Annotated in this window: 44 protein-coding genes and 2 tRNA genes (1 of these 46 running past the window's edge); 14 read left to right on the top strand and 32 right to left on the bottom strand. The window is 37.1% G+C overall.

Going from position 1 to position 56046, the window contains the following annotated elements:
* From QM481_RS04405 to QM481_RS04380, 6 genes are all read right to left on the bottom strand, one after another.
* Positions 1-312, bottom strand: a 312-nt coding sequence (locus tag QM481_RS04405; RefSeq protein ID WP_283380785.1) for a transposase, incomplete at its 3' end; no start/stop codon positions are given.
* 421 nt (positions 313-733) lie between these two features.
* Positions 734-1114, bottom strand: coding sequence for a hypothetical protein (locus QM481_RS04400; RefSeq protein ID WP_283380784.1), 381 nt, complete (start codon positions 1112-1114; stop codon positions 734-736).
* A 2-nt stretch (positions 1115-1116) separates the two neighbouring features.
* The gene (locus QM481_RS04395; RefSeq protein WP_166550307.1) at positions 1117-1527 is read right to left on the bottom strand and encodes a hypothetical protein; all 411 of its coding nucleotides are present in this window, start codon (positions 1525-1527) and stop codon (positions 1117-1119) included.
* 254 nt (positions 1528-1781) lie between these two features.
* A complete protein-coding gene (locus QM481_RS04390; RefSeq protein WP_166550306.1) occupies positions 1782-2189 on the bottom strand; it encodes a hypothetical protein in 408 nt (135 codons plus the stop codon).
* A 361-nt stretch (positions 2190-2550) separates the two neighbouring features.
* On the bottom strand, positions 2551-4107 hold the full coding sequence (locus QM481_RS04385) for a L,D-transpeptidase scaffold domain-containing protein (RefSeq protein WP_283380783.1): 1557 nt from the start codon (positions 4105-4107) through the stop codon (positions 2551-2553).
* Between the two features lie 228 nt (positions 4108-4335).
* On the bottom strand, positions 4336-4629 hold the full coding sequence (locus QM481_RS04380) for a thioredoxin family protein (RefSeq protein WP_166550304.1): 294 nt from the start codon (positions 4627-4629) through the stop codon (positions 4336-4338).
* Between the two features lie 199 nt (positions 4630-4828).
* Here QM481_RS04380 and QM481_RS04375 point away from each other — a divergent pair, with 199 nt between their 5' ends.
* Positions 4829-5674 carry a universal stress protein gene (locus QM481_RS04375; protein ID WP_166550303.1) on the top strand — a complete coding sequence of 282 codons (846 nt, stop codon included), beginning with the start codon at positions 4829-4831 and terminating at the stop codon, positions 5672-5674.
* Positions 5675-5749: 75 nt separating this feature from the next.
* Here the strand turns inward: QM481_RS04375 and QM481_RS04370 are convergent, their stop codons facing one another.
* The 3 genes from QM481_RS04370 to QM481_RS04360 form a co-directional block, all read right to left on the bottom strand.
* Positions 5750-8929, bottom strand: coding sequence for a response regulator (locus tag QM481_RS04370; RefSeq protein WP_283380782.1), 3180 nt, complete (start codon positions 8927-8929; stop codon positions 5750-5752).
* A gap of 249 nt (positions 8930-9178) precedes the next feature.
* The gene (locus tag QM481_RS04365; RefSeq protein WP_283380781.1) at positions 9179-10234 is read right to left on the bottom strand and encodes an arginyl-tRNA--protein arginylyltransferase; all 1056 of its coding nucleotides are present in this window, start codon (positions 10232-10234) and stop codon (positions 9179-9181) included.
* 130 nt (positions 10235-10364) lie between these two features.
* Positions 10365-10703 carry a HopJ type III effector protein gene (locus tag QM481_RS04360; RefSeq protein ID WP_166550300.1) on the bottom strand — a complete coding sequence of 113 codons (339 nt, stop codon included), beginning with the start codon at positions 10701-10703 and terminating at the stop codon, positions 10365-10367.
* Positions 10704-11316: 613 nt separating this feature from the next.
* On the opposite strand from QM481_RS04360, the gene QM481_RS04355 reads away from it, so the two are divergent.
* Positions 11317-13896 carry a hypothetical protein gene (locus tag QM481_RS04355; protein WP_283380780.1) on the top strand — a complete coding sequence of 860 codons (2580 nt, stop codon included), beginning with the start codon at positions 11317-11319 and terminating at the stop codon, positions 13894-13896.
* 111 nt (positions 13897-14007) lie between these two features.
* Here QM481_RS04355 and QM481_RS04350 read toward each other — a convergent pair whose 3' ends face one another.
* The 12 genes from QM481_RS04350 to QM481_RS04295 all read right to left on the bottom strand — a co-directional run bounded on the left by QM481_RS04350 (position 14008) and on the right by QM481_RS04295 (position 26622).
* Positions 14008-14709, bottom strand: a complete 702-nt coding sequence (locus tag QM481_RS04350) for a LytR/AlgR family response regulator transcription factor (protein WP_283380779.1) — start codon at positions 14707-14709, stop codon at positions 14008-14010.
* Between the two features lie 366 nt (positions 14710-15075).
* Positions 15076-15149, bottom strand: a tRNA-Asp gene (locus tag QM481_RS04345).
* Between the two features lie 204 nt (positions 15150-15353).
* On the bottom strand, positions 15354-17060 hold the full coding sequence (locus tag QM481_RS04340) for a bpX3 domain-containing protein (RefSeq protein WP_283380778.1): 1707 nt from the start codon (positions 17058-17060) through the stop codon (positions 15354-15356).
* A complete protein-coding gene (locus tag QM481_RS04335; protein WP_283380777.1) occupies positions 17044-19380 on the bottom strand; it encodes a hypothetical protein in 2337 nt (778 codons plus the stop codon). Before QM481_RS04335 ends, QM481_RS04340 begins: the two co-directional genes overlap by 17 nt.
* Positions 19381-19409: 29 nt before the next feature.
* A complete protein-coding gene (locus QM481_RS04330; RefSeq protein ID WP_283380776.1) occupies positions 19410-20156 on the bottom strand; it encodes a hypothetical protein in 747 nt (248 codons plus the stop codon).
* The gene (locus tag QM481_RS04325; RefSeq protein ID WP_283380775.1) at positions 20129-21307 is read right to left on the bottom strand and encodes an AAA family ATPase; all 1179 of its coding nucleotides are present in this window, start codon (positions 21305-21307) and stop codon (positions 20129-20131) included. The genes QM481_RS04330 and QM481_RS04325 overlap by 28 nt, the downstream gene beginning before the upstream one ends.
* Positions 21276-21890, bottom strand: coding sequence for a conflict system bpX4 domain-containing protein (locus tag QM481_RS04320; RefSeq protein ID WP_283380774.1), 615 nt, complete (start codon positions 21888-21890; stop codon positions 21276-21278). The genes QM481_RS04325 and QM481_RS04320 overlap by 32 nt, the downstream gene beginning before the upstream one ends.
* 382 nt (positions 21891-22272) lie before the next feature.
* Entirely contained in the window at positions 22273-22875 is a 603-nt protein-coding gene (locus tag QM481_RS04315) for a 3'-5' exonuclease (protein WP_166550293.1), read from the bottom strand.
* 117 nt (positions 22876-22992) lie between these two features.
* Positions 22993-23586 (bottom strand): hypothetical protein, encoded by a 594-nt coding sequence (locus tag QM481_RS04310; protein ID WP_283380773.1) that lies wholly within the window; start codon positions 23584-23586, stop codon positions 22993-22995.
* Between the two features lie 206 nt (positions 23587-23792).
* Entirely contained in the window at positions 23793-25997 is a 2205-nt protein-coding gene (locus QM481_RS04305) for a DNA/RNA helicase domain-containing protein (RefSeq protein WP_283380772.1), read from the bottom strand.
* Entirely contained in the window at positions 25994-26323 is a 330-nt protein-coding gene (locus QM481_RS04300) for a nucleotide pyrophosphohydrolase (protein ID WP_283380771.1), read from the bottom strand. The genes QM481_RS04305 and QM481_RS04300 overlap by 4 nt, the downstream gene beginning before the upstream one ends.
* Positions 26324-26548: 225 nt before the next feature.
* A tRNA-Asp gene (locus QM481_RS04295) sits at positions 26549-26622 on the bottom strand.
* A gap of 106 nt (positions 26623-26728) precedes the next feature.
* Here QM481_RS04295 and QM481_RS04290 point away from each other — a divergent pair.
* The gene (locus QM481_RS04290) at positions 26729-27247 is read left to right on the top strand and encodes a DinB family protein (RefSeq protein ID WP_283380770.1); all 519 of its coding nucleotides are present in this window, start codon (positions 26729-26731) and stop codon (positions 27245-27247) included.
* 245 nt (positions 27248-27492) lie between these two features.
* On the opposite strand, the gene QM481_RS04285 is transcribed toward QM481_RS04290, so the two are convergent.
* Positions 27493-32001: a translocation/assembly module TamB domain-containing protein gene (locus QM481_RS04285; RefSeq protein WP_283380769.1), complete on the bottom strand. Its 4509-nt coding sequence runs from the start codon at positions 31999-32001 to the stop codon at positions 27493-27495.
* Between the two features lie 223 nt (positions 32002-32224).
* On the opposite strand from QM481_RS04285, the gene tsaD reads away from it, so the two are divergent.
* On the top strand, positions 32225-33223 hold the full coding sequence (gene tsaD / locus QM481_RS04280; protein WP_166550280.1) for a tRNA (adenosine(37)-N6)-threonylcarbamoyltransferase complex transferase subunit TsaD: 999 nt from the start codon (positions 32225-32227) through the stop codon (positions 33221-33223).
* Positions 33224-33283: 60 nt separating this feature from the next.
* Here tsaD and QM481_RS04275 read toward each other — a convergent pair whose 3' ends face one another.
* Together QM481_RS04275 and QM481_RS04270 are read right to left on the bottom strand one after the other, a co-directional pair.
* Complete coding sequence (locus QM481_RS04275; RefSeq protein ID WP_283380768.1) at positions 33284-33832, bottom strand: hypothetical protein; 549 nt, start codon at positions 33830-33832, stop codon at positions 33284-33286.
* Positions 33833-33931: 99 nt separating this feature from the next.
* Complete coding sequence (locus QM481_RS04270; protein ID WP_283380767.1) at positions 33932-34684, bottom strand: DeoR/GlpR family DNA-binding transcription regulator; 753 nt, start codon at positions 34682-34684, stop codon at positions 33932-33934.
* A gap of 71 nt (positions 34685-34755) precedes the next feature.
* Here QM481_RS04270 and nudK point away from each other — a divergent pair, with 71 nt between their 5' ends.
* Positions 34756-35328: a GDP-mannose pyrophosphatase NudK gene (gene nudK / locus QM481_RS04265; RefSeq protein WP_283327535.1), complete on the top strand. Its 573-nt coding sequence runs from the start codon at positions 34756-34758 to the stop codon at positions 35326-35328.
* A gap of 433 nt (positions 35329-35761) precedes the next feature.
* Here the strand turns inward: nudK and QM481_RS04260 are convergent, their stop codons facing one another.
* The 5 genes from QM481_RS04260 to QM481_RS04240 form a co-directional block, all read right to left on the bottom strand.
* Positions 35762-37042 carry an adenylosuccinate synthase gene (locus QM481_RS04260; protein ID WP_095162257.1) on the bottom strand — a complete coding sequence of 427 codons (1281 nt, stop codon included), beginning with the start codon at positions 37040-37042 and terminating at the stop codon, positions 35762-35764.
* Between the two features lie 182 nt (positions 37043-37224).
* Positions 37225-37725, bottom strand: a complete 501-nt coding sequence (locus QM481_RS04255) for a Fur family transcriptional regulator (RefSeq protein WP_095162259.1) — start codon at positions 37723-37725, stop codon at positions 37225-37227.
* Positions 37726-38138: 413 nt separating this feature from the next.
* The gene (locus QM481_RS04250; RefSeq protein ID WP_166550276.1) at positions 38139-40394 is read right to left on the bottom strand and encodes a RelA/SpoT family protein; all 2256 of its coding nucleotides are present in this window, start codon (positions 40392-40394) and stop codon (positions 38139-38141) included.
* A 662-nt stretch (positions 40395-41056) separates the two neighbouring features.
* Positions 41057-42088, bottom strand: a complete 1032-nt coding sequence (locus QM481_RS04245; RefSeq protein ID WP_283380766.1) for a hypothetical protein — start codon at positions 42086-42088, stop codon at positions 41057-41059.
* A 301-nt stretch (positions 42089-42389) separates the two neighbouring features.
* The gene (locus tag QM481_RS04240; RefSeq protein ID WP_283380765.1) at positions 42390-44285 is read right to left on the bottom strand and encodes a tetratricopeptide repeat protein; all 1896 of its coding nucleotides are present in this window, start codon (positions 44283-44285) and stop codon (positions 42390-42392) included.
* Between the two features lie 190 nt (positions 44286-44475).
* On the opposite strand from QM481_RS04240, the gene QM481_RS04235 reads away from it, so the two are divergent.
* A complete protein-coding gene (locus QM481_RS04235; protein ID WP_283380764.1) occupies positions 44476-44991 on the top strand; it encodes a GNAT family N-acetyltransferase in 516 nt (171 codons plus the stop codon).
* A 338-nt stretch (positions 44992-45329) separates the two neighbouring features.
* Here QM481_RS04235 and dapF read toward each other — a convergent pair whose 3' ends face one another.
* The 3 genes from dapF to QM481_RS04220 all read right to left on the bottom strand — a co-directional run bounded on the left by dapF (position 45330) and on the right by QM481_RS04220 (position 48063).
* Positions 45330-46097 carry a diaminopimelate epimerase gene (gene dapF, locus QM481_RS04230; protein WP_283380763.1) on the bottom strand — a complete coding sequence of 256 codons (768 nt, stop codon included), beginning with the start codon at positions 46095-46097 and terminating at the stop codon, positions 45330-45332.
* A gap of 176 nt (positions 46098-46273) precedes the next feature.
* Positions 46274-46750: a 2-C-methyl-D-erythritol 2,4-cyclodiphosphate synthase gene (ispF, locus tag QM481_RS04225; RefSeq protein ID WP_283380762.1), complete on the bottom strand. Its 477-nt coding sequence runs from the start codon at positions 46748-46750 to the stop codon at positions 46274-46276.
* Between the two features lie 74 nt (positions 46751-46824).
* Complete coding sequence (locus QM481_RS04220; RefSeq protein WP_283380761.1) at positions 46825-48063, bottom strand: M16 family metallopeptidase; 1239 nt, start codon at positions 48061-48063, stop codon at positions 46825-46827.
* Positions 48064-48312: 249 nt separating this feature from the next.
* Here QM481_RS04220 and QM481_RS04215 point away from each other — a divergent pair, with 249 nt between their 5' ends.
* The 8 genes from QM481_RS04215 to QM481_RS04180 all read left to right on the top strand — a co-directional run.
* A complete protein-coding gene (locus QM481_RS04215) occupies positions 48313-49422 on the top strand; it encodes a tetratricopeptide repeat protein (RefSeq protein ID WP_283380760.1) in 1110 nt (369 codons plus the stop codon).
* Positions 49423-49666: 244 nt separating this feature from the next.
* A complete protein-coding gene (locus QM481_RS04210) occupies positions 49667-50374 on the top strand; it encodes a class I SAM-dependent methyltransferase (protein WP_166550268.1) in 708 nt (235 codons plus the stop codon).
* 62 nt (positions 50375-50436) lie between these two features.
* Entirely contained in the window at positions 50437-50826 is a 390-nt protein-coding gene (locus QM481_RS04205) for a LamG-like jellyroll fold domain-containing protein (RefSeq protein ID WP_283380759.1), read from the top strand.
* A complete protein-coding gene (locus QM481_RS04200) occupies positions 50817-51131 on the top strand; it encodes a LamG domain-containing protein (protein ID WP_283380758.1) in 315 nt (104 codons plus the stop codon). The genes QM481_RS04205 and QM481_RS04200 overlap by 10 nt, the downstream gene beginning before the upstream one ends.
* Positions 51132-51525: 394 nt before the next feature.
* Positions 51526-52626, top strand: coding sequence for a glycosyltransferase (locus QM481_RS04195; protein WP_283380757.1), 1101 nt, complete (start codon positions 51526-51528; stop codon positions 52624-52626).
* A 194-nt stretch (positions 52627-52820) separates the two neighbouring features.
* Positions 52821-53552, top strand: coding sequence for a TylF/MycF/NovP-related O-methyltransferase (locus QM481_RS04190; protein ID WP_166550265.1), 732 nt, complete (start codon positions 52821-52823; stop codon positions 53550-53552).
* Positions 53553-53710: 158 nt separating this feature from the next.
* Complete coding sequence (locus QM481_RS04185; protein WP_166550264.1) at positions 53711-55219, top strand: lipopolysaccharide biosynthesis protein; 1509 nt, start codon at positions 53711-53713, stop codon at positions 55217-55219.
* A 14-nt stretch (positions 55220-55233) separates the two neighbouring features.
* Positions 55234-56046: the 5' portion of a glycosyltransferase gene (locus tag QM481_RS04180; RefSeq protein ID WP_283380756.1), read on the top strand. 402 nt of this gene lie beyond the right edge of the window; the window shows 813 of its 1215 coding nt (coding positions 1-813); it begins with the start codon at positions 55234-55236; the stop codon falls past the right edge of the window.

Raw genomic sequence — 56046 nt, 5'->3', positions numbered from 1 at the left:
TTCCATTTGTTTTTGCCCTAAGATACGTTCGAGTTCAGCTACTTTTTTGAGTAGCTCCTGGGTTTTAGCTTCTTCGGAATCTTGTTGTACAATCATCTTAGTTCCTTTTTTGTAGTGGGAAGAATACTGGTAAATCCAGCGATAAACGCTTGTGCTACTTACATCCCACAATTTACAAAATTCGATAATACTAATCCTTTTGTTGAGAATATCTTCGACTTTTTCTCGTTTGAACGACTCACTAAAAATACGACTTTGACGAATCTCGTATTTTGTACTTTTTCCAGTTTTAGATTTTGAAGTTGCCATCATTAGTTGATTTTTGAGGGCAACCTATTTTAGGCAAGGACAAATAGTAGCGAATTTCTTTTCCTCTTAGTGTGCGACTTAAGTCGCACACTAAGAGGAAAAAGCGGTCGAAAATTACTTTCCGACCGCTTTTTTTGATACTACATCACTAGATATTATTCGGCTTAGGACACAATCATTGCGTCTCTACTGGTAAATTTCAAATAAAAATAATCACTCATCACTCAATCTCAATTCACTAAATTAAGCGCTTTTTAAAGCTCTTTACACAAACAAAAATGGCTTCCTTTAAAGAAGGGAGCCATTCAAATCTATCTCTAAACCACTTGTTATTTCTCATTAAATAAGTTATCGAGTTTTCGTAAATCATCCTTTTGATGACAAATCTGTTTCCAAATAACAGATAGACGATTAACTAATAACTTTACAATACATTCGATAAAAACTGATACAATTGATGTTTGTGTAAAATAAAGTCTTTTTCGAGTGTTTGAAATGCTGAGCGACGACGCTCATGAATCATTTGAATTTGCTGATCAAACAAAAACTGTTTGCCTTGAGCGTATTCGGCAAAAGATTTTTCTTGTGCTAAAATTGCAATGGCTAAGCTTTCTATTTCCGATTCACTGTGTTTAAATAACGCCAAAAAGTCTTGCGCTTTTGTGGTGATATTGTCAGCTGTATTGTGTTGCAAAACATCATTGAGCAGCCTGACAAAAAACTTAATTTCACCAGCATAGAAAGTCAAACTTTCGGCCCATTTGGTGTTTTCAAAATGACATAACTCAAATTTTAAAGTTTCCATAGCTAGTTCATTATGTCGGTCATAAATTCATAAAATGAGTGCTTGCTGGCATGAAAATCTTTTTCTAAAGCCCTAAAACGAACTCGTAAATTGCGGTGCTTTAGATAATGCTCTTCGCCTAGTTGAAAGTCCTTCTGTTGAGTCTCCAAACCAAAAAGATATTCTTCATGTTCAATGGCTTTGAGCAAGGCTTGAGTTTCTGTTCTTTCTTGCGCAAATTGTTCCTCCAAAGCAATCCATTCATTTTGTAATGGTCTTGAAAGGTTCAACTCTCTCAAATGTTCCATCCAAGTTTCGAAATATTGAATTTCATCTCGAATGAAGCTCAAATTTGATAACCATTGCTGGTTTTCTCTATGATAAAGTTCAAACTTCAACGAACTTGTTTTGGGTTCAAATAGAACGTTTTCCATAGCGTTTGTCATTTTTGATATGTCAAAGTTCTACCTTTTTAGGAACCTAACATAGAACATTCGTCATAAGTAATACTGATAAAAGTCAAAGTGAAAAAAGCAGTTTGTGGGACTGTTGGGAAAAACACCTACAACGGTAGATAGCCTAAAAAAACGGTTTCCTCAACCAAGAAAACCGTTCGCCATCCCAAACTAACAAGTAAAATTATTTGTGGAAATGTGCTTTACTTCCTGCACATATCCGACCGTTTGTATTACAACGATTTGCACAAAAATCTGTACAAACGATGTTTTATATCATAGAAAGCCTTTTCAGCTTTTTGGAAATTTTCACGAATGACAATATGGCGATTATAGATTTCTTCACCCAGTAAAAAGTCTTTACCCATGGCGTCATCATCAAATCCCCATTCTTCTTCAATAATAGACTGATTTACGGCATCAATGTCGCCAGCAAGATTGTCTAATTCACGATTGAAAATAAAGGTTTCATTTTGTACTTCATGCGAAGTGTTTTTCTTGTTAACATTCGCAATAAGTCCTTTTAGATATTTGATTTCTTCTTTGAAAAAATCCAAAGATTTGAGCCATTCGCTATTCTCGCGGTGATAGAATTGATACTTAAATGAACGGTCAACTTCTAGGTTTTCGATAGTGCTCATGATGGTAAAGGTTTTGTTTTGTTATAGAAAAATATAAAAAGACTAAGTCAAGATGGTAATAATAGTATCTTTCATACTGCTTGATTAGCAATTGATTATGCTACAAATTTGGCTTATTCCTTATAGGCAAACTAAGAGTAAAGTCATTTGTAGATATGATTTTTGTTGGAAAGAACCGAACAAGTAGGCAAGGCGATACCCGTAATGTTTGATGTCAGATATTGGATGTCAGATTTCGGATATATATCCTCCTTTTGGGAAGAAACAAAACTACTTTACCCTATTTCCGAAATCAGAAATCCCCAATCTACAATCGTCACAGCCCCTTCATCTAATGCCTTTTTGCCTGATTCCTATTTCCCTATTTTAAAATATCCTTTTTATAGATATCATCGTAAATTACCAAACTTCCAAAATCATCAACATCGGCAGTGATATAGGTAATGAAGACTTTCACAGGGGTTTCTAAACTAAAGCTAGTAGGACTCAAATGTGGCTCAAAACGCTTTTTGACAAACTCTTCAACCAGATTTCTATCTTGAAAAAGCATAGTTGCTAATTCATAAGGTTTTTCGAGACGAATACAGGCATTGCTCAAATAGCGCTTATTTTTACTAAACAAATCTTTACGATTGGTATCGTGCAAATACAGTGCATACGGACTATCAAAGTCAAATTTGAGCAATCCCAACGAATTATCACACCCCGCTACCTGACGAACCTCATAAGGAAAATGGTCTTTCGATACCGTGCTCCAATCAATACTGTTGGCTTCTAGCACAAATCCTTTTTCATCGATTAATTGATAGCCATTATTTTCAAAAAAACTAGGTTCTTTTTGTTGAATTGGCAATAGCTCATTGAGCGCTACATTTTTAGGAACTTCGTAGTAAGGGAAAAAGGTAATTTTATTGATTTCCGAACAGAGCGTTGGCGTTGGGGTAATAGGCTTACCCACAATCGTTTTCATACGCATCACCAAGCTATCTCGATCATATAGCGCCAAGGTTGCTGAAGGAATATTGATTTGGATATATCGCTGATTGTCAAGACAATTGATGACGCGCCAACGATTAAGATTGAGAATGAGCTGCGTACGCAACTTGGTTAATGGAATCGACAGTTTTGACAGAGTAACTGGTCCAAGAATTCCATCAGGAACAATATTGTATAAGGACTGAAAACCTTTCAGCGCATTCGTAATCATGCCTTCTTTGAGAAGACTAACGTCCGTCATCGTTGGTAAAAAACCTAAATAATAGAGCTTTTTGATGAGCTCTTTATTTTCGGCAAAAGTCATAGTCTGAGTGACAAGTGGTTCCTGAAAACTATCATTTTCAATGAACATATTTAGCCGAGTCAATAAATTTTGTGTAGCCTGATAACCATAAGATTGCGGTTGTAAAAAAGAAATAACATCCTTGACACTGCCTTTGGGGTAGGTGTTGAGGAGCATCTCAGTAGGGTTGAGGCAATGATTAGTATATCCCAATCCATTATAGGATAAATCTACCGACGTAACACCATTAGCAATATCCTTATAAAACTCCATGATAGAGTGCGTTAAGATAAGTTCATATTCCAAGGTTGGAAAATGCTTAGACGACAAATAACTATAGTGATATTTGGCACGATTGAGTCCGTAGTCAGAAGCGTGTTTGAGTACCTCTAGGTATTCTTTTTGATAATCCGATGTACCTTCCAGCCAAACAGTTTTGTAAGAAATACTTTGGTAAAAAGCGGTTATTTCAGAAGGGTTTTCTATTTGCAACTCTTTAGCATAAGCTTGGTCAGAATGCAATTTTTGAATAAAGGATTTTAAATCTTCTTGTGTTTGAGCAATAGAAGTATTGTTCCATGTCACTCCAATAATGAGACAAAATGTTAATAGTTTTTTAAGGTAAGATTGCGCTTTCATGCTGTTTATTGATTTAGGTTAGGCAAATGATAAATTCATCAATGAATGCTTGGAAATGCCTTTTGTACCAAGCGTTTCAATCAAAAGAAGGGAAAGTAGCGACAATTGTAGAAGAGTCTTGAGTGGTTCGCTTGAAGACAATGTGCTTGATGGTAGAAAAGCAAGTCGTTTGTTGGTATTTGTTCAAATGCTACAGGCCTTTTGTCATGATAGACAAAAGGCACTGTATTATATGAATGCTTCACGATTGATGGGTTCAATCAGGGCCAGATTGTTTTTCAGTAAATCGATATTTGCATTTCCAACATGACGCCAACACTCCTTCCCATTGTATAAAATTAAATAGGTCGGCAATTGAGTCACCTTGAAAGTCTTGGCTACCTCTGGGTTATTTTTTACACTAACCGCAAGATAGCTCGCAATGGTTGGATTGTTTTTTTTGAGTCTTTCAAAAACCTCCAACTCTTCCTTATGAGTTTCGTAGAACAACATAAGGACTGGTGTTTGTGTGTGACTTGCCATAAGTATTTCAAATTTTATCCCCTGTTTTGATAGCAAATATTCAAGAAGAAATAGCTCAATAGAATGAGTTTAAAGGGTACAAATAATGACTTTTATCAGTAGCGGATTTACTGATAAAGGTCACAAAATCAGCTAACTGAGCTCATGAAATTTATAGCTATTTTAAAGGAGATTTGTGCTCAACAAAACAGATAAAGCTATGAAAACGATCTTGTTGCCAACAGATTTTAGTCTCAATGCCAAACATGCTGCCGACTTTGCGGTATCGCTGGCGGGGCTTATCGATGCAAAGATTATCTTGCTACATGCTTACGAATCGCCTGTTTCGACAACACCCTTTGTATTGCCTTTGCCTCAGCAAGGTTTGATGCAAGAAGCTTTGGAAGAAACACGTACATTGTTGGCACAAACCAAGGACGATATGCTGGCAAAATATGGAGATGTGTTAGCCAATAAGCTTGAAACAAAATTGGTTTTTGGCAATCCAGTAGATAATATTTTGGAAGCCTCAGAAGAATTAAGACCTGATTTTTTAGTAATAGGAAGTTTAGGAGAAGGTGGTATTTTGGCCAATCTGTTTGGTTCAACTGCATTAAGTATTGTACAAAAAAGCAAAATCCCAGTGTGGATTATACCACAACAATCCACAATACACACCATTAAGGAAGTGATATACGCCAGTGATTTGGAAGGAGATGAAGTAGGCTGTATCAACAAGATTATCAACATTGGAGAGCTGTTGGGAATAGATCATACCAAGTTGGTTCATGTAAAAGAATACTTGAGCCCAGAGGTATTCCCATCAAGTGAAATCATTGATTTATTGGAGGAGGAGTTCGGAGGCGAAAAAATCATTTTCCGCAATTTGTATCGCGATGATACCATCGTAGGTATTGACACATACATTCGAAATCAAAAACCAGATGCTGTGATTTTGGCACAACGCCCTAAAGGCTTTGTCGAAAAACTTTTTCATGAAAGCATTATCAAGCACTTGACACTCAGTTCACAAATTCCTTTGTTGGTGTTACAAAAGAAATATTGATTACAAAATAAAGTTGAGGTTTAAGGTTGACGAAATTTTCGTCAACCTTATTTGTTTTATGGGTAAACCAGCACCCTACATCTCTTTCGCAATAATCCCCCTCGTAATAAGTATTTCTTGTTCTAATTCCTTAATAACCTGCTCAAAATAATCATGGTCAAATTCTTCACGCTTCTCTAGTTTTTCCGCCAAATTGGCTAGTTCATCAAAGCCACTCGATAAGGCAGTTCCTTTGAGTTTGTGAGCTAGTGACTTGATACCATTAAGGTTTTGCTGGGCAAATAATTCATGCAACTCTACCAAAAACTCTTGTAATTGTCTATCTGCAATTTCAAGTAACTGACTCATAAACACAGTATCATTTCCTAACCTGTGAGACAAATCCAGTTTATTAAAATGGATTTTTTCATTAGAAGATGCACTTTCTCCTTTAACCGCTATTGGTTCCAAGTTGGGTTCAAGATTGAGCCATTCTTGAAGGGCTTTTTCCAAAGCTCCTTTCACAATAGGTTTGGTAATATAATCATTCATGCCTGCCTCTAGGCATTTATCTCTTTCGCCTTTTACGGTTCCTGCGGTTAAGGCAATAATAGGCGTTTTCATTTTACCATTTTCATGTTCACGAATCAAGCGCGTTGCTTCATAACCACTCATAATAGGCATTTGAACATCCATCAAAATAACATCTACCCAATTGAGCTTAAACAAATCTACAGCAACTTTGCCATTTTCAGCCTCCAAAAGTTTGGCTTGTGGTAAGAGCCCTTTTACAATCGTTCGAGCCAACATCATGTTTACGGGGTTATCCTCCACAATCATGATGTTTATTTCTTCAGCACTGAGCCATGGTGGAGCTTCTGGCGTTAGGTTCTCTCCTGCATGAAGCGAATCCAACTGCGATAAAGCATTGAAAAGATTACTTAAGCCAATAGGTTTCATTAATCTTTGCTTCACCGAATATGTTTTGCAGGCATCTATAATTTCTTGGTTGTCTGACGAACTGCATAACAATAGAATATCTTGTTTTTCGGGTGTGTAGTCAGGTAGTTTCCGAATGTGTTTGATACTTTCGAGACCATCCATGTATGGCATGTGGTAGTCCATCAACACCAAATCATATTTGCGACCTTCTTTCAGGAAATCTAAAGCCTGAATACCATTTTCAGCTTCGTCAGTGGCAATGGACTTAATCGCCAACATTTCTTTTAAAATATGTCGGTTATTGGCGTTGTCATCTACAATCAATACTTTCTGTAGTTTTTCCAAATTATCCCATTGCAATGGGTCTCCTTCTTCAGCTTTTACGGTGATTTCGAAGTAAAATGTACTCCCAATTCCCTTTTTACTCTTGAGTTGGAGGGTACTTTTCATTAAGCCCAAAAGCTTATTTGAAATAGTCAAACCTAAGCCTGTACCACCAAATTTGCGAGTTGTAGATTCATCTTCTTGTGAAAAAGCATTAAAAATTTTAGCCTGATTGGCTTCGTCAATCCCGATACCTGTATCTCTTACCGAAAACTTAAAATGCCATTCACCTTCATTATAACTTTGGTATGCTTCTACTTTTAACTCTACCTCTCCTTGGGTTGTAAACTTAACGGCATTGCCCAAAAGGTTTACTAAAATTTGTCTTAAACGAATAGGGTCAGTCCAGACAAATCTTGGAATATCATGAGAAATATTGAGAAGGACTTCTAGCTTTTTGCTGTCCGCCTGAAAAGCTATCATGCTAATAATCTGATTACCTAAATCGAATATGTCGGTTTTTTCGATGGATAATTCTAATTTGCCAGCTTCTATTTTCGAGAAATCAAGAATGTCATTGATAATGTCCAATAACGAATGTGCCGATTGCGAAACCGTCGACATATACTTTCGTTGAGTTTCCTCTAGCTTGGTTTTCATCAACAAGTCCGTAAATCCGATGATACCGTTGAGAGGTGTTCTGATTTCATGACTCATATTAGCCAAAAATTCAGACTTCGCTCTGGCGCCTTGTTCGGCGAGTTCTTTGGAATTACGTAACGAAAAAGCAAAACGATAAGTTAAAATAAGGTTTTGGAAAAAGATAAAACCCAGATAGCCCATCGAAAAATAAATAGGATAATAATCAATTACTTGGTAATGTCCTAAAATACTAAGACTGATAGCTATACCAAAAAAAGCCATGCTCAGCATAGCGTAAAGTGTACCTTGTCGCTTGTTAAAATAGGCTCTAACTACCGTAAGGAAATTATACCCAACAAAAACTAATACTAAGTAGTAGAAAAGGTTTGCGCTATAGGTAAATACATGAATAGGAGCGGCAAGCATCATAATGAAAAATGCCAAGCTTACTCCTGCCATAAAATAGATAAAAAGGTCGTCGGTTTCGTCTGGATAAAGTTTTCTTAAGAATAAACTGTAAATGAATATGCCCAAAAACATAGCACCATATTCGAGATGAATTGTCAAATGCCAGTCGAGACTAGGGAATAAATAATGGAAAAAATAGAGATTGTCTACGCCAATTACTCGATATACAAAAAGCAAACAGAATACGCCAAAATAGAGTACTTCCTTTTCGTGTTGTCCCATCAGATACAACCCAAAAAACAACAAACCACCCATCACCAAAATCCCTGTGAGTAACATATCTGATGCTAACTCTAACTCACGCTCATGATATACACGACTAGGCGTGCCGATTTTGATAGGGCGTGAAGCTCCTCCTTTATAGTGATCAAAATTGGCGATTTGAATTACTAGGTCGAGGGTATCTTTTTGCACGGCATATACCTGAACCTGCGGTAACCAATGAGGCTCATAATGTGCTTTATCTTTAGCGACTATTCCATTGTGGGCTATTTCTACATTATTCACCCAAAAACGATAACTGGTATAAATAGAAGGGATTGAAAATGCTAAAACAGGTGTTTTTTGAGCATCGATAAGCAATCTCAAATGGTATGTAGCATAGCCATACGCCTTGGCCGACTCATTGATTTGAGGGATTTCATTCCATACTTTAGTAAATTTTATGAAGTAGTCGGGTTGATGTTGCTGAACTTGTTGAAGTGTAAAAAGTTTTTCCCAATAAAATGCCCACTCTCCATCTAAAGAAATGGGAGCGTGTGCGTCTAAATTTACACTTCTCAAATCTATTTGTCCCGAATTAGTAGCGTAAACTGTATCAAAAATAGTAAATAAACTTATGATAAGCACCAATCGTCTTACGAGATTAATGCTCTTATTTTTTCCACTCAAGAACCTCATAGTCGCTTGGTTAGATTGTTTTCAAGATATCTTAAGGGATACAGGATATAAAGTAATTGTCAATCGATAAGTAAAAAATACTCCCTTAATTTCTGCAATTGTATTGTAAAATACGACGTTTATCTGGAATGTGCTAATTTTGTGCCAATAATTTATGTTTCGGAAACTTGGCTCTACAAATCCTAAATAATAAATTTTTTCAAAAAAATACCGAAGGAATAGACGTAATAGTTCTGAGTGAAAGAGATTTTAATCTTCGACTTTGACTAGCGCTGTAGTTACCACTTGTGCCATGGCTTCTGCCGAATCGCAACTAACAAGATGACGGAAAGGATGTAGTAAATGTTCGCCATAAAAATCATCATGTTCGGCCTCGTAGGTCATACCATAGACACTATTACAAAGCCAAAGTTGATAATGCTTTTTGCGAATATCATAAAGTACAATTGGGTTGATTTGGTTGGGTTGTCTTTCAAAACACACCAGCATAATAGGATGATCTAGCAGGCCTAATCCATTAAGTGAAGGTACAAGGTTAGCATCAAAATATTCATAATGGTACACTTTACTCACTTGCCCTGCTTGCTCTATAAGAATTTGCAGCTCTTTTAAACGTTCCTGAATTTCGACCAAAGGGGTGTTATCAGCAGAAAAAGCCGACATAGGATACCATTGATTATTTCGAAAATCCAGAAATTCCATCGCAGTTTTGGCAAGGTCAAGTTTATAGTCAAACAATCGATAGCCTGGCACAAAATAGCCTGGGTAAAAGAATGTTAACCCACGCTTGATACAGAAGTCCATTTTCAGAAACATCAAATATTTGCCAAGACTATGTTTTTTATAATCAGGGTCGTAAAAACAAGAAATACCCGCACCGCTATCATGTCCTAAGTCAAAAAAACCTGTAGCAATAAGTTTCTCTTTGTCATAAACATTTACTTCGTAAGCATTAAAAATATCTCTTTTGGTATTGTTAAAAAGTAATTGTTCCAACGAATTCGAGGTTTCGAAGGTAATGTGACTACGATATTTATCAAATAGCGTTTCCTGAATCGGTTTGATTTGAGCAGGCTGGATTTCTACTTCAAATTTGCTGTTAAGCTTTTGAAGTTTGCTTTTGGTAGTAGGAAACTCAGCTTCAAGAAGGTTGATTCTAAGCCACAGTGCACTGTAGAATACGTGGTTGAACTTAAGAAAGTTTGTCGTAAAAACACTTTGCCCCATTCTAAACCACCCGTCGGCCAAATAATGGTCAAGTTCATGGGCATCGATAAACAAAGGGTTTTCTATTTCTGCAAACATTTCTTATGGTAGTCGTTAATTCACAAATTTAAGGATTTTCGTTGAAAAGCTCATGAGGTATTTAGCTGTCGGATACCATCTTTGAGTAAATAGATTAAACAATCAAAGTCGTTATCCGACAGTTCTACGCTTATTGCAAGGCTTGTCCTTCAAACTCGATACCATCCCAGCCAAACTCGATAAAATTGCGAATATTTTGGTGGTCTGTACCTTCTGGATTTTGTAATACATCGTTACGATAAAATGCGCCAAAACAAGCCAATGTTTCTTCTTGACTCAAACCATTGAGTTTAGCAAACGAAAAAACCTTGCATGAACCAGAGTTTTGACCTGCTTCATTAACGGTATTTCCATTACGAAATTTTGTTGGTTGGAATTGGTACGAGGCATCGATTACCGCAATCACTTCCTGAAACTCGATAGCTTCAGGGCTAGTTTTTATTTTTTCAATGAGAGAATTAACAGACATATTTGAAACGTTTTTTACCGTGAAGATAGATGATGTAAGCCAATAATCAGGAAATTGTTTAAAATAAAAGACGCTTCAGATGCGCTATGCTCAGAAAATTATGCTAAAAAATGAAGCTCAATCAAGAAAAATACTCAATCTACGATATAGATAAAAATCCTTATTTATGAAGATTGTTGAAGTGTAATGGAAATTACGTATAGCTACCAAAGTCTTAAATATAAGCTGATAACTACGGCACGAATATTGTTAGAGAAATACTATTCTTTATTATTATCAATGAAGAATTTCTAGTGTAATCTTCCTTTATCCTTACATCAAATTTTGAAACAGTTCAGTAAACTTAACCGCACATTAATTTAACTGAGCCTATTGCCGTTTACAGAAAGGACAAAAAACCTATCAAAAATAGCAGTAGCTTAAATAGATGTTCTAGTATCAAAACAAGAAAGCACGAATCGCACTAAGTAGATATTATTATTGGGTTATCCAATTAAATAGAGTCTCTCGCACAATAATCTGCGCATCTTAGCCGCATAAGCATCCTTGTTTGGTACTACCAAGTAAAAGGAAATTCACATCCATTTATTTTTTACCAAACACAATCTATACTATGTACATTTTGCCAAGAGTAGTATTATTCTGTGCTATTTTCAGCTGTATTGTTGAGATAGCGGCCGCCCAAGATGTTAGTATAAATATTTTGAATCAACCCGCTGCTGTAGCCAAAGGCTCTAGTGTTGGTCGAGTCACAATTGATATTTGTAACAACGATGGTGGTATCCGAACGGCTGCGGCCAATAAGTTAAGACCCCTTATTAGCTTTCCAAGCCCCCTGGTTGGGTCGACGGTGGTTCCTATCAGTATTACAGGTTGGACAGTCCTCTCCAACGATGGACAGACCATTCGCCTAGAAAACACCCTGCCTATTGCCCCAGGGACTTGTAGTCAAATCGAGGTTGGGTATACTGGTGTAAATGTTGGTGGTCCGCTCACCATCACAGGAACACTAGGATTTAATGGCCCGCAAACGACTGGCAATTTGACTGGTAATGACAATAGCACAACTTCAATCACGGTATATCTTGATACTGACAACGACGGAGTAGCAGATAGCATCGATTTGGATGATGATAATGACGGTATTTTGGATACCATAGAAAATGCACAGTCAAATGCTGATACAGACGGAGATGGTGTCCCAAACCGTATCGACTTGGATAGTGATAACGACGGTATCAATGACGTAATCGAGGGAGGTGGTATCGACACCGATTTTGATGGAATTGCAGATGGCATTATTGGTGGAACTGGAATACCTGCAAGCGCTGGCACTGGTTTGATATTGTCTGATACAGACCTAGACACTCGCAAAAATCCGTATGACTTAGATAGTGATAATGATGGAATCAATGACATCATCGAAAGCGGCAATGCCGCATTGGTTGATGCCAATGGCGACGGAATCGTTGATGGAACCGATAGCGATCTTGACGGTATTATGAGTAGTGCCGATGGAAGCTCTAATTGGGGCGACACTAACGACCCCGTTCCTCTCAATAGCGATGGTACAACAGGCGCAGATTACCTCGACTTAGATAGTGATAATGATGGTTTATCAGATTTACTCGAAAGTGGCATTAGTAATACTGCTACTTTGGATATAAATGGTGACGGAAAAATAGATAGTATTATAGATCTTGATGCCGACGGAATTATTGTCTCAGTCGACGGATCTACCAGTTATGGCGATGCCAACAGTCCAACTCTTCCAGATCTCAACAATTCAGGTACGCCAGATTACCGAGAATCAAATCCAGATATGGACGGTGATGGCGTTTCAAACACTCAAGAAATAGCGGATGGAACAAACTATACAGATGGGTGTAGCTATAATGCTACCAACCAAATACTAGCCAATACCTCCACATTATGGCGGAATGCCGACTGTGATGGAGATGGCGTAACCAATTATAAGGAGCTTACAGGTACAGACAACAATGCCCTAGCTACCCTAGATAATACCAATCCAAAGGATGGATGCAGCTATAATACTGTTGACCAAGTGTATGCTTCCACAACATTGGCGTGGAAAGCCTTGGATTGCGATGGCGATGGACTCACCAACAAAGAGGAAATAGACCCAAACAATGACGGTATCCCTGATTTAAATACTACCAATCCCCAAAAACCTGATACCGATGGGGATACTTTCAACGATAAAGTCGATGCTTGTCCATTAGTAGCTGGGATTGCACCAAATGGTTGTCCATTGGATACAGATAAAGATGGCTTGGCAGATGTAACAGATTTGGACGATGATAATGATGGTATTTTAGATACCGTAGAAAACGCCCAACTTAGTGCTGATACTGATGGAGATGGAACACCTAACAGGATAGATTTAGATAGCGATAATGATGGTATCAGAGATGTAGCCGAAACGCTGGGTATAGATTTGAATGAAGATGGGATGGTAGACGGACCTGTCAATCTGCAAGGCGTACCATTAGCGGCAGCAGCGGGTTTAGGGCTAACGCCACCCGATACCGACCTTGATGGTAAGCTGAACCCTTACGACGTAGACAGCGATAATAATGGCATTTCGGATCTTTTAGAGGCCGGGCTAAACCCCAATTGGGATTTGGATGATGATGGAAAAATAGATTGTACAGGAAACTGCGACACCGATGGTGATGGTGTACCAAATGTATCTGATGGCTCGTCGAGTGACTGGAAAGATGCTCCAATTCCAGATTTAACCCCAACTACTGAAATCAATAGCTTAGATTTTTCGGGTTCTTCTAATGCAAAAGATATTGTTGTAAATGTTTTTGAAAAAAATAATGTTCAAAATGTGTTGGGGAATATCACAGGATTTAGAATTACCAAAATCTCAGGGTTTGATATTACTTATTCTATCAACACAGGAACGTCCAATGTCATGGGAGGGGCTACTAACAGTAACGGGGATTGGTTATTTTCTGAAAATACCAACTTTATTACCGTAACGGCAAAACCAGGAGTTAGTATTCCTCAAAATAGTTTTAAAAAAATAGGGTTTACTGTCACTAGAAGAGGAGGTATTCCTGCTAATACTAGCCAAAATATCACAGTAACGATTCTTTATGGTTCGGGAGGAGAAGGACGTGTGGATAATAATATTGTCGAAACTAGAATTACTGCGAATTAAGCGTTGTCTAATCAAACAATCCGTTTGTGCATTGATAAAAATGGTTAGGAGTACTTCAATTTGAAGGTATTCCTAACCATTTTTAAGTATTAATGCTATTGGCATTAAAATTTATACAAATAGGGCTTTTACATTGAAAAGGAAGTTGATCGATTTTTGGTATGATTTTCCAATTGGAATATCTCGGTCATAAACAAAAAAACTTCTCGAATCCACTGCTGTTATTTTATAGATATTGATCAGATAAGCATGGTGAACTCTTCTAAAAACACCGCTTGGGAGAATATTCATCAAACCTTCGATAGACTCATTAACAATATGAACGTTGTTTTTGGTATGAACCTTTGAATAGCTACCAAACGCAGAGAAATACTCAATCTCATTAAAATTAAATTTAAGTATTTGAGTTTCAGATCTTATAAACGCATAGCTATCTTCAATACGAGTATTTGATAAAATAGGAGTGTATTGAGCTCTATTCAAAGCTCTCCATACACGTGCCTCACAAGAAGGTTGGAGCAAAAAGTCGACGATATTTTCGTACTCATAAGCTGATGAAGCTAATTCTTTGATGGGGCTAACCACCACAATAGGAATACTGGATGGTAACTGGTAAATCAGAGACTGTATATCTTGATCGTTTGTTAAAGTAAGAAAAATCGCATCAAACAATTCTTGTTGTAGGCACAATTGAGCTGCAGCGATATTTGGCGTCAAAACTACCTTTCTAGAGGTAAGTTTTTTGATTTTGTTTGCTAAATCAAGTGACGACTCTTTTAGCGGGTTAATGAGTAGGTAAGCATTGTTATTCATAATTACACAACTATAATAGCATAGATGACGGTACAAATATGCCAATGTGAACAAAGATAAAATGGGTAAGCAATACCAACAAACGACAATAAATGTGTTATTGCGATTGTATTATCAAATGAATCAATGTTGTGTAATAGTAATGTCCTATGTGAAAGAAGAAATCAAAAGGACGCTTTATTGTATTGAAGGGTAGCGGTAAAAAAATAGATTTTAATATTTTTTCTAACATAAAATTATTGAAACCTAGCTAGAAAAAAAAGAACAATGAATTAAATATAAAATACGTAGAATAAGAATGTCTATCGCTGAAAAAGAAAATAACAATATAATAAAAAAGCTCAGAAATTTCTTTCTGAGCTTTTGCGGTCTGGACGGGACTCGAACCCGCGACCCCATGCGTGACAGGCATGTATTCTAACCAACTGAACTACCAAACCGTTTTGTTGATGCAAAATTAGTACTTATTTCTTACAATGCAAACTCACTTCAAGCACTTTCTGAAAAGTTTTTTGTAATGGTTGCCATAACTATCTCATTATCTGAATAAAATGAAAATGAAAAAATTTGAAATTTTTTATAAAAAAAATTAAAGTGGTGCTGAATAGGCCTAAAATGCACCTTTTTAGACAGAATTTATACTTTTAAAATCGGGAATTTAATCTGAATCTGATAGTATCTTTTATCAAAAGTGGGTCATTAGGCACAAAAAAAGAAAGGTAGGTGCTTATGCTTGAGTCATTTTTAAGTTGCGTTGAAATAATTTCATAGGCTAATTCTTTGATGTTGGGTTGAAGCTCCAAACGGTTTTTAAAGACATTTTTAAGTAAATCTAAAAAGGAATGATACTGTTTGTTGGTTAAAGAAGCGGATACTTGCTGAAGTTTTTGCCAACTTAAAGTATCATCAGGTATATTACCGAAATATAAACCAAGACAATTAAACGCATCTTGATTTTTTTCCCAACCTTCCCACAGAATGGCTTGAGCTCTATTGAACATGTACATCTTATTTTTGTAAACCAAAGACGCTTTTACAAATTGACCCGCTGTATGATAATTGTCTGCCACTTTTTGATAATACAATATCGCTTCATCATGCTTCTCAAGTTTCGTATATAAATCTCCTACTTTTTCATATTGCTCTGTTTTTATGTAGTATTCTATCGCTTTGTGTATAAGGTTAGCTTTTTCGTAGCAAATAGCGGCTTGATGATAGTTTTTGAGGTATTTAATATAGATAGAAGCTGCTTCTTGATATTTTTCGCCCTTCTCCAATGTTTGAGTCGCTAAATAATATTCTTTCAATAATTTCAGGTAAACAAAGGCTGCTTCTGTGTACTTTTCTTCACGGATGAGCTGTTCTGCTGTTGCACGATATTGTCTTCGTAATCGTTCGATGCTACTGTCGTCTATATTTAAACTTCCTCCACCATGCGCATGTGTGTTATTGCCAAATAATGAAAGTGAATCACGATATTTCGAAAATCCTAATGAGCCATTATTCTCAGAACCTCTATGGGTGCCATCGTCGATAGGAATGGCATATTTGAGCGCTTCCAAGGGATTTTGGGCTAATAAATCAAACAGTTTATCAAGATATTTTTGATTACGATTTTCTAATGAATGAAAGTGCTCTAGCATTTTCGACAACAAAGAATCCTCTTTGGTTTTGCGCGAAAGCTGTTTTGCGTTATCGTTAGCTGAGGTAGCCTTAAAACTTAGCAATATATTCGACGCAATAGAGATAATGATTTTGTAGAACAGTAATAATGCTTTTTCAAAAATGTTCAGAGGTTTGTCTAACAGAGGTTTTTCTGGTGTTGGTTGTGTTTCTAATCGTGAAATAATTTCGTCAGGACTTTCTGAGGGGTTTAGCAGTAATGTTTTAATTCTACTAGGTAAAGTCAGGCTATTGGCAGGAGTTATTGGTTCTGTCTCCCACAAATCAGGGGTTTGTACTATTTCTATCCAATTGATAGGTGTTGAAAGTTCAATAAACCCTAAGTAAGGATGTATCAAAACAGACATACGAGAAAATAAAAAGCAGGCATCCTCTTCTGTGAGTGAAGGGAATACTGTTGACTTTTCTGGAATATATACTTGGTTAAATGCTTGATATATAATTTGATGCTGACGAATATCTATTGGAAAATGATGTTCGGGAATAATCACCAAACATCCCCAAAGACTATTGGGTGTAGCATCAGGAATAGTAAAACAGGTGATATTTTCAAGACTTAATCCTAAGGCTTGGAGCTCAAAAAGCCAAGATTTAATAGCACTTCCAGCAATTAACAAACCTACCTTGGGATACAGATTTTGTTGATGAGGCTTAAGTTGTAGTTCCATAGTTAATGATATCTTGAATAAATGTATCTATATATTTTTCCCTAAAATCCTTTACCTCTAATTCCTTGAGTGGAAGGTTGGGTAAAAAGGAAGTATTGCCACAACAATCCTCTTTAGTACTCATGGCAATAGGTTCTTCCATCACTGTAGGAAAGTAAATAAACTGATTTTGAGCTGTATTTTCCAGAATACATAATCCAAATGAGTTAGTGTGGATTCTAGCGCCATTCGGAAACTCAAAAATGCCATTCTTTATCGCTTGGGCAGTTAGATGGATGGTTGTCGATAGGCTTGATTGGATAGTAACTCTATTATTATCATCAAAAGACAAGCTATGTCTGTTTAATAAAATTTTATTTTCCTTACTAATACCTACCTCAGTAATGTTTTTAAGAAAGTTAACACTGGACTTTGTCTCTGATTTTTTAGCTTGAATATTTACTTTTTTTGTTGTCTGAAAATCATTTGTTTCTACTGTAGATGTCTCGATTTTTATGGCGCCAGTTTGAGGTGATTCTCCGTTCTCTAACACATAAGTGTACTTCATGTTTTTCTGTATCATGTAGAAATGATTTCCATCAAAAAAGAGGTTTTTCCATTTAAAACTGGCAAGTCCTGTTGAGCCCCAATATCCTGTATTGATATTGTAAATACTTAATTTCTTATGTGAATGCTGCGCAAGTACAAAAGCCAGCAGTATCACCTCATTTGACATATTGATTCCTAGGGCATAGGATTCTGCCATTTCCTTACGATCAAGTAATACTTCCCAACCTTTGTTTTCGTCTAGCGCTTTACAAAGGGCATTGGCAACAATAAAATAGGTATTGCCATCTTTTGCCTTGAAGGTGAAACGTGCCAATTGAGGCTGAGGAGGTATCAATATTGGATATACATTGCTGTTTCTCTCTCTCTTTTGAGGTGTGGTCTGCTTACTAATGGGTGGTGTTTTTTCCCAAAGTGATTTCAAGGGTAACAAGAGCTCTTGTACTGGCTTAAGACCTTTGTTTTGCTGATAATGAATCTCTATTTTTCCTTCAGCAGTGACATAAATCCAATAGTTAATCATCGGTGCAACCAACGACAATTCTTTTTGTATAGCTGGGTATGCGGTCGATGCTTTGTTCGAAATATAGAAGATTTCTTGTTGAGACTTCTTGAATGATTGAGTGTCGAAAAACTTTTTTATACCATTGCCAGCATGAAGCGAATGATCGAGGAGGTCAAGTCCTTGGATAATAGACTCGATATTCTCGGCTGAAATGGCGGTGTAATCATTGCCAATGACAAAAGATTCTGCCGACATTTTGGCTTTTGGATGCTTGAGCAATGACAGCCAAATAGAGAAAGCAAGTGTTTTGGGTGTTCCCCAATTTTTAATCGAAATATCTATTAAAAATACTCGCTTTTTAGGGTTGTTTTGTGGAGGAAGCTCACGTTGTAAATAAAGCGCTTCGTTATGCGCTAGTCTCGATAAAAGCACTATATCCTCATGGGCAAGTTCTGATAAAAGCAAACGTTCAAGGTTGCCTTTATTGCTCAAATCGGTAACCCCACCCAAGGGTTGTTGACTAGGAATATCTCCTTGAAAAGGTATATGTAACCCTGCCCATAAGCTTTTGATTAGTGCGGCGCTATGAAAAGTTTTAGGATTCGATAATAGCTCCTCATGCCAATCTACTGTATGGTTATCATTTGACTGTTCGATTTCTTGCTCAAAATCCTCAAGGTTAATCTCTTGGATATTGCTTAGTTTGGCTATAATACTTTCAGCATTAGGATATTTTTTTAATAGAAGTGCAATGGGGCGAACATCTTTTTCAAAGATGCTACTGCTTAATGGTTGTTTTTCTGGAAAATGGTTTTGGCTTTTACAAAAGTACCCCAAGCTATTAAATATGCTAATAGATTTCTTGATTGCATAATTGTTGTGGCTACCTTCCAAGAGTTGCTGAAGAACCAATATCCGTTGACTACCTCTTTTTAGATTTGCGGGTAGTTTGGAGACAAGACGTAAGAACTTAATAGCATCACCGACAATATTGTTACCGTGCAATCCATTGTCAAGTTTTAAAAACTGATAATAGAGCTTGTCAATGTTTTGCTGACCATTTGCGCTTGTTGCGATGAATAACAACAATAGTGTACCCAAGCGAGGAATGCCTGTTTTTGATAGTACTCTGAGGGTTTCAATGAGTTGTTCTTCATAGATAATCGTATCACCATGAGGCATAGAAATACAAAGTTGCCCGATAGTGGAGTCAACATCCCATTCCCAAAAATAGTCTTGATATTGCAAATAATACTCTAGGTTATTCATATCATTCAATAGGCAATGTGGTTCAATAGTTAGTGTGATGCACGGGTTTTCTCATAGCTTAGTCTAAAAGAACTTCTCGAAAGTTGCTTGAACTGATAGGCTGAAACTGTAAGTATTTGGCCATTGGAGTTAAATACCAGATAGTCTAGTGGATTGCTAACGAGTTTTTGTTCTAGTGTAGGTAACAAAATTGGGAACTCCGGTTGTAGACCATCAGGGAAAAAACATCTTCCTTTTTGCCAAAAACTAAGCCCTTGTATTGGTAATAGGGGAGCCCCTAATACAAAAGCTTGTTGACTTCCCAATATGACCCATTTTAAAACCGATAGTCGTAAAGCTGGAGCGGTTTCTACATAGTCTTTCAATACCGATAAATCCACTAGCATAGCTACAGACTCCCGTAGCTGTGTTGCTTGAACCAAATCAAATCTTACTTTTTCGGATAAATAAAAAAAGTTGAAATTAAAACTCGGCAACTCTATACCAACAGCTTTTTTGAGAGGTATCCACTCTAAATCTGGGATGCTTCTTTCAGGTAATAAGCTTCCTACTTTAAAGAGTTTTTCTTCTTTTTGGACAAAAAGTTGCTTGTGTAGCAAACTCCTCACTTCCACAGATTGAGTTTGTGTTAATGTCAATCCTCTTAACCAAATATTATCGCCTTCATAAGCAATACTCAGATTTTCCCAATGACGAATGCTACCCCAAAAACGCCCGTCTTTAATTGAAGTGCATAGGTAAAAAGCCCCTAACTCTGTGCCAAGATTTTTTGCCATAATGCATCTATGTTTTGTTGGATATATCGACGTTTTTCCTCTGATTGCAACCAGTTATTACGATTTTGTAAAAAACGTAATTGATCTTTAATGAGATTTTTCTCTTCCCAATTCTCTGCTGATTGTTTCCAGCGCTCTGTTAATGAAATAATTTCTTGCATAAGTACCTCCGCATCTGGTAAGGCATTTTGAAAAGCTTGAGGGTGGCTATCAGGAATAGGTTCTTTTCCTATGACTCCCTCAATCATGGCTTGCAGCGTTTCAATTTGCTCTTCGGTGTCCCAGATATTGCGCATCACCCAAAGGTCGGAAGTAATAACCTCTTGTCTACCAGCCAATAGGGCAGATGCTGCAATCAAATTTTGGATTTTAACCGCTCGCCTATCTGATACACTAAATCCTGTATTGCGTAAACTATGAATCAAATCGACGTATTGGGCACGAATAGGGCTCAAATCTATGTTTTTACTCATGGCTTGTAAGTCCTTGATCGCATTTGGGGTAATACTAGGAATATCTTGAATAGGATTTTTCTGTTGTTTCCAACCTTGAATCAATACCTGTTCTAATTGGTCGGGAGCTACATAGTTGCAGTTGACCCTGATCAAAAATCTATCTAGCAATGCATTGAGCGTTTCTTCTTGTGGCAGTTGGTTACTAGCACCTACAAACATCAACGCAGGAAGCAATCGAGTTTCTCGACCTCTTCTAAAGATGCGCTCATTCAAGGCCATGAGGAGGCTGTTAAGAATAGCACTATTAGCGTTGAAGATTTCATCCAGAAACACCAACGATGCTTCAGGCATCATGCCTTCTGTGTTGGTGAGAAGTTCGCCTTCCTTAAGCTTTCTAATATCAAATGGGCCAAAAATTTCACTAGGTTCAGTAAAACGTGTGAGGAGGTATTCAAAATTATTTCCGTCGACAATACATTGTGATAGGGCGCGAACAATAGCACTTTTGGCCGTGCCTGGAGGACCAAGTAAAAAGGCATTTTCACGAGCTACAAGGCAAATTCCTAGTAAATCTATAATTTCATCTTTTCCTACAAAGGTGTTTTTGAGGTATTCTAAAACTTGGTTTAATTGGGCAATAGCATTCATGTGTAAATGAAGTTGTTTAGCGGGTAAAGTATTGGTAATGAATTCCATAGTTGGCTCTCAAGAGAGGGTTCAATATAGGGTTTTCTATAAGGTCTAGTCTTGAATTTTCGACAACTCTATCAAGGTATAATTGTCGAAGACAAGGATCTTGAAGTTCCGTTTCGAAAGAAAGATTTTCACTATTAAGTGGAAAAGCTATTCCCGAATAATGCCATTTTTCCAGCAATTGGGTTAATAGTTCTATCAAAGGATCTTCAGGCGTTAAAGACTGGAGTATTTCGATTACACTCGGAAGAAAACGAAGCATTAAGTCTGCTGAAAGTATCGTACTTGGTGTTTTAGGACTAGAGAAGTCGTTTAATAAAACCTGTATATCCTCAAGGTTTTGTTTTCTGAATAAGACTAATTGACAAGCAATATAGAGTATTTGTGCTCCCCACAAGGCAGCTTTTTCATCAAAAGGAGGATAACCACGTGGATAACCTATACATTCCTCATTGTATGTTTTTCTAAGATATATAATAGCTTGTTGCTTTTCGGCATCCGAAATTTCAGGGAGATTATTATAAAGAATGGCGCTTTCTTCTTCCCGAATGGTCTGAAGCAAATCCACAAAATAGGTTGAGTTCATGGTCAGGTGTTCAGTTATAGAAAAGCAATATACAAAAATCTAAGAAGTTTTGACGAAGGAAGATAAAAGATTCAAAGTCAGGAGATAATACTGGAGCGAGCAAGTATTAATGCAAAATAAAGTTGCATTAATATGCTTTATGCAAAAAAGATTCTATTACTTCATGAGAAATACTATTTAACTTTTAGCCTACCGCATAAAGCCTAGAGCTAAAATCGGGTAAACCGTAATAGGTATTAAGCCATATTCCGTAAGTTTAAAGTATAAAAGAGTTTTAAAAAAAGCATGAATAGATTTTTGCCTAATGCATACGGCTTACAGTCTAAAGCGTATTAATTCAAAATAAAATTGCATTAATACGCTTTAAACAATGATATTGGCGTTAAGAATTGGTGGGTAGTTTTGCCTGTTTTGCCAACTCAAAATACTTTTTAAAACACTGATACGTAATATCGGCATCCTCTAAGGCATTGTGCGTAGTGTCTTTGCGGTATATGCCAAAGTAATCGGCTACAGATTTGAGACTATACGACTTGGGTGTTGCCATTTTGTTGTTTTCAAATACCTGAAACATCAATACCGAAATACTCATCAAGTCAACTAATTTGAAAGAAAATGGCCAATCAATATTGAGGTCATCGTAGGTAGCTTTGAGAAAATTAATATCGTTGATGACGCTTTGTCCACAAATTACTACATCATGCAGACGCTCATGACTATCGCGGCGAAGTGTCTTACGAATCCAAGTCTCAAAATCCTCCAAGGCATCGTACGAGGAAGGGGCATCTTCTAAATCTTCTAATGAAATTCCGTGGACTTTTTCGGAATAACTCGAAAATGTTTCTTCGTTATCTGGATATACGAGCGTCTCAAATTTGGAAAGTACCTTCCAATCATTATCTGCTAAAAGAGCGCCAATCTGAATGATATCATGATAGCCAGCCTCTTGGCCTGACATTTCTAAATCGAGTATCAAATAAGGCATACGATTTAATATTAGGTTTGTAAATGATTCAAAAAAAATATTTTACCAATAAGGCAAACTACAAATTTAAGAGAACCATCTAAAGACCAAGCAAAAGACGCCAAAAAGTATATCAAATCAGCGCAAAGTGTGGGTTTGAGGGTCAAAAAAGAAGTTAGATTCTTGAAAATTATATTTCTGATAGTTTTTCAAAAAAGCCCTAGTAACAAAAGTATGATGCAACGCCTTGAGCGGAATCACATACAATTCGTCAGGTTCATAAGGTGAATATCCAACGCCAATGACCACAAAAACAGGCATTCGAAAACGCTGGGCATAATGCCTATAATTTTCGAGCTGGTAAGGCTTACACCATTCTATGCCATCGCGATAATAGTCGCTACGGTATTTGCATTCAACCGCAAAAGTCTGTGCAATATCACGAAAGTTAAATTCTAGCGTAAGGTCGGGATAGGTGGTAGTTTCGGCATATTGCCCATTCACAAACTTATCGCCACGCCACTCTTTTACCTTGAAGAGATTTCTTGAAAATTTTTGGACCACATATTTCTCAAAAGCCTCACCCTTTTCATGTTCGGGCGAGTAGTCGCTAGAGGAGGAGTAATCAGTGTCGTAATCGTTGTAATGCTGTGTAGTTTGTGGAGAATTTTCATTTTTTAAAAACACAAAAACAATCGCCCCAATAATCAAAAATAAAATTCCTACAGTCATAAATAAGGTGGTGGTATTGGTAATGAAAGGGATATTAGTATTATTTAGTGCTCTAATTTGAAAACCCAATAAGACTAATATCTGATTTGTATGGCAAAATTAAAATGTATTCTTTAAAGTTGAATAATTTAATGGAAAGATTAGTGAATGCCAGCTAAAAATAACTTGAAGCTTAATCTTTTAGCCATTTCGATTTATTGTTGGATTTAGATAACTCTTTCAAAAATACCAATTACTCTATGGTGATTTGTATCACTTTCAGATAAAACAAGGTCTTTATAGCTAGAGTCATTTGATAGAGGTTTTAAAACGATAGATTGATGATACCATCCGTCTTCATTTACCGTTTTGAAACTTTGGTACTCTTTTACTGTATAAGCCGAACCCGTATCGGGGTCTTGAAGGTCAGTGAGTTCTACCAAAACAATTTTTCCATTCCTCGAACCAGAATGATATCTTGAGAATAAACAAGTCGCTCCATTAGGAATAATTTTGTTCATGGAGTTTCCTAAGACACTGATAGCAAAACTATCTTGTGAAATTCTTATATCTCCTTCTATTTTTAACCATTGTGTTTCGTCATCATAAAAGTTTTGGGCTTCGCTAAATAGCCCTGCCGATGCTTTTAAATGATAATAAGGAATAGCATCTTTAAAAGGAGAAATCTCGTTTCTATTAAAAAATAGCGGTTTCTGCTTTTCCTCTTCTATTTCGGCTTCTAGTTCAATATATTGAGCTAAATAATCTCTTAATTTTTCATCGCATGCATAAATGAAGGTTCCTTTGATTCCTCTTAGCAAAATAGTTTTATAGATATTGATAATATAGTTTTTTAGCTCTTCTGAGTCTTTAATCGAAGTTTTCCCATTTTTATCAAAATACTTATGAGCTAATATCTCAATCTGATTGGTAGACTCATTGTAAGTGATTTCATTTCCAAAGATGATTCCTGAATAGTTAAGGTCATAACCTTGTGTTGTATGAATACAACCTACCTCATTTAGAGCGTTTGCTGAATTAATCCAATCTTCTGAGACACTATTCCAACGTAATTTAACATCCTCTATTTCAATATCATATTTGGATGAGTCATTCTTGGAGATCCACTCCCAAGAGTAGCCTGCAATAAGTCTTGAAAGTCCATACTCTTGATCTCTAAGCTTGATAGCATCAACCATCTGTTGGAGATTTTTGAATAATCTAAGCTCATAATTTAAGGACTTATGTTTCTTTGTAAGAGCTTCAACATCACATTTCAGCAAACTGTCAATAAATTGAACATATGAGTTTCCTCCGTGAACTCTAAATTGAGATTTTAGTTGAAAGACATAAGTACCAGAACGCTCCTTTAGTAAATCGAAATATTGTTGCTTGACATCAGAGGGCTTAATAGACTGATTAGAATCATAAAACAAAAGTGTTTTTTTCGACTGCTTGAGTACCCAATCTAATTCATTTGCCTCTTCTTTGTTAAATCCTAGCCTAGCACAGGCATCGTCAAATGCTTTAAAATATGTGCCCAGATTAACACGTCTCCGAAGGCGGTGTGATTCATCAACTAGGATGATATCATATTGATTTTTGGAAACCTCGGCAGGTCCAATAACCATAGAAGAAGTTAAACCTTTAATATTCTTAAATACTTTCTGGAGTGTCTTTCTAAATGAAGACATGGGCACTACAAGTGCCATGGTAGGATATGGATATTTTTCTTTTAATTTTTGTACTAGTTGAATAAAGGCAGACTCATCTTCACCAAACTCCTTAAAATTGAAATCTTTATTATCTGAATGTAAAAGTTTAAAAAGAAAAATTCCTAGAATGGTTTTTCCAGTACCTGCGCCCCCTTCGATGATAAAATCTCTATACTTTTCATCTAATAAACAGCGCATAATATTCATTAGACCCTCCTTTTGCTCAAAAGATAGTGTTTTGTAAGGAGAGTATTTGAAAAGGTCAGAATTACTAATATGCTCTAAAGAATGCTTTGCAAGACCTTGCATTCTTAGTTGAGTCCAAAGGTTTTGAAATAACTGCCAGTAAACTTCCTTTTTTTGATAGTAATTATGGTTTGCAATACCAACGTTTGCATTGAGTAAGCAATATTTGCCATCACCTGACATATATTTAATGAGATTGGCTTCTATATCTAATGTCGCTGATTTATTGAACCATTCACTAGATATAATTATAACAGAAGTTAACTGATTCTTTTTCTCATTTCTCAGGTGCGCATTCATTCTGGCTAAAGCATCAGTCGTTTCTCCAACATAGGCATGATGAACCTTATCATCACTCAATATGTAAACAATTGGCCAGTAATTTGTTAGTAGGTCTGATTCTTGTAGTAAGTTTGGTGTATGGGTGTTGAAGAGGTATTTTTTAATTTTTAGTGCGTTGGTGTTTATCATAGTTCATTGTATTTCTTTGCATTTCCTTTTGATTTATCTACGGGGTATTTTTGAGCATTTTGTTGTATTTTCTCCAATACAATCTCTTTTACGTCCAATTGATATTTATCAGCTAGTAAGAAGGCATACGCAAATACATCGGCAAGCTCTTCTTTAATTTTCTCAACATTGGCATCTTCAGGCTTTTTCCAAAGGAATAACTCAAGCAACTCAGACGATTCAATACTTAAAGCCAATGCTAGGTCTTTGGGGTTATGGAATTGTTCCCAGTCGCGTTCATTTCTGAAGTTGACAAGCTGTTGAATTATTTCTTGATTTTCTGACATATAGATTTAGATTTTGGGTGTGCTGAAAAATTAGATAAACTATATAGTAAAAGCAAATATAATTGCTTTTAGATGAAATGCTGGAAAGTTCTATATTTTGAGGTATGCAAGCAAAAGAAACTTTTATAAGGAGGACTTCTAAGGGGAAAATAATATAATATAATGGTAAAATATTGAATTGCATTAAACACAAAAAAAGCTCAGAAATTTCTTTCTGAGCTTTTGCGGTCTGGACGGGACTCGAACCCGCGACCCCATGCGTGACAGGCATGTATTCTAACCAACTGAACTACCAAACCTTTGTACAATTTTTGCTTTTTGCGATTGCGTTGCTGAATTGTGATGCAAAATTAGTGCTTTTTTTGGAGAAGTCAATACTTTTGTAAAAAAAAAGCAAAAAAAATTATGAGACAGGCCGAAAAATCTGAGTATCCTCAACATAAGTATTTCTCAAGATATATAGAGTATTCTGATAGTCAGGATGTTATTGAGATGCTTATCAAACAGAAAGAAGAAGTACTTTTTTTGATGAAAAATTTGTCGGTTGAGCAACAAAAATACCGTTACGCCGAAGGAAAGTGGTCAATTCAGGAATTATTGGGACATATCACCGACACTGAACGTATTTTTTCTTATCGTTCTGTATGTATTGCCCGTGGCGAAAAAAATCCTTTGCCGGGCTTTGATGAAAATGAATATATGGAGGCTGCCAACTTCGAATCTCAACCTTTCGAGGATTTATTGGAGCAATATCGCCTAGTCCGTGAGTCGTCGATTGCTCTTTACCGCTCCATGACAGAGGACGTGGCCTCACGCATGGGAAATGCCAATGGTTTTGCGGTATCTGCTCGGGCTTACGCTTGGGCTATCGCAGGTCATGAAGCCCATCACTTATCAATTATACGTGAGAGATATTTGGGATAGGCAACTTTGAAATTTCGGATTTCGGATGTTGGATTTCAGAAGTGTAAGATGCTATATTTTGTAAAAAATAAAGGTATATTTCTACATTTCCGAAATCAGAAATCCCAAATCCCAAATCTGAAATTGTTTGAAATACTTCGTACAGTCCTAATGTGGGATTTCGGATATATATGGCTCTATAAAGGTGTAAGCTAAATTGCCCTACTTCCGCAATCCGAAATCCCACATCCGAAATCCAAAAACCTCTATTCTGTTGTTTCTTTAGCTGGTTTTTTGTACTTGTTAGGAAACAAATAGTTGAAACTTTTTGAATAAAGGATCGACATCCCTCCTGAGGTGAAGGTTTGATATTGGGTGTTTAAAGAACCCAATATAGAGGTTTGTACATTACGGTTGTAGGTCTTCAAACGCAAACTTCCGTCACGCTGAATAAACCATTCTAACGACCAGTCTCCAATCAATGATAGGGCATTGGTTTGGTTTAATGCGGTAGTAAAACCACCACTTCGGGTGATTCTGAATCTATCGTTGAAGTTGTATGAAAAACGTAACTGGAGATTATTGATTAAGTCCTGATTCAAGCCACTTCCGTTGAAAGTTAAGTCGACATTGAGGTTTTGGTCAATCTTTGAAAATACATTACTCAACTGATTAGAAGCCAATTCCATTAGGTTATTGACCAAATTGACCGAAGCAAAAGCTGCTGCCGAATTGGATACCATTTGACCCAAAAGCAATACATTACTTACCTGTCGATTGAGCTCTTGTTCATCGGTACGAATACGGTTTTGAAACGCTGTTACCCCCGAGTTAAATTCTGGGTTTTGTGGATAATCGTGTAATTTCAGATCGAAACTAATAGCTGGTTGCAACAACCTATCTCGCAACTGAATAATGACATCGACAGGGTAACGACGCGTAAATTCTGGACGGTTTTTATAGGTCGATGAACCAGTTGAAACAGTATCAATCACAGAACCCAAATAGTTAACATTTTGTGTATACGCTGCTCTAATATCGAGCATTGCCTCATACGGATTGCCAGACCAACTAATGCGACTTCCTCTTTGAATAGAGAATTTTTTATTGATAATATTCTGGAAAGTAAATGTATAATCTCCTCTATCAAGAGCATAGTCGCCAGTCATGCTAAAGTCGCCTTTAGTATCGATTTTTAAGTTGATTTTGCCTGCTCCATAAGCACGCATAATGTCGCCTGTTTGCTTATCAAATTGGACTTCTCCGTAGGCGTCAGGCGTAAATTCAAATTTGAAATCCATTCGGATACGACTCGATGTATCTTCTTTTTTCTTCTTCTCGTTCTTACTTTCGTCTGGATTTTTTGCTACCAAAAACTCTATTTCTTCTTGACTTCCAGCATCTTGTGCATTGTCCAAAGGAATGTACAATCGAGTCCCTCTGTCACTAATCAAATTAGCATCAATCACAATATTGTTGAACGGGCCGTCTATGGATACCTTGCCACTGGCATAGCCTGTTCCGTAATAAAGGTTGTTGTCTCGTTTGGTGGTATTCAGTAATTTGAAGCGGGACAAATTCAAGTTCAAACCCAATGAAAAATTGTTGCTACCATCGTAATACACCCCGCCCATTAGCGACGCTTTATTGCCTTCGTCGTCATAAACTGTCATTTTCTTGGCAAAAATTTCATCGACGTCAAAGTGGATTTTATCTTCGAAGTTCAAGGTAGTTTTGAGATAGTCAAAAAACAAAGAGCCTTTTTTGACATCTATAACACCATTGAAAATAGGGTGGCGAAGGTTGCCTGTTATCTTCAAATCGCCGCTGGCTGTTCCTTTCAAATTAGAGAATACCCCTTTGGTAAATGGCTCCAGAATCTGCAAACTAGTCTGGTTTAGATTAGCGGTCAAATTGAGAGAATTGGTTTCCTGCATAGGGTCATACGTTCCCTGAAACTTCAGGATATGATTATTGAGGCGTTCGAGGTCATAATCCAAACGAACGATATGTGCCTCTTGGTCATAAATACCAGAACCTTCAAAATTACCAATCAGGAAATTATCTAGTGTAAGTCCTTCTATTCTCAGTTGGGAGTCGGCATTAATATGCTTATAAACTTCTTTGAGAGATACATCAGCATCGACGGTACCACTAATATTGAGAGCTACGACAGGGGCTAATGTTTCCAGACTAAAGTTTTTAGCCTTAAAATTCATGGCCTCGGTCGAGTCTTCCGAAATTTTTCCATCTAAGGCAATATATTGGTCATCATTGGCAATCATGAAGTTTTGAGCTCCTAAGTCTTTGCCAACAATAGTTACTAGGTTTTCAGGATTTATCTGCCAACGTTTGTCCAATACTTTAAACTCCGACTTATTGAATTTTAGCGATATACCTTCTTGCATAAAGCCTAATGTTCCATTGAGTGTAGCTTCGTTGGTAGTATTTTGTTGGCGAATTTTACTCGTAAAACGAATGCTATTGTCATCGCCCCATGATGCCTCTAAATCAAACTTTTCGGTAGGTTCAAGAATACTGATTTTTTGCTTTTGAGAATTCAAAACCACCGATGCTAGCACCGCTGGAGAGTTATAAAATTTGGAAGAATTGAGGTCAATATGACTACCATAGAATTGGTAGTTTTTACCCAAAATCAAGGTGTCAATTTTAGATTCTAATGAAAAAGTAGAGGTTGAACCAATACCAAAACTACCTTTAAATTGGGTGTTTTTAGAAATTTTTCCCTCAGGATATACCAGCGCCATGAAGGGATAGAAGTCCTTCAATGTCAGCAAATAATCTATTTCATAGTTGAGCGGTACGAAGTACGGTTTTTTAGCATAATAGTCATTTCGCTCTTGCTCATTACCCACAAAATAGAGTGAATATTCTTTTACTAGTTGCATTAAATCTTGGGTCGCTTTTGAGGGCAAAAACTTTCCTTTAAAAGCAATATCTGCTTGCGGCGATTCCAAAGACCATAAGCGCTCTTGAGGCAATATTTTTGAGGTAAATCGTACCGTATCTACATACAAATTGCGAGTATTATAACCCAACACGGTATGATATAACAAAGCTCCCCCTTTCAGTTTGTCGACATTGATACCATCAAATTCGACATCCAAATAGGTAGAAATGCGCCAATCGTCTTTGGTGAAAAATAGATTCCGCAAATTGGCTTTTGTGAGTTTGCCAAAAAGGTCAACTTGTTCTTTTTGATTTCTTAAGTCAACTTTTCCATAAAGGTTAAAAACCAAGTTGGTATCATTCACAATCACCCGACCATCAAAAAGTTGCTTGGCTAGTTTGCCTTTGACATACACATTTTTGTAGTCATATTTATTAAACTGCAAGCTATTGATATCGCCATCAAATTGAAGCTCAGAGTCTTTCCAACTAAAGCCATGACCTTCAATTTTGCCATTGAGCGAGACATTCCCAAGCAAGGTCTCTTCCAGCAAAGTTCCTATCTTAAACTCCTGTGCTTTGACTAATCCCGAATAGGTTGATTTGGCGGATTCTGGCTTGAGTACCATACTCACATCCACGTCCAATTTACCTAATTCGGATTCGAGTAAACCTGTAGTTTTAAACTCTGAAATGGTTCCAATAAAAGTCCCATCAAAATTGACGTAACCAAATTTCTTAATTGCTTTTACAGGATCAGGACCGATATAATTTTGTAAATCTTCTACCTGTACATGCGATTTTTTCATCGCTAATTGCATGTGAGCTTTTGAGATAGAAGGTAGCCCTTTAAAGGCAAAATCACCCCGCAATTTTGATTTTTTGCCAAAGTACAAATCAAAATTTTGGAGTTTAAAATCGTTAACAATACCATCAAATTTACCATTCAAATAATAGGCATCTTTGAATTCATACATATCGTTGACAAACCGCCCTAAATCATCTGAAGTCACAAATGTTGAATCAAAATTGGCTCGCATCCTGACTTTGGAGTTCCAATGCTTGAAGTCTTTTTGTGATTTGAAAGACATCAAAATTTGATTTTTGACCGTCGAGTTATTGAGCTTTAGTAGCAGATTGTCAAAACGCATTTGCGTATCCGAAATCAAGAAATTAGTCGTTAACTCTTTGATTCTTGTATTTGAAAAACGATCATATCCTTTCAAGGTGGTTTTGAAACTTACCGTATCTCTAATCAGGGTAAAGTCATTGAGGTGCGCCTCTAATTCATGGAGCGTAAAATGATAATGGTCGAAAGATTGGCGACTATTCAAATAAGGCTCAGATTCATCATTTAGGGTAAAAATACCATCCTGAATATCCGCTTCTCGAATAATAAAAGGGGAGGGCTTGTGATTTTTGGGCCTAGGTTCTTTGGAGGCAGTAAGTTTATTGATACGACGAATAAATTCATCAATATTCAAATCACCTTTTTTATCAATAACCAAAACTACCTTTGGACGAAATAAACGAACATAATCGAGTACGTTTTGGGTGCTATCTTGTACCAAACTTTTTAATTGAAAATCTACATCTAGTTTTTCAATATCTATCATCTGATAGCCTTGATAATCTTTCACACGTACGCCTTCGAGGGTGGCTTCGTCAAAAAAGTGAATCGTAACTTTATCTACTTCGATAGGATAGCCTAAGGCAGTCGAAATTTTGGGTGCAAAATATTGTGCAAGTTTCGTTTGTACGTAGGAAGTTCTCAGTACCGACACCAATAATACAACCAAAATCATGACCCCTACTAAAGCATAAAGGACTGTTTTTGTTGATATTTTGAGTGCATTGAAAATCATTTAACTCGAAATGGTAATCGGGGTTGGGTATATGAATCGACGGAATATTGCGCTGATTCAAACTAAGAGATAGATTTGGATGTTATGCTTTTAAAACGAAACAGAAGCAAAAGCCGTATATTAAGTTTAAAGATGTTTACCTGACGTGGTTGCTAAGCTACCTATTTGTCAATGTTAACCAGCTTTAAAAATGATTGGTTATCTTTGTGAAAAATTTTGAAACATGACCATTTTAGCGATAGAATCCTCTTGCGACGACAGTTCAGCAGCCGTTATTATTGATGGCAAACTTCATTCCAATATTGTCGCAAGCCAAGCCATACATCAAAAATGGGGCGGCGTTGTTCCCGAACTTGCCAGCCGTGCCCATCAGCAACATATTGTGCCTGTAGTAGCCGAAGCTTTAGCCACAGCGAAGATAACAAAATCTGACCTAAATGCCATAGCTTTTACACGCGGACCAGGGCTTTTGGGCTCTTTATTAGTGGGTACTTCTTTTGCCAAAGCTTTGGCACTTGGTTTAAATATTCCATTGATCGACGTGCACCACATGCAAGCACACGTTCTGGCGCATTTTATTGATGAGCCAAAGCCTCAGTTTCCATTCCTTTGTTTGACAGTCAGCGGTGGTCATACACAAATTGTGTTTGTTCGTTCGCCACTCGACATGGAAATTATTGGCGAAACCCAAGACGACGCCGTTGGTGAAGCTTTTGACAAAACAGCCAAACTATTGAATTTGCCTTATCCTGGTGGACCATTAATCGACAAATATGCCAAGGAAGGTAATCCTTTACGCTTTGAGTTTCCGACTGTCGAAATGCAAGGTTTGAATTATTCTTTCTCTGGAATTAAAACAGCATTTTTGTACTTTTTACAGAAAGAAACGGCCAAGAATCCTAATTTCGTTGAAGAAAATATAAAGGATATTTGTGCTTCAATGCAACATACCTTAATTAAAATTTTGCTTCAAAAACTCAAGAAAGCAGCCAAGCAATACAAAATTAAAGATATTGCGATTGCTGGTGGGGTGTCGGCCAATTCAGGCTTGCGTGCCGAATTGCAACGACTAGGAGAGGAGTTGGGTTGGAATGTATATATTCCTCAGTTTCAATATTGTACCGACAACGCTGGGATGATTGCAATGGCTGCACATTTCAAAGCAGAAAAAGGTGAATTTTGTGGTCAGGATGTAAGTCCTATGCCACGAATGGCATGGTAAAATGATATAATAAATAAAGCGTTTTGAGTGAATTTTATTTCATTCAAAACGCTTTTACTTTTAAGCAAAAAAGGCTTTCATCGCTGACCAGAGGGCTTTTTTGCGTGTCACGTCGTCTTTGATTTCTCCTAAAGCATCCGAATACAAAAATCTTACGCCTTGCACTTCTCGAATCTGATAGGGTGTGAGAGGAATCTCTAATTGTATTCTGAATAAAGATACCCCAAAGGTAAGTAGTTGTCGAAGTGATTTTTGAGTCAAAATATTTTTTAGACTCGTATCGCCTACTTTTGATAAGTCCAATAAGTCTACTTGGTTGATTTGCAATTGAACTGCCCCCAAGATTTTCCCCAAAAGCTCCATTTCTTCTTGATTGATATTATCGACCAGAATCAACACCTGATTTTTAGGATTATATGGAATAAAGTCTGGCACACTCGCCACAGGAGCAGGTGTTGGTGGCGCTACGGTTTTTTGTACTTTTTCTAGTTGAATTTCTTCAGATACTTTTACAACGGGAACCGTAAGGTCTTGTTTGTTCTCTGCATCAGCAGGAATTTTGTAAATAATGTCTTCTGAAAAAAGATATTGTAAAAAAGATTTATCCATGTGACTCCAAGAAAAAGTGATAGCATTAGAGAGGGTATATCTCTAACCAATATACAAATATCGGAATAGCTTTTTAGAAAAACTCTACTTATTGAGATACTAACAAATAATTTTTAAGCCTTTTTGCTCATACTTCACCAATAAATCCTTATCTGCTGAGGCGTCAGTAATCAATACATCGAGCATATCGAAGGAAGCAAATTGTAGATAAGCTTCTTTTTCGAGCTTAGAGGCATCGCATAACAAAATGACCTGTTGAGCATGTTGTGCAAGAGTCGTTGCAATACTAGCTTCCTTTTCGGAGGCAGCACTCAGCCCTCTAGCTAACGAAATACCGTCGATACCCAAAAATGCTTTATTGGCCTGATAACGAGCGATATGCTCTAGTGCAATCGTTCCATGAATGGCTTGTCGCTCTGCATCTAGCTCTCCACCAATAAGATTTACGGATACCTCTGTTCCCATTAATTCATACACAATTGGCAACGAATTAGTAATGACTTTGATATGTTTATGTTTGATAAATTGGCATAAACGAGATACAGTACTTCCGCAATCCAAAAATAGCACATCGCCCTCTTGTATCAGTTGACTTGCTAGTTGGCAGATATAGTCTTTCTCAGCCATGCGGCTGGTGGATTTGTTGGCAAAACTCGTAGGTGCTTGTACCAAACTCATCTTCATAGCTCCGCCATGTGTGCGATACAAAAGACCTTGCTCAGACAAGGTTGCCAAATCTCTTCGAACTGTAATCTCAGAAGTTTGTAACAATTCGGCTAAGTCCTTGACTTCCACCGAGCCTTTTTCTTCGACCGTTTGTAAAATAAGCTGTTTGCGGAGTTGGTAATTCATAGAAAATTTAGTTGTTTTGAATAATTAATCAAAAATAATCATTTTCAATCAAAAATAATCAAATTGGTTTTATGACTTCTTCCATCAAAATTATCGACGAAAAGCTTTTGTCTGACAATTGGTACATTTTAAAAAAATATACGTTTGAATATCAACGCAAAAATGGTATTGTCGAAACCCAATCTCGTGAGGTTTATGACCGAGGTAATGGCGCTACCATTCTTTTATACAATAGTCAGAAAAAAACGGTGATTTTGACTCGACAGTTTAGAATTCCCACTTATGTCAATGGCAACAAAGACGGAATGCTTATCGAAGCTTGCGCAGGTTTGCTCGACCAAGATGAACCAGAAACAGCTATCAAGCGAGAAACTGAAGAAGAAACGGGCTATCGTATTTCGGAAGTAGAAAAAGTTTTTGAAGCCTATATGAGTCCAGGTTCGGTAACTGAAATTTTATATTTCTTTATTGCTGAGTATTCACAAGAAGACGTTGCAAATGAAGGTGGTGGAGTTGAAGACGAAGAAATAGATGTCCTTGAATTACCTTTTGAGCAGGCCTTAGATATGGTAAAAACAGGCGAAATCAAAGATGGAAAAACAATTATGTTGTTGCAGTATTTACAACTACATAAAAATTTCTAATCGAGTGATACATGAGTGATTATTTTAAGATGAATTTCATTTGCAGATACACCAAATTTTGCATCTAAAGAGGTGTTTTTTAAGAGACTATCAAAAAAGGCGTTCGAAAACTCATTTCGAACGCCTTTTTTGATGAATAGTTTGACAATAAGCTCAGTTCTAAAAGCATGTTTAAATTTTAGAAGCTATTGAAGAAGAAAAAATTGTATTTGCATTTCTGAAATCCTGTTGTTTGAGCCGCAGGCGAGTTTAGGATTTCTTGACACTCCTTACTTTTCTTGTGTTAGACGGGCACGCCCAGTGAAGAAAAGTAAGGAGTGTCAAATGGAAATATCGTTTTTCTACAACCGCTAAATATTTTTTTAAATATACTCTAAAATTAGAAATGACTCATGTCTAACTTAGCAATTGCTAAAAGCCCAAAGCCGATAGTTTATGCTAACGCACCTCTCAACACACACTCATCACGGTCAGGACCAGTAGAGATAAAGTTGATTGGTAAGCCTAATTTTTCTTCCAAGAAAGCAATGTAGCCTGTCAATTCAGCAGGAAGGCTTTCGAAAGTTCTTAAGCCAGCCAAAGACGTGTTCCATCCTTTCAATGTTTCGTAGATAGGCTCTACTTGTGTATCTGTTAAATCGTAAGGCAATTGCTCAGTGATAGTACCATCTGGCAATTTGTAAGCCGTACAAATGTTGATTTCTTCGAAAATATTCAATACGTCAACCTTCATCATGACTAATTGTGTAACGCCATTGATCATCATTGCATATTTCAATGCAGGAAGATCAATCCATCCACAACGACGAGGACGACCTGTAGTTGAACCAAACTCACGACCTTCTTGACGCATACGTTCACCTACCTCATCAAGCAATTCCGTAGGGAAAGGACCTGAACCTACACGTGTAGCATAAGCTTTGAAGATACCGTAAACTTCACCAATGTTTTTTGGAGCAACGCCCAAACCTGTACAAGCACCAGCTGTAACAGTATTTGAAGAGGTTACGAAAGGATATGAACCAAAATCAACATCAAGCAAAGAGCCTTGAGCACCTTCAGCCAAGATAGTTTTTCCTTCTGTCAACGCATTGTTTACAGAATATTCAGAATCTACCAAGTTGAATTGTTTCATAAATTCAACAGCTTCGAAGAACTCTTGTTCAGCAGCAGTCAAATCATATTCAAACTGATAAACATCTAAAATACCCTTATGACGAGCTACAAGCGCATCATATTTTGCTTTAAAGTTTGGTGAAATAATATCTCCAACACGCAAACCTTGACGAGAAATTTTGTCTGTGTAAGTTGGACCGATACCTTTTAGAGTAGATCCGATTTTGGCGTCACCTTTAGCTTTTTCGTAAGCTGCATCTAGCAAGCGGTGAGTAGGAAGGATAATAGAAGCTTTTTTTGAAACTTCGAGGTTTTGTTGCAAGCTCAAATTGTACTTTGCAAGACCATCGATTTCTTTTTTGAAGATGATTGGGTCAAGAACCACACCGTTACCGATGATGTTTTGAACCTCTTGACGAAAAATTCCTGAAGGAATTTGATGCAAAACATGTTTGAATCCGTCGAATTCTAATGTGTGTCCAGCATTAGGGCCACCTTGAAAGCGGGCAACAACTTGATATTTAGGAGCTAAAACGTCAACGATTTTACCTTTACCTTCATCGCCCCACTGCAAACCCAACAATACATCTACTGCCATTTTTATTACTTGGTATCACAGGCTACGCCCGTATTTAGAGTTACGAAATTTTACAGGCCATTGCCTGCGGTACGAAATGAAAGGCAAAGATAACTAATCTTATTAGGAAAAGCCCTTATCTATGGAGGAAATTTGAGAATTCTCTGAGGTATTATACTTATGATACTTCAGAGAATTCCTTTCTAATGGTCGGATTCGCCATTAACAGAAAGCTGTTGTTGAAGAGCTTTTTTATGTTCACAATCCGTTTTGGTACATGAACCATAAAAAATCAAAGAGTGGTGCATTACATTGAATTGTAGCATTTCGCCCACCATCGACTGAATTGTTTGGACACGTGGATCGCAAAATTCAGTTACATGGTGACAGTCTGTACAAATCAAGTGGTCGTGTTGACGACGACCATAAGATTTTTCGTATTGTGCAATATTTCTTCCAAATTGATGTTTGGAAACCAAATCACATTCTACTAATACATCTAGGGTATTATACACAGTTGCACGCGAAACCTGATACTTCTTATTCTTCATCGAAATATAAAGCTCCTCCACATCAAAATGGTCGTCACGTGAGTAAATCTCTTCCAAAATCGCAAAGCGTTCTGGCGTTTTTCTCAGCCCTTTATTTTCAAGATATGCTGTAAAAATTTTCTTTACAGCCTCCAAATTAGCGTTTGATGGCATTGTTTAATGGCTTCGGTGATTAGTTTATGAAAAGCTGGTTCAATGTCCAAAAACTAAACACTCAATAATTCATGAAGATTCAATTTTAGACTAAATCTATTCTTTAATACAAAATAACTCATTTTCACATTAAAATGGAAATTTATAAGAAAGCTTTAGTCTGTATCGTAGATTAGTAGTGTACGAAAGATTACAAGAACTATCTATTTCGGATATCGGATGTTGGATCTCGGAAATGTAACCTACCTTTTTATTTATATTTTGCGAAAATCAAGATATTTTACTTTTTCCGAAATCAGAAATCCCAAATCTGTAATAGTTGGAAATCCTTCGTACAGTACTAATATGGGATGCTGGATTGTTTTTAAAAAATCTTAAATCCGAAATCAAACATCCCAAATCCGAAATATTCTTTATTCCCCTCTCTCGATTTCTACAACGCCACTTACTTGTTCTAATGAGTTTACCAATTTTTCTAGATGCCCCGTATTGTTTACCATCAATGCAATTTTTCCCTCAAAAATGCCATCTTTTACACCAATTGAAAGATTTTGAATATTGACTTGCAAGTCTTGAGAAATTACTCTGGTAACGTCGTTCATCAAACCCATACGGTCGGTTCCTTTGATAATCAAATGTGCCACAAAAGACATTTCTATCTTAGATGCCCACACTGCTTTTAGAACGCGGTCGCCATGTCTTGACAATAATTCAGGAGCATTAGGACAGCTGGTACGGTGAATTTTGATACCCTCGTTGATGGTTACAAAACCAAATACATCGTCACCGGCGATTGGATTACAACATTTTGCTAGCGTGTAATCTATCTTATCCATATCTTCTCCAATCAACAAAGCATCGGCATCTTTGCGGTCGCCATGAAGTTTCTTGAGCTCTTTTACCAAGTTTTTAGTATTGGTTAATGGCTCCTGAATACTCTTAGCCGCTTGCTTACGCTCATGGGATTCTCGGTCAGACTTCCAGCGTTTTAGCTCATCGAGTTGGATATACCCTTTTCCAAAGCGATAGAACAAATCATTGGCATCTTTGGCATTAAAGTAGGCTCTTAGCTGATTGGTCACTTCTAAGGTGAGTACATTTACCCCAAGAATTTTCAAACGATGTTCTACCATATCACGCCCAACAATTACGTGCTGTTTGTTGGCTTCTTTGATATAGTCTTTAATACGTGACTTGGCCTTGGTGGTTACGACAAAACCTAACCAATCTTCAGATGGTTTTTGTTTTGCCGAAGTCATACATTCAATGATATCACCCGTTTTGAGTTTGTAACTCAATGGCACTAACTTATTGTTGACCTTGGCACCGATACAACGAGCACCTACTTCTGTGTGGATTTCAAAAGCAAAGTCTAAAGCCGTAGCACCCTCTTTGAGAACGATAAGTTTTCCTTTTGGCGTATATACAAATACCTCTTCGTTGTACAAACTACTACGAATATCATCGACCAATTCGACGGCCGACTGTTGGGCTTTGTCAGAAGAATCTAATGCTTCACGAATCTGCGATAACCACGATTCAAAAGCCTTATTGGTACGAGTATCGTTGCCTTTGTATTTCCAGTGGGCGGCAAAGCCTTTTTCTGCAATCTCGTCCATACGTGTGGTACGGATTTGTACTTCGACCCAGCGACCTTTTTTCCCTGAACTCATTACAGTGGTATGTAATGATTCATATCCATTGGATTTAGGGTTTGAGATCCAGTCTTTCAAACGGTCAGGGTTGGGTTTGTAATGGTCAGTCACCATTGAATATACCGCCCAACAAGCCGCTTTTTCTTGTTCTTTGGGAACATCCAAAATAACCCGAACGGCAAACAAATCATATATCTCATCAAAAGGTACATTGCTCTTTTTGAGTTTATTATGAATTGAATAAATAGATTTTGGGCGTCCTTTTATGACATGCTTGAAGCTCATATCCTGAAGTCCTTTATCGATAGGTCGAATAAAGTTTTGGATAAACTTCTCTCTGGATGCCTTGGTCTCTTTGAGCCTTTTAGCTATTTCTTTATAAGCTTCTGGTTCGGTATATTTTAAACAAAGGTCTTCTAGTTCAGATTTAATAGCATGCAAACCCAAGCGGTGTGCTAGAGGAGCATACAGATAGAAAGTTTCTGAGCTAATTTTTAATTGTTTATCTCTCGCCATACTTGTGAGCGTACGCATATTATGCAAGCGGTCGGCAAGTTTGATCAGGATTACTCGGATGTCGTCAGAAAGCGTCAAAAGCATTTTTCTGAAATTCTCTGCTTGTTGAGAAGAACCATGCTCAAATACGCCTGAAATTTTGGTTAAGCCATCGATAATTTTGGCAACTTTGGAGCCGAACTGCTCCGAAATTTCATCGAGTGTTACTTCAGTATCTTCGACTACATCGTGTAACAAGGCACAAATAATGGACGTGGCTCCTAGCCCTATCTCATCCACACAAATTTGCGCTACCGCAATGGGGTGGTAGATATAAGGTTCTCCAGATTTACGACGCATGTGTTTATGCGCTTCGACCGACATCAAAAATGCTTGTTTGATTAACTTGGCATCATTATCACGAAGATAGGGCTTGGCACTTGCGAGTAATTTTCTGTACCGTTTAAGGATTTCCTTCTTTTCTAATTCTAAGTCTATCGCTACAGCTTCTACGGACATATTAACACAGTTGGGGGACTAAAGTGGAAAAGCGTTAACAGAAATTAGTTATTAACCATATAGTACTGTACGAAGGGTTATGAAACTGTTTATTTCGGATATCGGATGTTGGATTTCGGAAGTATAATCTTCTATATTTTGTAAAAAATAAAGGTATTTTAATTCATTTCCGAAATCAGAAATCCCCAATCTGCAATAGTTTGAAATCCTTTGTACAACCCTAATTAACCATATAGAAATACACTACATGTAAAAATTTGAAAAATGAGAATTTCATTGAAAAGCAAAAAAACGACTCGTACAAACTTTTATATGATAGATACTCTTAAATCATCACTTCTATGAATAGTGGTCAAAATTGTGATTGTTTTTGGGTTAATAATTAAGGCATTTTGACAGGAAAGAGGCAGAAATACAATAACACTACGAAGGATATAGTCTATTAATCTTGAAAAATCTATTAAAATCAACAAACCGACCTCACATTTCGGGCCACAGTACTCTGCTCATCGAGCCGATTGCTTACACTAAATTAAGCGTTTTAGCTTCAAAAACAAACTAAAAACCATAATCTTCGAGATTTTATCAACGATTTTTATTAAAAATAAAGGCGTTTTAGAACTTGAATTCTAAAACGCCTTTATGCTAAAAAATAGGGTTTATTATCTCAATGGAGGGCATTTTACAGCTGGCATCAAGTGATAAACTAGCTTGATACGAGTCATTAAAAAACTATCGTTTATATTTCCTGTCGCATTACGAGAATTACCACTGTAAAATACCGCCGCATCTCTTGGATTAATGGGGGTATTTGGGTCGGCGTATGCTGTAAAACCTGCATTAACAAACCACTGACGAATTTCTGGTAAACGGTCACGACCCGTAGTGATGGATGTGCTTTCTAATTCTCGGTGACTAAATGCCAAGGTATTGGGGTCTTGAACATCTTGGGGCAAAACATAAGGTCCTCCTACATCGTCTAGATAATCTGTTAGCGTATATCTCAGACTAAATTCTACTCCAAAATCCCAATTTTGATTCACTTTATAATTGATACCAATACCCGCAGGAATACTGACCGAAATGAGCTTGTAAGGAGAAGCATATCCTGGTAAGCCTTGTCCTTCGGTACCCAGTGGCTGAAGACTCGTCCATTGTCCTGCTGGAATACTAATGCCTTGAGGCGCTTTTGCCATAGGGTTATGATGAAACACCCCAACTCCTGCAAACAAATAAGGCATAAGCTTGGTACGAGCACGATAGTTGCGATTTTGTTTGACCAATTGATATACACCTACCACAGACAATTCTTTCACATCATTTCTGAAATGAGCGTTTCGCATAAAAAAACTTTCCATTCCTGCCACACCCTGAAATTTGTTGTCATCGCCAGCAATGCGTATCCATGATAAACCCACTCGAACGCCCCAATGTGGAGACAAATAGCGTTCCCATTCGGCACCTACATTCCATCTGATATCTTGGGTGAAAGAAGGAATAATACGATAATAGGGCGCCAAGTCACCATAGTAATGACTTGTTCCCAAGCCAAATGCCACAGAAGAGTGCTTTTCGTAAAGTTTACTTTCTGTACTTCTAGATTTATTTTTACCAAAAGATAAAAATGACTGTCCATGTCCTGCCTTTCCCAACAACAGTATTAATGAAAGTGTAAGAAGGTATATTTTATTCATATCTATGTAGTGTTTGCTCCCTTGACAAAACGCTTTTCTAAATACTTTTATGTTACTTAGAACCATTATTTTTTAGGAAAGTAAGACACAAAATGTGATTTACAACAAGAATTTGATAAATATTTCTTTAAATCTGTTCGGGTAAAAACCTAAAGGAAAGAGTGTCAACAACAAGAAGAAAAATTGAATTGGCTAAAGATAACAACTATAACAATAAGGAAAAGTAGAAAAAGAGTAAAGTTATTTCACGGGATAAGCAAACTTTACTCTTTAGGCAAGGACAACTCACAACTCATTACTTTTATTTGCCCATTATTTTAAGGTTTTGCAAGGCTACAGAGTTGTTGGGTTGTTGGGCTAAAACAACGCGATAATCAGCTTCGGCTTCAGCATTATGTCCTAATTGCTGATGAGCAATACCTCGATTGAGATAGGCCGAATAATCTACTTGAGTTTCCGATTTGATGAGTTCGTTTAACACTTCCAATGCTTTCTTAGGGTTGCCTGTTGAAATATAGGATGCCCCCAACATCGTTAATGCTTGAGCTTTTTTTCGATTTGGCATGGTCAAGGATTTTTCAAAATCGGGAATAGCTTTTTGGGGTTGTTGAAGAGTAAAATAGGCAATTCCTCGGTTCATATAAGTCTCGCCTGATTTGGTGCCTCTTTTGATGGCTTCATCAAAATATTGTAACGCTTTTGGCGTATCACCTTTGATTCCGTAGGCTGTTCCCAAGTTTTCCCAAGGGCCAGTATCGCCTTTATAACCTAGTTCAATTGCTTTAAGATTATTGGCAATAGACTCCTCTAGTTTTCCTTCTTTTTCACCTTGATATTTCCCTAGTGTATAATAAGCACGATAATCATCAGGGTAACGCTGTATGATGGCGCCAAACAAGGTACCTGTGTTTTCCCAAATAGCCACTTGTGCTTTAGTCTGGACGAAACAAAAACCACCAAATAAAAAGGCTATTGTCCATACGATTTGTCCAAGTTGTGGTGATTTTTGTTGGATATATACCAAGCCGAGTGCAATGGCCAACAACAAACCAAAATATGGGATATAGGTATAACGGTCAGCCATAATAGCTGCGCCTACTGAGATAAATTGCAAAACGAGTGCTACTGTTATGGTAAAAAAGGCTATTCCAAAGAAGAAAGTTTTACTTTTTTTATAAAATACCCCTGCTAAAATCAGTAGAACAATCGTGAAAACCAGCCCTACAGTATAAAATTGCGCGTGAGTGCCAGTACTTTCGTAAGGATAAAAAGGAGAGAGTTGTAATGGTAAAAGTAGGTGATAGCAATACATCATAAAGCCGTATCCTGCAAACTGGAGGCGTTCACTAAAGGTAAATACTTTCAAATCTAAGGCAGTTTTTTGTTCGCCAATAGCATGTATCATCCCATGGAAATCACCTCCTGCTTGAATATTAGCAGCGATTAGTCCAAATAACAACGATGCCATAAAGAATGGTATTTTTTCTACTAATACTTTAGGCTCCAACTTTCTGTCGTACCAATAATCCAACAGTAGTAAAACCACAGGCAATACCACCGCTTGTGCTTTTGAGAGACAGGATAGAACAAATAGTACCCATGTCCAAACTAATTTGGCGTTTTTGTTTTTCTGTAAATACTGTACGTATACAATACAAGCAGCCCAAAAGAATAGCCCATAAAGGACGTCTTTGCGCTCAGATACCCACGTTACAGACTCAACACGCATTGGGTGAATTCCGTAGATGAGGGCTACCCACAAGGCAACTATTTTATTTTTATTACTGAGTAAAAAGGCTAAATATCCTACCAACAATACATTGATGCTATGAAGTAAATAGTTTGTCACGATAAATGATTTGGCTGAAGTACTTCCCCAAATACTGGCATTGAGCATCAAAGACCAAATAGTTAGTGGGTGATAGTTGAGTGCCACATGGCTCTTCCAAGCTTCTAACCAATGCCCTGAAGGTTGCGTTACCAAATAATTATTTTCGATATACACATGGTCATCCCAGTCTACAAATTGATGATTGAATCCACCCACAAAAGCAATAAGTACTATGACCAACAGCAGAACAATTCCTAAATAAAATTGCCAAGACGTGGAGGTATCAGTAGCGAGATTTGTCTCGAGTTTTGCGCCAGAAGGTTTGGGTTGAGCAATGGTTTTGGCAGGTTTACGATTTTTGGACATAGTATAATGGGAAATGAGTTTTGCAAACTACTTTTAAGCATTTTATCACAAGCTATTGATGAAAGTCTAGCAAATACTAATCCTGAATATACGTATTTTCAAAAAGTTAATGAAATATTTGTTAGTAAAAGGAGAATAGTGCCGAAAGGCAGAGAGTCGCTAAAGAAATAAAGAAACCAGAAAACGTCGTATGTCCACAATATTTACACTCAGAGCATTTCGAGAAGGAGATGAAAACGCTCTGGTCAAACACGCCAATAATCCCAATGTTGCCAAGTATTTGAGAAATATCTTTCCCAGCCCTTATACGCATGATGATGCTGTTTGGTGGATTGATTTTAACAAAAGTCAAAAACCACCCTACACGTCGTTGGCTATATGCGTCGATGATGCTGCAGTGGGATGTATCGGTATAATTTTGGGGCAGGATATTTATGAGTGTCAAGCCGAAATAGGGTATTGGCTTGGTGAAGAATATTGGGGGAAAGGTATTATGTCTGAGGCTCTTAAGCAAATGACGACTTATACATTCGAGCATTTTCCACAGATTCAACGAATTTTTGCAGGTGTATTTGATACTAACAAAGCATCGCAAAAAGTGCTAGAAAGAGGAGGGTACCAACTGGAATCCATTCAGCCAAAATCAATCATCAAAGAAGGACGATGTTATGATGGATATTTATATGTTGTTTTGAGAGGGGTATAAATGAATTTAAAGATTGAAGCGACTGAGTGATTATATTAAATTTTGTATTCTAGCATAGTAGCATCAAACATGAGTCATCCCGAATTTTTAGTATTGGGATTTTTATCAAAAAAGCGGTCGAAAAATAGTTTTCGACCGCTTTTTTGATGCTACTAGACTAGATATGACTTGGCTTAAGACGCAATCATTGCGTCTCTACTGCTTTTTACATAATCACTCACTCGCTAAATCACTAAATCGCTAAATTCGGGATGACTCATATTGATGAAAATGAGGAGAATAAACCCAACCTTAAAACTTGGGAAGACTCATCTCTCACAATTCATCACTCATACTTCCTAATATTCTCCTTCAAATACTTTTACTGCTGGACCAATGAGGTAAACATTTTCGAAACTATCTTCACCAGTTTTGGTAAATTCAATTCTTAAATCCCCTCCCAATACTTTTACGTCGATGGCATTTTCAAATCCTAAACGAAGATTTGCCGATAAAGCACAAGCTGTAACGCCTGTTCCGCAAGCATACGTCTCGTCTTCAACGCCACGCTCATAAGTGCGTACCGAAAGAGCGTTAGGACCTGTAACTTCTACAAAGTTTACATTGGTTCCGCCTTTACTCACAAAAGGTTCACCGTAACGAATACCTTTTCCGTGTGAATAAACATCATATTCCGCAAGGTTTTCCACATATTCGACATAGTGTGGAGAACCTGTGTTCATAAAGTCGTATTTTTCGGTTTTTTCAACACCTTTTACATCAATCATTTTCAATGAAATGGTAGCAGGGTTTACAGATGCCTCATGTTCTCCATCGACGGCAATAAACGTAGTTTGGTCGCCAATAACGCCCAAATCATGTGCAAAACGCACCAAGCAACGACCACCATTGCCACACATAGAGCCTTCGGTACCATCAGAGTTGAAATAGACCATTCGGAAGTCATATTGCTCGTCACTCTGCAAAAGCATCAATCCGTCGGCACCGATACCAAAACGACGATGACACATTTGAGCAATTAATTCTTGAGAAACAGGAAAGCTTTTATCGCGGTCATCAATCACGACAAAGTCATTTCCAGCACCTTGATATTTATAGAATTTCATGAGAAATAGTTTTTTAGTTAACAATATTTTAAGAGATAAGGGTTCAGAGATTTGGGATTTCTGATTTCGGAAATAAAGAAAAAGACCTTCGTTTTTTTTAAAACATATAAGCTTACACTTCCGAAATCCAACATCCGATATCCGAAATAGATACTGCATACACTCCTAATTCACAACTACTTCGTAATCAAGGCTACACATTGCGCTGCAATTCCTTCGCCACGCCCTACAAAGCCAATATGTTCAGAAGTGGTGGCTTTGATAGAAAGGTCTTCCTCGTCAATCTTCATTACCTCAGCTAACACTCGTTTCATTTCTGGAATATGAGGGTTTAACTTTGGTACTTGTAAAATAATTGTTACATCAATATTGTTGACTTCCCAACCTGCCTCACGAATCATTTCCATCACTCGTGCCAATAAGATTTTAGAATCAACGCCTTTCCATTGTGGGTCTTTATCCGAAAAATGATACCCGATATTACGCATATTGGCAGCTCCTAGCAGGGCATCACAAATCACATGACAGGCAATGTCTGCATCTGAGTGTCCGACTGCTCCGTGTGTGTGAGGAACTTTGATACCTCCCAACCAAAAATCACGACCTTCTTCAAGGCGGTGAACATCATATCCTTGTCCTACTCTGATTTTCATGTTTTAATATTTAAGAAAAAAGCAACGAGAGCTTTATCCATTAGCGTTTAGCTCTCATTACCTAAATGTAATATTTATGCTTCTGAGCGATAGTATAAGGTTGAACAGTTTTCGGGTCTTAAAACATCTTTGATTGATGTCGATAACTGTTCCGCGTTAACAGCCTGAATTTTTTCTGTTTCTTGATTGACCGACTCAGGATCGCCAGCATTGGCTGCCACAGCTAGATTCATAGCACGGTTCAGAAGTTCTACTTCTGAGAAAACCAACGTTGATTCAGCCTGATTTTTTACCTTCGTCAATTCTTCTTCATCAATTGGCTGAGATAAAAATTCGTTCAGCACTTCTTGAATAGCCGCATCACCTTCTTCGATGCTTACATCGTTATTAAGATTACCTTGAATAACAAGTAGCCCAGGGTCGAGCGATGCCGTAACGTAGGCATTCACAGAGTTGAAAAGTGGGTTTTCTTTCACCAGTTTATTGTATAATCTTGATGATTTACTACGTCCCAAAATATCACTTGCCAAATCTATTGCATTAAAATTATCCGCATATCTCGCTGGAGTATGGAATACTTTGTAAACAGCATCTAGAGGTACTTTGGCATTTGTTTCTAAAAAACGAGCTGCCATTTGACGTGGTTCCTGAGGCAAGTTTCTTGGTGTTACATTACCTGCCGGAATAGGCTCAAACCATTTTTTAGCTAATTGTTTTACTTGTTCCAAGGTCACATTTCCTGCCACTACCATTACGGCATTATTGGGCAAATAATGTTTGTAGAAAAACTCCCGTACATCGTCCATCGTTGCGTTTTCGATGTGAGAGATTTCTTTTCCAATCGTAGCCCAACGGTACGGGTGAGTAGTGTATGCCAAAGGACGAAGCTTGAGCCAAACATCACCATAAGGCTGATTCAAATAACGTTGTTTGAACTCTTCAATTACTACTTTTTGTTGCACTTCCAACACTTTTGGATCAAACGAAAGCGAAAGCATACGGTCTGATTCGAGCCAAAAAGCCGTTTCAAGGTTCACCGACGGAAGGGTGATATAATAATTGGTAATATCTGGCGAAGTAAAAGCGTTATTTTCGCCACCCACACGTTGTAGTGGGGTATCATAACTCGCAATGTTTTTGGAGCCACCAAACATTAAGTGTTCAAACAAGTGAGCAAAGCCCGTTTTGCTTTCGTCTTCATCGCGCGAGCCAACATTATATAAAATATTTACTGCTGCAATGGGAGTAGAATGATCTTCGTGAACGTAAACTTTAAGTCCGTTGTTCAGTATAAAATGTGAGTAGCTTATCATATATGCCGAGTATGAGTATAACCCAAGTCTTGTGGTTCTCTCTGTGGTTTGACGAACAAGGGTCTGGTCGAAAATAAAGACAAAACAATCTTTTAAGACTCAAAGCAAATTGCCGTGGCTTAATTGAATAGTAAACGCAAATGTACATAAATCGGTTTGATTTGTATTAAAAGACTTTACCACATATATTGCTAACCTTATCGTCGTAGTATAGATTGATTACTTGCATCAATACGCAACCAAAAACTTATGAAGAAATTTATCACATTGCTTTTACTCTTAAGCATCTCTTTCAACATCTCAAAAGCTCAAATTTTAAACGATACTAATGTTCGTCACCAAATTCAGGCAGGTTTAGAAAAAATGTATTCTTATGATTTTAAAGAATCAACAGAAATCTTCCAGAAAATTAGAGCTCGTTATCCTAGTCATCCTGTTTCTTATACCTTAATGGCACTGCAAACCGAACTTCAATATTTTCCATTGAAAGATTATCCTGCTCAGCAAAAAGTGTATTTAAACTACCTGATTCAGAGTCGTACTTTGGCAGAAGCAATGCTCGACAAGGATGAAGATGATATAGAAGCCAACTTTTTTGAATTAGCTACCTTAGGTTATATAGCGGCTTATGATGCCGATAATCAGGAATTTATGAAGGCTGTTGGGGTTGCCAAAAAAGCCTATAGTTATTTGAAAAAAGGCCTAGAATGGACAGAAAAACAACCAGAGTTTTTGTTCTCTTCGGGTATCTACAACTACTATCGTGTTGAATATCCTGAAACTCATGCTTTGATTAAGCCTTTCATGTTCTTTTTTGCAGATGGAAATAAAAAGTTAGGGCTACAGCAATTAGACTTGGCGACACGCAAAACTATTTTTGTGAAAAATGAAGCGACTTTTTACGCGGGTTATGTATATATGAAGTACGAAGGCACGCCAGCCAAAGCATTGCATTATAATTCGATGTTGATAGAAAAATTTCCAGATAACTTACTGTATCAAATGCAAAGAGCTGAAATCTTGACAGCTCTCAACAAGTTTGAGGAGGCTGATGATTATGTAGCTAAGCTTCAAAAACAAAAAGGAATTATGTTCCAATGTGCAGCATCGATCTTTAAAGGAATTCAATTAGAAAGACAGCATAAAGACGACCAAGCAGAAGCATATTTATTGAAAGGCGTTAAAATGCCTTATGATGAGCGATTTACGAAAGATTATCATGCCTTAGCTTATTTGAGTTTGGCAAAAATAGAACGTCGAAAAGGGAATCAGGATAAAGCTAAAGAGTATGTAAAAAAGTGTTTGAAAATAGCAGAGTATAAATCAACTACAGCCGAGGCAAAGGCATTTTTGAAGTAAAAGAATCAACTCAGTTTTAAATATCATTTGTGCAAATGTCAAAGCTCTCAGTTCTGCTGGGAGCTTTTTGCTTTTAAAACAGTAAAATTTAGTAGCTTTGTGAATTGTTACAAAAGGCAGGAGTACAACGTTTCTGACTTTGATAAACATCTAATCACCAACATAGACTAAGCGATTTTTATACTTGTTGAGAGAAAGGTAAATTTTGAAAGAAAACCCTATCCAATGAGTTTTGAAACCAATCATGATGACTGAAAGAGAAGCTGGTATAGAAAGACTGTATCCCTCATTATTTGGGCGAATGGCCGCTCGTTATTATTACTTACGAAAATTGCGTGCACAAATAGAAGAGGTTGTGCAGTTGTTTTTGGCAAAAAGTCCTCAAAAACTTACCCTTGCAGATTACGGCTGTGGCAACAAGCCTTATGAGCCAATCGTAGCTCCTTTCGTAGCCCAATATTTGGGTATCGACCTTGAATTAAACCCGATTGCTGATATTCATATTGCACCAACTGGCGCTATCCAGCTCGATGCCGAGAAGCTTGATGTTGTACTTTCGACCCAAGTGCTTGAGCATGTTGTGGATCCTAAACAGTATTTACAGGAGGCACATCGTGTATTGAAAAATGACGGACTATTAATTTTGAGTACACATGGCTATTGGATGTTTCATCCAGACCCAACAGATTTTTGGCGTTGGACGTCGACAGGTCTGCGCAAAGTTGTAGAAGATGAAGGCTTTGAAGTCGTTTATTTTAAAGGTATTATTGGGCGCGCTGCGATGGGATTACAATTGTTTCAGGATGGATTGTTGTTCAAACTTCCCAAGTTTCTTCGTCCTATTTTAGCGATCATTATGCAACCACAAATTATCTTTTTTGATAAAATTACAGCACAAGATACCATCGATAAAGATGCTTGTACGTATGTGTTGGTGGCGAAGAAAAGATAGTCTTCATATTGTTTAGGTTTCATAATTTTGCTTTTCTCTGAGATTAAATTGTATTCTCGTTCATGAAATTTATTTACTATATTTTATTGTTGCTGTTATTTTTAGGATGTAAAAAAACTGACCCAACTCCCAAAGATTTTATTTCATATTATTCATTTAATGGAAATACGAATGATTCTAAAGGAACCAATAGTGCAATAAGTATTTATCGTGCAAGGCTAACAGATGATAAAAATGGCAATATCAATAGTGCCTATTATTTTGATGGAAACTCTTATATTGAATTTCCAAAGCCTGCTATCAAAAATGATTTTACCGTGTCCTTATGGGCTATGCTTGAATCTATTCCAACTGAGGGGACAATTAGGACAGCAATGTCTATCGGCTCTTCGGGAGGAGATCAACTTATTAATGTAGCCAACAATTATTATGAGGTATCGGGATGGCTCTGACCAGCTATAATGAGGATGGTAGTAATTTAGTCCTAAGCCCCAATGCCTTGTCGTCAATGGTTGCCAAAAAGTGGGTGCATTTAGCTTTTACTCGTGATGGTCAGAACTTTAAGGCATATATCGATGGAAAGCAAATTGGTAGTTTGGCCGTAGAGGGAAAATCTGCTGGATATGGCTACGGAACACAAAGATTTTATATTGGGAATAGACATACTGGACAGGGCTTTATAGGCACGATTGATGAAGTGAAAGTTTTTGAAAGAGCCTTGTCAACTGAAGAAATAAGTCAACTTTCTTCAAACTAAGTAGAAAGAAGTTATTAGTTAATCATATATCAGTTATAAGACAGATAAGTACTATCAAAAAGCACTTCAGGCATATTGTTAGTCTAGCCTTTTTAATACTTACTAAATTGATAAAAGAGATTCAAAATCAAGATTTAATACGACTAATATGAAACATGAGTCATCCCGAATTTTAAGATTAGGGTTATTCTCCAAATTTTCATCAAAAAAGCGGTCGAAAAATAGTTTTCGATCGCTTTTTTGATGCTACTATGCTAGATATAACTTGGCTTAAGACGCAATCATTGCGTCTCTACTACTAGAATATAAATTGTAATATAATCACTCATCCGCTCAATCACTAAATTAGGGATGACTCATGTTTCGAGTGTACATTTTTAATAGCCGATAGATAATGAACCTTTGCTTTGCATACCCTAATAAGTTTCGATTCAGTGAAACTTTTATTCATGATCAAATAGAACAACTGCAACCTAAAATCACGATTTACGAGGGGTGGTATCCGTCTCTTGATAAAAACGATGTATCCTTTCTGCCTTTTCCTTTCAATATTCTTTATGTACGAGGAGGTTTGAGAAATGTATTACCTAGTCTCTATCATAAGATTTATACGTTTTTCTTAGCCAGATATTTGACCAAAAACAACATAGATGTTGTCTTGGCTCAATATGGTCCAATGGGGGCAACAATTAACGATGCTTGTGTAAAGGCTAATGTTGGATTGGTGGTTCATTTTCATGGATTTGACGCAAACGACAAAGCTACCTTAGACAAGTATTTGCCTACCTACCAGAAGATGTTCAAGACGGTAAAAGGAATTATTGCTGTTTCGAGGGACATGAGAAATAAGCTTATCGAGTTTGGAGCAGACCCTGATAAGGTTATCTTCAACTCTTGTTTTGTTAATACAAGCTTGTTTACCTTGGGTACACCAGAAAACAGCGATAAGATATTCATGGCAGTTGGTAGATTTACGGCTAAAAAATCGCCTTTTTCAACCATAAGGGCTTTTCACAAGGTATTACAAACAGTACCAGATGCTAAACTAAAAATGATCGGTGAAGGCGAGCTTTGGGAAGAGGCAAAAGCACTGGTAAAAGAGTTAGGAATTGAATCTCAGGTAGAATTATTAGGTGTTAAAAGACCCGCAGAAATTATTGATTTACTGAAAACCGCAAGAGTTTTTGTGCAACATTCTATGTTTGCGCCAAATGGAGATTCGGAAGGAACACCAGTATCTATATTAGAAGCTTCTGCAGTTGGATTACCGATTGTAAGTACTTATCATGCAGGTATCAAAGATGCTGTGGTTCACAAAAAAACAGGTTTTCTAGTGAATGAAGGAGATTGGGAGGAAATGGCCAAGTATATGACCCTATTGATAAATAATCCAGAACTCTGTGGACAAATGGGAAGAAGTGCTCGTCAACACATGGAGGATTATTACGAAATGTCGAAAAGAGTTGATACGCTGAGAGAGATATTAGAAAAATGATATTTTTACTAAGGTTTAGAATGTAGCATTTTAAGATTAGATTGTCTATTTTTGTGGGCTTTATGTAGGTATGTAGCCGCCATGATAAATCATCTGGCGGCTATTTTCAAAATAGACAAAATAGATTCGATTAGATTTACATAATTTCTGAGTTACGAAGCTCACAATCCATTTCCGTTTACTCCAATAAATTTATGATTAGCAAATTATTAAAACCGTTTGGCTATAAGATTGCCAAAGTGCAAAAAGAGGAAGATTTTATCAACGATCCAACATTTTTGAAAATCTTAAAGGCGTGTCGTCCCTACACGATGACTAGCGTCGAGCGTATGTACGCACTATATAATGCTGTTACATATATAGTCAAAAATAATATTGCAGGGAGTTTTGTGGAATGTGGTGTTTGGAGAGGCGGAAGCTCAATGATGATTGCCCTAACTTTAAAAGAACTAGGCGTCACTAATCGTAAGCTTTACTTGTATGATACCTACGAAGGAATGTCTGAGCCAACAGCTGATGACGTAGATTTTCGTGGTGGACAAGCCAAGGAATTGATGGATCAAAATGTCGAAAATAAAGAGAATTCTGTGTGGTGCTTGGCGGATCTTAATGATGTGCAAACTAATATGCGATCAACGGGATATCCTCAAGATTTGGTACATTTTGTAAAAGGAAAAGTAGAAGATACTATCCCTGCTACGATGCCTGATGCACCGATTGCTTTGTTGCGTTTGGATACTGACTGGTACGAGTCAACGGCTCACGAGTTGAAATATTTATATCCTTTATTAATTCAAAAGGGGGTTTTAGTCATTGATGATTATGGTCACTGGGAAGGATGTAAGCGTGCAGTTGATGAGTATTTCAACGGCTCATTGTTGTTAAACCGTATCGATTATACAGGTCGTATTGCAATAAAAAGTTAATAGCTAAAGAAATACAATTAGGAAGTTTTAATTCCAATTTGGTCGTTTTGTAAAGAAGTTTAAGAGCGGTAAAAGTGATTAAATATATTGATAACTAGCATTTTATGGATAAATATTTGATCGCTCGATAACCAACTCGCTAAATCACTCAATAAATTATGGGCATTATTATTCGTCAAGGATTAAAAAGTTCAATCGTTACTTATGTAGGAACGGCAGTGGGGGTATTGAACGTCCTTGTTATTTACAATAAATTTTTGACGCAAGAACAGTTTGGTCTGTATGCTTCGGCTATGGTCAGCTTTACAACCGTTTTTGCTTCATTTGCCCAAATTGGGGTGCCGCATATTGCTACACGTTATTTCAATCGTTTTGCTGATGATGAAAAACGACATAATGGCTTTTTAGGTTTTTTATTGGTAACTCCATTGGTTGGTTTAGGAATCTTCGCAATTCTATATCTTTCTTTACAATCGGTGTTTAATGGAATTTACGAAAGTAAGTCGCCACTACTGAGTCAGTATTACTATTATATGCTGCCGCTGACTTTTTGTATTGCTTATATTTCTGTATTGGAAGCTTATGCAAAGGTGCATTTGCGTATAGTAGTTCCTGCCATTATTCGGGAGTTAGGGCTTCGTCTATCTAATGGATTATTAGTGATTCTTTTTGGATTAGGATATATATCCTTCGAACAATTAATTGGTATTACCGTAGTAACCTATATACTAGGTATTATTGCCTTGTTTGCTTATATCAAAATACTAGGAAAGCTCTACTTGACCATTGATTGGAACATCTATAGGAGTCCCTTATTCAAGGAAATGTACCAATATGGCTTATGGGTATTGTTGGCAGGAGCTAGTTTCACGCTGATTCAACATGTTGAAAAAATCATGTTGCCTGCCTACGACGGAGGGTTAAATACTACGGCTATTTTTGATATTGCATCTAGAATAGCCCTTGTGATTGCCATTCCACGAAATGCCATTGCCTCTATCAGTTTGCCACTATTGGCAGAGTCTTGGCAGAAAAATGATATGGCACATATTGAAGAAATTTACCGAAAATCTTCACTAGTTTTATTCATTGTAGGAGGTTTTTTATTTCTTGGAATTTGGTGTAACGTAGACGAAATTTTCCAACTTTTACCCAAAGCAGATATTTATTCGCAAGGTCGTTGGGTGGTGTTTTTCTTTGGTATGAGCAAGGTGATTGATATGGCTACTGGGCTCAACTCGGAGATATTAATCAATTCGAAATATTACCGTTATGATTTAGCTTTTTACGTGTTGTTGGCAGTATTGATTATCGTAACAAATTTGATTTTAATACCCATTTATAGCTTCAATGGCGCAGCACTGGCAGCGCTAACTTCGGTAGTGGTTTATAATGCCACCAAGTATTTCTTTATTCTTTTTAAACTCAAACTTCAACCATTTACTTCGGCGACTGTAAAAGTTTTAGGGTTGTTTATATTGACCTATTTCTTGGCAACGCTTATTCCTACTTTAGGGTCTGGATTGGTAGGAATAATGATGACAGTAGCAGTACGTTCTTTATTGATTTGTGCTGTATTTGGAGGAGGCGTATTGTATTTCAAAATATCCGAAGATGCCAACAAAACGGTGATGGGTATTTTACGTAAACTAAAATTGATCAAATAGCAAAAGCTAACAATATGAAGATACTATTCACATTTGGTGGATTGCCGCATTATTATAATTTAGTACTCAATCGACTAAACCAAGTAGAAGGGCAGGAGATTGTGGTGATTGCTCCTAAAAGCCAAGGAAAAAGCGTAGGTGCAGGTGTGCACCAAACTTTGGATGGCGTTGAGTTTAAGGTACACTTTTTGGAAGAATATAAAACGGCTTGGGGAAAACCATTTTTCAAGAACTTTTTGGAAACGGTTGAGGCAGAAAAGCCTGATGTTATTGTTACGATTTGGCCTTATATTTTGACTTTTGTTTACAATCCCTTGCTGCTTTGGAAAATCCGTAGCATGGGTATCAAATTGATTCTGAAAGAGATTCCTTTTAATATCCCAAAATTCCAAGAAGCGCTCGATTATTATGCCAAAGGTGGTGCCGTAACCGAAACCTTGAAAACGGAATTGAAGCCTTCAAGTTTGGCATTTAAGCTGAAATATAGCTTGTTGAAATATACCTATAAAAGAGCTTTCAATATGGTAGATGCCCATGTGGATTATACCGAGGAGGCAATAGATGTTTTTGGAAGTTATGGCGTGCCAAAGGAGAAGATTTTTGTAATTTATAATTCTCCTGATACGGATATTATCTTCAACGAAAGAGCGAAGATCGAAGGAGTAAACACCGTTTTGCCAGATAATCCTCTACGACTTTTGCACGTTGGACGCTTAGTAAAATGGAAACGTGTGGATTTGCTGATGGATGTTTTTGCCAAATTACTCAAAAAGTTTCCTATCGCTAAATTAGCCATTGTAGGTACTGGCCCTGAACTAGATAATCTC

This window comes from Flectobacillus rivi, from assembly GCF_030056655.1.
In the GTDB taxonomy this organism is placed as follows: domain Bacteria; phylum Bacteroidota; class Bacteroidia; order Cytophagales; family Spirosomataceae; genus Flectobacillus; species Flectobacillus rivi.
This window is presented reverse-complemented; position numbering and strand designations above follow the sequence as displayed.

Bases quoted from the DNA above. Each gene is read 5' to 3' on its own strand.
- QM481_RS04380 (WP_166550304.1), bottom strand. From the start codon at position 4,629: ATGGCAAGTCACACACAAACACCAGTCCTTATGTTGTTCTACGAAACT.
- QM481_RS04375 (WP_166550303.1), top strand. From the start codon at position 4,829: ATGAAAACGATCTTGTTGCCAACAGATTTTAGTCTCAATGCCAAACAT.
- ispF (WP_283380762.1), bottom strand. From the start codon at position 46,750: ATGAAAATCAGAGTAGGACAAGGATATGATGTTCACCGCCTTGAAGAA.
- QM481_RS04305 (WP_283380772.1), bottom strand. From the start codon at position 25,997: ATGATAAACACCAACGCACTAAAAATTAAAAAATACCTCTTCAACACC.
- QM481_RS04240 (WP_283380765.1), bottom strand. From the start codon at position 44,285: ATGTCCAAAAATCGTAAACCTGCCAAAACCATTGCTCAACCCAAACCT.
- QM481_RS04330 (WP_283380776.1), bottom strand. From the start codon at position 20,156: ATGGCAAAAAATCTTGGCACAGAGTTAGGGGCTTTTTACCTATGCACT.
- QM481_RS04290 (WP_283380770.1), top strand. From the start codon at position 26,729: ATGAGACAGGCCGAAAAATCTGAGTATCCTCAACATAAGTATTTCTCA.
- QM481_RS04315 (WP_166550293.1), bottom strand. From the start codon at position 22,875: ATGCCTTATTTGATACTCGATTTAGAAATGTCAGGCCAAGAGGCTGGC.
- QM481_RS04190 (WP_166550265.1), top strand. From the start codon at position 52,821: ATGATTAGCAAATTATTAAAACCGTTTGGCTATAAGATTGCCAAAGTG.
- QM481_RS04310 (WP_283380773.1), bottom strand. From the start codon at position 23,586: ATGACTGTAGGAATTTTATTTTTGATTATTGGGGCGATTGTTTTTGTG.
- QM481_RS04245 (WP_283380766.1), bottom strand. From the start codon at position 42,088: ATGAATAAAATATACCTTCTTACACTTTCATTAATACTGTTGTTGGGA.
- QM481_RS04390 (WP_166550306.1), bottom strand. From the start codon at position 2,189: ATGAGCACTATCGAAAACCTAGAAGTTGACCGTTCATTTAAGTATCAA.
- QM481_RS04400 (WP_283380784.1), bottom strand. From the start codon at position 1,114: ATGGAAACTTTAAAATTTGAGTTATGTCATTTTGAAAACACCAAATGG.
- QM481_RS04250 (WP_166550276.1), bottom strand. From the start codon at position 40,394: ATGTCCGTAGAAGCTGTAGCGATAGACTTAGAATTAGAAAAGAAGGAA.
- QM481_RS04195 (WP_283380757.1), top strand. From the start codon at position 51,526: ATGAACCTTTGCTTTGCATACCCTAATAAGTTTCGATTCAGTGAAACT.
- QM481_RS04285 (WP_283380769.1), bottom strand. From the start codon at position 32,001: ATGATTTTCAATGCACTCAAAATATCAACAAAAACAGTCCTTTATGCT.
- QM481_RS04355 (WP_283380780.1), top strand. From the start codon at position 11,317: ATGTACATTTTGCCAAGAGTAGTATTATTCTGTGCTATTTTCAGCTGT.
- tsaD (WP_166550280.1), top strand. From the start codon at position 32,225: ATGACCATTTTAGCGATAGAATCCTCTTGCGACGACAGTTCAGCAGCC.
- QM481_RS04185 (WP_166550264.1), top strand. From the start codon at position 53,711: ATGGGCATTATTATTCGTCAAGGATTAAAAAGTTCAATCGTTACTTAT.
- QM481_RS04325 (WP_283380775.1), bottom strand. From the start codon at position 21,307: ATGGAATTCATTACCAATACTTTACCCGCTAAACAACTTCATTTACAC.
- QM481_RS04205 (WP_283380759.1), top strand. From the start codon at position 50,437: ATGAAATTTATTTACTATATTTTATTGTTGCTGTTATTTTTAGGATGT.
- QM481_RS04215 (WP_283380760.1), top strand. From the start codon at position 48,313: ATGAAGAAATTTATCACATTGCTTTTACTCTTAAGCATCTCTTTCAAC.
- QM481_RS04365 (WP_283380781.1), bottom strand. From the start codon at position 10,234: ATGTTTGCAGAAATAGAAAACCCTTTGTTTATCGATGCCCATGAACTT.
- QM481_RS04200 (WP_283380758.1), top strand. From the start codon at position 50,817: ATGGCTCTGACCAGCTATAATGAGGATGGTAGTAATTTAGTCCTAAGC.
- nudK (WP_283327535.1), top strand. From the start codon at position 34,756: ATGACTTCTTCCATCAAAATTATCGACGAAAAGCTTTTGTCTGACAAT.
- QM481_RS04320 (WP_283380774.1), bottom strand. From the start codon at position 21,890: ATGAACTCAACCTATTTTGTGGATTTGCTTCAGACCATTCGGGAAGAA.
- dapF (WP_283380763.1), bottom strand. From the start codon at position 46,097: ATGAAATTCTATAAATATCAAGGTGCTGGAAATGACTTTGTCGTGATT.
- QM481_RS04275 (WP_283380768.1), bottom strand. From the start codon at position 33,832: ATGGATAAATCTTTTTTACAATATCTTTTTTCAGAAGACATTATTTAC.
- QM481_RS04335 (WP_283380777.1), bottom strand. From the start codon at position 19,380: ATGAATAACCTAGAGTATTATTTGCAATATCAAGACTATTTTTGGGAA.
- QM481_RS04255 (WP_095162259.1), bottom strand. From the start codon at position 37,725: ATGCCATCAAACGCTAATTTGGAGGCTGTAAAGAAAATTTTTACAGCA.
- QM481_RS04385 (WP_283380783.1), bottom strand. From the start codon at position 4,107: ATGAAAGCGCAATCTTACCTTAAAAAACTATTAACATTTTGTCTCATT.
- QM481_RS04395 (WP_166550307.1), bottom strand. From the start codon at position 1,527: ATGGAAAACGTTCTATTTGAACCCAAAACAAGTTCGTTGAAGTTTGAA.
- QM481_RS04300 (WP_283380771.1), bottom strand. From the start codon at position 26,323: ATGTCAGAAAATCAAGAAATAATTCAACAGCTTGTCAACTTCAGAAAT.
- QM481_RS04360 (WP_166550300.1), bottom strand. From the start codon at position 10,703: ATGTCTGTTAATTCTCTCATTGAAAAAATAAAAACTAGCCCTGAAGCT.
- QM481_RS04220 (WP_283380761.1), bottom strand. From the start codon at position 48,063: ATGATAAGCTACTCACATTTTATACTGAACAACGGACTTAAAGTTTAC.
- QM481_RS04370 (WP_283380782.1), bottom strand. From the start codon at position 8,929: ATGAGGTTCTTGAGTGGAAAAAATAAGAGCATTAATCTCGTAAGACGA.
- QM481_RS04235 (WP_283380764.1), top strand. From the start codon at position 44,476: ATGTCCACAATATTTACACTCAGAGCATTTCGAGAAGGAGATGAAAAC.
- QM481_RS04260 (WP_095162257.1), bottom strand. From the start codon at position 37,042: ATGGCAGTAGATGTATTGTTGGGTTTGCAGTGGGGCGATGAAGGTAAA.
- QM481_RS04210 (WP_166550268.1), top strand. From the start codon at position 49,667: ATGATGACTGAAAGAGAAGCTGGTATAGAAAGACTGTATCCCTCATTA.
- QM481_RS04270 (WP_283380767.1), bottom strand. From the start codon at position 34,684: ATGAATTACCAACTCCGCAAACAGCTTATTTTACAAACGGTCGAAGAA.
- QM481_RS04350 (WP_283380779.1), bottom strand. From the start codon at position 14,709: ATGAATAACAATGCTTACCTACTCATTAACCCGCTAAAAGAGTCGTCA.
- QM481_RS04340 (WP_283380778.1), bottom strand. From the start codon at position 17,060: ATGGAACTACAACTTAAGCCTCATCAACAAAATCTGTATCCCAAGGTA.